This is a genomic window from Pseudanabaena sp. BC1403 (genome assembly GCF_002914585.1).
In the GTDB taxonomy this organism is placed as follows: Bacteria; Cyanobacteriota; Cyanobacteriia; order Pseudanabaenales; family Pseudanabaenaceae; genus Pseudanabaena.
The window spans coordinates 1-57671 of the sequence record NZ_PDDM01000022.1; the positions used below are offsets into that span (position 1 = coordinate 1).

General features: G+C 42.3%; 59 protein-coding genes (1 of these 59 running past the window's edge). 25 read left to right on the forward strand and 34 right to left on the reverse strand.

Features of this window, described 5'->3' with window-relative positions; genetic code table 11:
• Positions 1–172 precede the first annotated feature (172 nt).
• Positions 173–691 (reverse strand): inorganic diphosphatase, encoded by a 519-nt coding sequence (locus CQ839_RS17895; RefSeq protein ID WP_103669658.1) that lies wholly within the window; start codon positions 689–691, stop codon positions 173–175.
• 505 nt (positions 692–1196) lie between these two features.
• Between CQ839_RS17895 and murI the strand changes: the two genes are divergently transcribed.
• From murI to CQ839_RS17910, 3 genes are all read left to right on the forward strand, one after another.
• Positions 1197–2027 (forward strand): glutamate racemase, encoded by an 831-nt coding sequence (murI, locus tag CQ839_RS17900; protein ID WP_103669659.1) that lies wholly within the window; start codon positions 1197–1199, stop codon positions 2025–2027.
• Positions 2028–2072: 45 nt separating this feature from the next.
• Positions 2073–3536: an N-acetylmuramoyl-L-alanine amidase gene (locus CQ839_RS17905; protein ID WP_103669660.1), complete on the forward strand. Its 1464-nt coding sequence runs from the start codon at positions 2073–2075 to the stop codon at positions 3534–3536.
• 129 nt (positions 3537–3665) lie between these two features.
• The gene (locus CQ839_RS17910; RefSeq protein ID WP_103669661.1) at positions 3666–5099 is read left to right on the forward strand and encodes an N-acetylmuramoyl-L-alanine amidase; all 1434 of its coding nucleotides are present in this window, start codon (positions 3666–3668) and stop codon (positions 5097–5099) included.
• 33 nt (positions 5100–5132) lie between these two features.
• On the opposite strand, the gene CQ839_RS17915 is transcribed toward CQ839_RS17910, so the two are convergent.
• The 4 genes from CQ839_RS17915 to psbH all read right to left on the reverse strand — a co-directional run bounded on the left by CQ839_RS17915 (position 5133) and on the right by psbH (position 7911).
• Positions 5133–6275: a sugar phosphate nucleotidyltransferase gene (locus tag CQ839_RS17915; protein ID WP_103669662.1), complete on the reverse strand. Its 1143-nt coding sequence runs from the start codon at positions 6273–6275 to the stop codon at positions 5133–5135.
• Positions 6276–6478: 203 nt separating this feature from the next.
• Positions 6479–7123, reverse strand: coding sequence for an aminoacyl-tRNA hydrolase (gene pth / locus CQ839_RS17920; RefSeq protein ID WP_103669663.1), 645 nt, complete (start codon positions 7121–7123; stop codon positions 6479–6481).
• Positions 7116–7406, reverse strand: coding sequence for a TatA/E family twin arginine-targeting protein translocase (locus CQ839_RS17925; RefSeq protein ID WP_103669664.1), 291 nt, complete (start codon positions 7404–7406; stop codon positions 7116–7118). The genes pth and CQ839_RS17925 overlap by 8 nt, the downstream gene beginning before the upstream one ends.
• A 310-nt stretch (positions 7407–7716) precedes the next feature.
• Positions 7717–7911: a photosystem II reaction center phosphoprotein PsbH gene (gene psbH, locus CQ839_RS17930; protein ID WP_103669665.1), complete on the reverse strand. Its 195-nt coding sequence runs from the start codon at positions 7909–7911 to the stop codon at positions 7717–7719.
• Positions 7912–7988: 77 nt separating this feature from the next.
• Here psbH and psbN point away from each other — a divergent pair, with 77 nt between their 5' ends.
• From psbN to dnaK, 6 genes are all read left to right on the forward strand, one after another.
• Entirely contained in the window at positions 7989–8120 is a 132-nt protein-coding gene (psbN, locus tag CQ839_RS17935) for a photosystem II protein N (protein WP_103669666.1), read from the forward strand.
• 44 nt (positions 8121–8164) lie between these two features.
• Entirely contained in the window at positions 8165–8590 is a 426-nt protein-coding gene (locus tag CQ839_RS17940; protein ID WP_103669667.1) for a molybdenum cofactor biosynthesis protein MoaE, read from the forward strand.
• Between the two features lie 39 nt (positions 8591–8629).
• Positions 8630–9205: a DNA-3-methyladenine glycosylase gene (locus CQ839_RS17945; protein ID WP_103669739.1), complete on the forward strand. Its 576-nt coding sequence runs from the start codon at positions 8630–8632 to the stop codon at positions 9203–9205.
• Between the two features lie 341 nt (positions 9206–9546).
• The gene (locus tag CQ839_RS17950) at positions 9547–9864 is read left to right on the forward strand and encodes an STAS domain-containing protein (RefSeq protein ID WP_103669668.1); all 318 of its coding nucleotides are present in this window, start codon (positions 9547–9549) and stop codon (positions 9862–9864) included.
• Positions 9865–10059: 195 nt separating this feature from the next.
• Complete coding sequence (locus CQ839_RS17955; protein ID WP_103669669.1) at positions 10060–10482, forward strand: CAAD domain-containing protein; 423 nt, start codon at positions 10060–10062, stop codon at positions 10480–10482.
• A gap of 148 nt (positions 10483–10630) precedes the next feature.
• Positions 10631–12601: a molecular chaperone DnaK gene (gene dnaK, locus CQ839_RS17960; RefSeq protein WP_103669670.1), complete on the forward strand. Its 1971-nt coding sequence runs from the start codon at positions 10631–10633 to the stop codon at positions 12599–12601.
• A 29-nt stretch (positions 12602–12630) separates the two neighbouring features.
• Here dnaK and CQ839_RS25910 read toward each other — a convergent pair whose 3' ends face one another.
• Entirely contained in the window at positions 12631–15810 is a 3180-nt protein-coding gene (locus CQ839_RS25910) for an adenylate/guanylate cyclase domain-containing protein (RefSeq protein ID WP_103669671.1), read from the reverse strand.
• 333 nt (positions 15811–16143) lie between these two features.
• Between CQ839_RS25910 and gltB the strand changes: the two genes are divergently transcribed.
• The 4 genes from gltB (at position 16144) to CQ839_RS17990 (ending at position 21848) form a co-directional block, all read left to right on the forward strand.
• Positions 16144–20733, forward strand: a complete 4590-nt coding sequence (gene gltB, locus CQ839_RS17970) for a glutamate synthase large subunit (protein WP_103669672.1) — start codon at positions 16144–16146, stop codon at positions 20731–20733.
• 87 nt (positions 20734–20820) lie between these two features.
• On the forward strand, positions 20821–21054 hold the full coding sequence (locus CQ839_RS17975; RefSeq protein ID WP_103669673.1) for a hypothetical protein: 234 nt from the start codon (positions 20821–20823) through the stop codon (positions 21052–21054).
• 155 nt (positions 21055–21209) lie between these two features.
• Entirely contained in the window at positions 21210–21395 is a 186-nt protein-coding gene (locus tag CQ839_RS17980; protein ID WP_103669674.1) for a type II toxin-antitoxin system HicB family antitoxin, read from the forward strand.
• 9 nt (positions 21396–21404) lie between these two features.
• Entirely contained in the window at positions 21405–21848 is a 444-nt protein-coding gene (locus CQ839_RS17990) for an RNA-binding protein (protein WP_258040780.1), read from the forward strand.
• Positions 21849–21928: 80 nt separating this feature from the next.
• Here CQ839_RS17990 and CQ839_RS17995 read toward each other — a convergent pair whose 3' ends face one another.
• Positions 21929–22771, reverse strand: a complete 843-nt coding sequence (locus CQ839_RS17995; protein ID WP_103669675.1) for a hypothetical protein — start codon at positions 22769–22771, stop codon at positions 21929–21931.
• 97 nt (positions 22772–22868) lie between these two features.
• On the opposite strand from CQ839_RS17995, the gene CQ839_RS18000 reads away from it, so the two are divergent.
• Positions 22869–23933, forward strand: coding sequence for a radical SAM protein (locus CQ839_RS18000; RefSeq protein ID WP_103669676.1), 1065 nt, complete (start codon positions 22869–22871; stop codon positions 23931–23933).
• A gap of 96 nt (positions 23934–24029) precedes the next feature.
• Here the strand turns inward: CQ839_RS18000 and CQ839_RS18005 are convergent, their stop codons facing one another.
• Positions 24030–25586, reverse strand: coding sequence for a site-2 protease family protein (locus CQ839_RS18005; RefSeq protein WP_103669677.1), 1557 nt, complete (start codon positions 25584–25586; stop codon positions 24030–24032).
• Positions 25587–26132: 546 nt separating this feature from the next.
• Between CQ839_RS18005 and CQ839_RS18010 the strand changes: the two genes are divergently transcribed.
• Positions 26133–27152: a sulfate/molybdate ABC transporter ATP-binding protein gene (locus CQ839_RS18010; protein ID WP_103669678.1), complete on the forward strand. Its 1020-nt coding sequence runs from the start codon at positions 26133–26135 to the stop codon at positions 27150–27152.
• Between the two features lie 156 nt (positions 27153–27308).
• Here the strand turns inward: CQ839_RS18010 and CQ839_RS18015 are convergent, their stop codons facing one another.
• Positions 27309–28187, reverse strand: coding sequence for an Rpn family recombination-promoting nuclease/putative transposase (locus CQ839_RS18015; protein WP_103669679.1), 879 nt, complete (start codon positions 28185–28187; stop codon positions 27309–27311).
• A 241-nt stretch (positions 28188–28428) separates the two neighbouring features.
• Between CQ839_RS18015 and CQ839_RS18020 the strand changes: the two genes are divergently transcribed.
• The 4 genes from CQ839_RS18020 (at position 28429) to CQ839_RS18035 (ending at position 30768) form a co-directional block, all read left to right on the forward strand.
• Positions 28429–29016, forward strand: coding sequence for a TetR/AcrR family transcriptional regulator (locus CQ839_RS18020; protein ID WP_103669680.1), 588 nt, complete (start codon positions 28429–28431; stop codon positions 29014–29016).
• Positions 29017–29156: 140 nt separating this feature from the next.
• Positions 29157–29867 (forward strand): glutathione S-transferase family protein, encoded by a 711-nt coding sequence (locus CQ839_RS18025; protein ID WP_103669681.1) that lies wholly within the window; start codon positions 29157–29159, stop codon positions 29865–29867.
• Positions 29868–29965: 98 nt separating this feature from the next.
• Positions 29966–30247: an antibiotic biosynthesis monooxygenase gene (locus CQ839_RS18030; RefSeq protein ID WP_103669682.1), complete on the forward strand. Its 282-nt coding sequence runs from the start codon at positions 29966–29968 to the stop codon at positions 30245–30247.
• A 182-nt stretch (positions 30248–30429) separates the two neighbouring features.
• Positions 30430–30768, forward strand: a complete 339-nt coding sequence (locus tag CQ839_RS18035; protein ID WP_103669683.1) for a hypothetical protein — start codon at positions 30430–30432, stop codon at positions 30766–30768.
• 109 nt (positions 30769–30877) lie between these two features.
• Here the strand turns inward: CQ839_RS18035 and CQ839_RS18040 are convergent, their stop codons facing one another.
• The 13 genes from CQ839_RS18040 to CQ839_RS18095 all read right to left on the reverse strand — a co-directional run bounded on the left by CQ839_RS18040 (position 30878) and on the right by CQ839_RS18095 (position 40964).
• Positions 30878–31672 carry a tetratricopeptide repeat protein gene (locus tag CQ839_RS18040; protein ID WP_103669684.1) on the reverse strand — a complete coding sequence of 265 codons (795 nt, stop codon included), beginning with the start codon at positions 31670–31672 and terminating at the stop codon, positions 30878–30880.
• Between the two features lie 227 nt (positions 31673–31899).
• On the reverse strand, positions 31900–32757 hold the full coding sequence (locus CQ839_RS18045; RefSeq protein ID WP_103669685.1) for a DUF4388 domain-containing protein: 858 nt from the start codon (positions 32755–32757) through the stop codon (positions 31900–31902).
• Between the two features lie 76 nt (positions 32758–32833).
• Positions 32834–33373 (reverse strand): ATP/GTP-binding protein, encoded by a 540-nt coding sequence (locus CQ839_RS18050; RefSeq protein WP_103669686.1) that lies wholly within the window; start codon positions 33371–33373, stop codon positions 32834–32836.
• Between the two features lie 108 nt (positions 33374–33481).
• The gene (locus CQ839_RS18055) at positions 33482–33853 is read right to left on the reverse strand and encodes a roadblock/LC7 domain-containing protein (RefSeq protein ID WP_103669687.1); all 372 of its coding nucleotides are present in this window, start codon (positions 33851–33853) and stop codon (positions 33482–33484) included.
• A 57-nt stretch (positions 33854–33910) separates the two neighbouring features.
• Complete coding sequence (locus CQ839_RS18060) at positions 33911–34390, reverse strand: hypothetical protein (protein WP_103669688.1); 480 nt, start codon at positions 34388–34390, stop codon at positions 33911–33913.
• Positions 34391–34710: 320 nt separating this feature from the next.
• Entirely contained in the window at positions 34711–34836 is a 126-nt protein-coding gene (locus CQ839_RS25770) for a hypothetical protein (protein WP_258040782.1), read from the reverse strand.
• Between the two features lie 3 nt (positions 34837–34839).
• Positions 34840–35211: a roadblock/LC7 domain-containing protein gene (locus CQ839_RS18065; protein ID WP_103669689.1), complete on the reverse strand. Its 372-nt coding sequence runs from the start codon at positions 35209–35211 to the stop codon at positions 34840–34842.
• 57 nt (positions 35212–35268) lie between these two features.
• Entirely contained in the window at positions 35269–35745 is a 477-nt protein-coding gene (locus tag CQ839_RS18070; protein ID WP_219817808.1) for a hypothetical protein, read from the reverse strand.
• A gap of 470 nt (positions 35746–36215) precedes the next feature.
• Positions 36216–37145, reverse strand: a complete 930-nt coding sequence (locus tag CQ839_RS18075) for a pentapeptide repeat-containing protein (protein WP_103669690.1) — start codon at positions 37143–37145, stop codon at positions 36216–36218.
• A gap of 287 nt (positions 37146–37432) precedes the next feature.
• On the reverse strand, positions 37433–38119 hold the full coding sequence (locus CQ839_RS18080) for a cysteine hydrolase family protein (protein WP_103669691.1): 687 nt from the start codon (positions 38117–38119) through the stop codon (positions 37433–37435).
• A 70-nt stretch (positions 38120–38189) separates the two neighbouring features.
• Positions 38190–38543 carry a cupin domain-containing protein gene (locus tag CQ839_RS18085; RefSeq protein WP_103669692.1) on the reverse strand — a complete coding sequence of 118 codons (354 nt, stop codon included), beginning with the start codon at positions 38541–38543 and terminating at the stop codon, positions 38190–38192.
• Between the two features lie 61 nt (positions 38544–38604).
• Positions 38605–40179 (reverse strand): ABC transporter ATP-binding protein, encoded by a 1575-nt coding sequence (locus CQ839_RS18090; protein ID WP_219817813.1) that lies wholly within the window; start codon positions 40177–40179, stop codon positions 38605–38607.
• 101 nt (positions 40180–40280) lie between these two features.
• Positions 40281–40964, reverse strand: a complete 684-nt coding sequence (locus CQ839_RS18095; protein ID WP_103669693.1) for a cysteine hydrolase family protein — start codon at positions 40962–40964, stop codon at positions 40281–40283.
• A gap of 138 nt (positions 40965–41102) precedes the next feature.
• Here CQ839_RS18095 and CQ839_RS18100 point away from each other — a divergent pair, with 138 nt between their 5' ends.
• Complete coding sequence (locus CQ839_RS18100; protein WP_103669694.1) at positions 41103–41666, forward strand: YdeI family protein; 564 nt, start codon at positions 41103–41105, stop codon at positions 41664–41666.
• A gap of 153 nt (positions 41667–41819) precedes the next feature.
• Here CQ839_RS18100 and CQ839_RS18105 read toward each other — a convergent pair whose 3' ends face one another.
• The 6 genes from CQ839_RS18105 to CQ839_RS18130 all read right to left on the reverse strand — a co-directional run bounded on the left by CQ839_RS18105 (position 41820) and on the right by CQ839_RS18130 (position 47757).
• Entirely contained in the window at positions 41820–42446 is a 627-nt protein-coding gene (locus tag CQ839_RS18105) for a carbonic anhydrase (RefSeq protein ID WP_103669695.1), read from the reverse strand.
• Between the two features lie 205 nt (positions 42447–42651).
• Entirely contained in the window at positions 42652–44304 is a 1653-nt protein-coding gene (locus CQ839_RS18110) for a bifunctional UDP-sugar hydrolase/5'-nucleotidase (protein ID WP_219817809.1), read from the reverse strand.
• A 63-nt stretch (positions 44305–44367) separates the two neighbouring features.
• On the reverse strand, positions 44368–45000 hold the full coding sequence (locus CQ839_RS18115) for a Uma2 family endonuclease (RefSeq protein WP_219817810.1): 633 nt from the start codon (positions 44998–45000) through the stop codon (positions 44368–44370).
• A gap of 75 nt (positions 45001–45075) precedes the next feature.
• Positions 45076–46308, reverse strand: coding sequence for an LL-diaminopimelate aminotransferase (locus CQ839_RS18120; RefSeq protein ID WP_103669696.1), 1233 nt, complete (start codon positions 46306–46308; stop codon positions 45076–45078).
• A 140-nt stretch (positions 46309–46448) separates the two neighbouring features.
• Positions 46449–46853 carry a hypothetical protein gene (locus CQ839_RS18125; RefSeq protein WP_103669697.1) on the reverse strand — a complete coding sequence of 135 codons (405 nt, stop codon included), beginning with the start codon at positions 46851–46853 and terminating at the stop codon, positions 46449–46451.
• Between the two features lie 10 nt (positions 46854–46863).
• A complete protein-coding gene (locus CQ839_RS18130) occupies positions 46864–47757 on the reverse strand; it encodes a hypothetical protein (protein WP_103669698.1) in 894 nt (297 codons plus the stop codon).
• 282 nt (positions 47758–48039) lie between these two features.
• On the opposite strand from CQ839_RS18130, the gene CQ839_RS18135 reads away from it, so the two are divergent.
• Positions 48040–48720, forward strand: a complete 681-nt coding sequence (locus tag CQ839_RS18135; RefSeq protein ID WP_103669699.1) for an Abi family protein — start codon at positions 48040–48042, stop codon at positions 48718–48720.
• Between the two features lie 37 nt (positions 48721–48757).
• Here CQ839_RS18135 and CQ839_RS18140 read toward each other — a convergent pair whose 3' ends face one another.
• Positions 48758–49138, reverse strand: coding sequence for a DUF433 domain-containing protein (locus CQ839_RS18140; protein ID WP_103669745.1), 381 nt, complete (start codon positions 49136–49138; stop codon positions 48758–48760).
• A 42-nt stretch (positions 49139–49180) separates the two neighbouring features.
• A complete protein-coding gene (locus CQ839_RS18145; RefSeq protein ID WP_103669700.1) occupies positions 49181–49753 on the reverse strand; it encodes a Uma2 family endonuclease in 573 nt (190 codons plus the stop codon).
• A 72-nt stretch (positions 49754–49825) separates the two neighbouring features.
• On the opposite strand from CQ839_RS18145, the gene CQ839_RS18150 reads away from it, so the two are divergent.
• Positions 49826–50449, forward strand: coding sequence for a Vat family streptogramin A O-acetyltransferase (locus CQ839_RS18150; RefSeq protein ID WP_103669701.1), 624 nt, complete (start codon positions 49826–49828; stop codon positions 50447–50449).
• 36 nt (positions 50450–50485) lie between these two features.
• Here the strand turns inward: CQ839_RS18150 and CQ839_RS18155 are convergent, their stop codons facing one another.
• Together CQ839_RS18155 and CQ839_RS18160 are read right to left on the reverse strand one after the other, a co-directional pair.
• Positions 50486–51499 carry a sensor histidine kinase gene (locus tag CQ839_RS18155; protein ID WP_103669702.1) on the reverse strand — a complete coding sequence of 338 codons (1014 nt, stop codon included), beginning with the start codon at positions 51497–51499 and terminating at the stop codon, positions 50486–50488.
• A gap of 428 nt (positions 51500–51927) precedes the next feature.
• A complete protein-coding gene (locus tag CQ839_RS18160) occupies positions 51928–52659 on the reverse strand; it encodes a hypothetical protein (RefSeq protein WP_103669703.1) in 732 nt (243 codons plus the stop codon).
• A gap of 230 nt (positions 52660–52889) precedes the next feature.
• Here CQ839_RS18160 and CQ839_RS18165 point away from each other — a divergent pair, with 230 nt between their 5' ends.
• Positions 52890–54542 (forward strand): SWIM zinc finger family protein, encoded by a 1653-nt coding sequence (locus CQ839_RS18165; RefSeq protein ID WP_103669704.1) that lies wholly within the window; start codon positions 52890–52892, stop codon positions 54540–54542.
• Between the two features lie 20 nt (positions 54543–54562).
• Here CQ839_RS18165 and CQ839_RS18170 read toward each other — a convergent pair whose 3' ends face one another.
• Entirely contained in the window at positions 54563–55432 is an 870-nt protein-coding gene (locus tag CQ839_RS18170; protein WP_103669705.1) for an Rpn family recombination-promoting nuclease/putative transposase, read from the reverse strand.
• A gap of 184 nt (positions 55433–55616) precedes the next feature.
• Here CQ839_RS18170 and CQ839_RS18175 point away from each other — a divergent pair, with 184 nt between their 5' ends.
• On the forward strand, positions 55617–56468 hold the full coding sequence (locus tag CQ839_RS18175; protein WP_181016244.1) for an AraC family transcriptional regulator: 852 nt from the start codon (positions 55617–55619) through the stop codon (positions 56466–56468).
• 78 nt (positions 56469–56546) lie between these two features.
• Complete coding sequence (locus CQ839_RS18180; protein ID WP_103669707.1) at positions 56547–57254, forward strand: class I SAM-dependent methyltransferase; 708 nt, start codon at positions 56547–56549, stop codon at positions 57252–57254.
• A gap of 160 nt (positions 57255–57414) precedes the next feature.
• On the opposite strand, the gene CQ839_RS18185 is transcribed toward CQ839_RS18180, so the two are convergent.
• On the reverse strand, positions 57415–57671 hold the 3' end of the coding sequence (locus CQ839_RS18185) for a hypothetical protein (RefSeq protein WP_103669708.1). The gene runs 2947 nt beyond the window's last position; 257 of the gene's 3204 nt are visible here — the last part of the coding sequence; its start codon lies beyond the right edge, outside the window; the stop codon is at positions 57415–57417.

Here is a 57671-nt window from a genome sequence, read left to right on the forward strand (position 1 = left end):
CTCCCTTTCAGGTCGGGCTCGCTTCGCTTTCGCTCGTCGCTCCCTTCAGCGCTTTACTAAGGTAGCAAGCTTATAAAGGTTTGTCAAGCGTTTTTTAAAGGGAGTTTTTGGATAGATTTAACTTAGCTCGTCTATTCCTTACGATAGAAGGATTGCAGACTCTAAAAAAGTTTTAGGATTTAGGCAACGCCGCTTCGATTGACTTGGTTACGAGGGCTTGTACAGCCTCTACGCCTTCCCAGCCTCTGATTTCGGTTACTTTTTTCTCAAGATTTTTGTAAGAACGGAAGAATTCGGCAATTTCTTCGAGTCGGTGGGGATGAATATCGGCAAGAGTTTTGACATTTGCATAGCGGGGATCTTTGTCAGGCACACAAAGGATTTTTTCGTCGCGATCGCCACCATCGATCATGATTAGCATCCCAATAGGGCGGGCAGGGATGACACATCCAGGGAATGTGGGTTGATCCATGATCACCATGCCATCAAGAGGGTCACCATCGTCGGCAAGGGTGTTGGGTACAAAACCATAGTCATAGGGATATTGGACTGAAGAGTAAAGGACGCGATCAAGAGCAAAGGCGTTGAGGTCTTTGTCAAATTCATATTTATTTTTGCTGCCCGCAGGAATTTCGATTAGGACATTGAGGATGCCTGCTTTTGGTTGTGGGGGAATGCGTGATAAGTCCATTAGTTACTCCTTTGTTTAGTTTTCGATCTGAATATTTTGTTGTTGTCTGTACAGATGCTAATCGCGTAGGTGGATCGCAGGCTGCCTAGAAAAAGTATAGCGATCGCAAGTACCGTTAAGACATAAAAACTAGAAAGGAATGGCAACACTTATGTATGTGTAAGCATTCCTTTCTACATATCTATAGCTCTATAGCAATCCTCCCATCAAACCGAACAATCAGGTGTTGTTTATGATGTGCGGCTTTGTGCAACGAAAAACAAGGAAATAGTTTATGAAAGTGTGCCCCAAATGGGGCACACTTTCATAAACTATTTAGGATGAATATAACTGGGTTACAGCTTTATGTGAGAGACAAAAGTGATACAAAGAATTTTGAAAAGTGTTGCAATGCAACGCTTTTCAAAATTCTTTGTTTATTGCCTTTAAGGTTAATTAGTTAAGCTGATATTCACGTTAAGAAAAGTATGCTTTACTGTGATGCATGTGAAGTGTGAGGATGTGCATGGTTTTGCAGCAAGAAGCTCGGTTCCCTATTGGTGTGTTTGATAGCGGGGTTGGGGGACTTACGGTTTTACAAGAAGTTCATCGCCAATTACCTAATGAGTCTGTGGTTTATTTCGGTGATACAGCAAGATTGCCATACGGAAAGCGATCGGCTTCAGAAATCATTGAGTATGTATATGAGATTTTGCACTGGATGCAGTCTAAGCAAGTCAAGATGGCAATCATGGCTTGTAATACTAGTTCGGCATTGGCACTAGATATAGTACGAAAAGATTTTGATTTACCAATTTTGGGTTTGATTTTGCCTGGGGCGCGAGCAGCTGTGGGCAAAGGAAAAAGGATTGGAGTAATTGCCACAACCGCGACTGTCAAGAGTGAAGCCTATGTAAGGGCGATTTGTGAGAGCGATCCTCAAGCACAAGTTTTTCAAGTAGATTGCCCTGAGTTTGTACCTTTGATTGAGTCTGATCGCATTCATGATCCCTATACGATGCAAGTAGCAGGGGAATATTTACAGCCGCTTATCGAAGCAAATATTGATACTTTGGTTTTGGGATGCACGCATTACCCCCACTTGTCAGGGGTTTTACGTCAAATTTTGCCGTCCCATGTGGCTCTGGTAAATCCTGCTTCTTATGTGGTAAGGGCGGCAGGGCAGGAATTAGATTTGATGGGTTTGAAATGTTTAGATAATCGTAGCGATCGCGCTCAAACCAGATTTTTTGTGAGCGGTGAACCAGAGCGGTTTGCTCAAGTTTCTCGCCGCTGGTTAGGAAAGTTACCTTCGGTGGAAAAAGTTTCACTATCTCCTGTAGAATTGCTGTCTTAAAGCTTTAGCTTAGGACGCTCTGGTCAATTTGATGGGAGTAATCTTTTGAATCAACTTTACAAACTATATCTATCGCTAGTTTTGGGCTTGACTGCTAGTGTATGTCTTAGCGCGCAAGCAGTTAACGCCCAAGTTGAGCTTGATTTGTCATTGCAAGATAGTAGCCTCCAAGCACAACTACCATCTTCGATTCAGCAACCGCAGCTACAAAATGTTCAAGTTAGCACTGATGGATTAGCTTTACAGATCAATGGTATTCCCAAGATGAATGCATCGCGGGTGGATAATTCTGATCGCATTATTTTAGATTTACAGACAAAAGAAGTTGTGCCATCAATACACAACTCTCTAGTGGCTGTCAATCGCTATGGTGTCAAACAAATTAGAGTGGCACAGTTTCAAAAGTCTCCAGTGATCGCTCGGTCAGTTTTTGATCTGGATAGTAATAGCCCTACCATTTGGCAAAGTGCTTTTGATCAAGCTCATGGTTCATTGGTACCTCACCCCATAGGACTATCAGAAACATCTAATAATTCCAGCAATTTACCAGTCACAGGCTTGCCTGTAGCTAATAACAATTTACCTACAACAATTGATGGTTTGTCATTTAATGGTTATGGTCAACTGGTAATTCAAGCTAGTCGATCGGTCAGTTATCGTACTAGCCTAGATTTAGCAAGTAATACTTACAATGTCACAATTCCTTCAACTCGGATTTCATCACAGTTACGTCGCCCGATTTTAGGATCTAATAGTCCGATTGAGCAAATTCGGCTCAATCAGGTGGGTGATGCGGTGGTTGTAAGTGTAAAAATGATCGCAGGTTGGCAAATTCGCGAAACAGTGAGAACCACTCCACAAGCGATCGCCTTGCAGTTAGAAAGTATTGGACAAGTCACAGCAAGTAATCCCCAAAATCCCCGATCGCAAATTCAGCCAAATTATAGTAATAATACAGGTCGTCAGTTAGTAGTGATTGACCCTGGGCATGGGGGGCCGGACGTGGGAGCTACCAGAAATGGAATTTACGAAAAGGATATTGTGCTGGCAATGAGTAAACAGCTTGGCAGAATATTGCAACAGATGGGATATTCTGTGATGTATACGCGCACTGAGGATATTGATCTCGACCTAGAGCCAAGAGTACAGATGGCGGAGAATGCCAGAGCGAGTGCGTTTGTAAGTATTCATGTCAATTCTTTAGATGCAAGTGCATCTCAGGTAAATGGGGTTGAAACTTATCATGCTCCAAGTGCGTCTCTAGGTAAGAATCTTGCAGAATTAGTACATGAGCAAATTATTGCTAGTACGGGAGCAACTGACCGTGGTGTGAGGTCAGCTAGATTTCATGTGATTGTCAAAACTTCGATGCCTGCAATTCTGGTGGAAACTGGATTTATTACAAATCCATCAGAAGCAGCAAGATTGGTCAATAGTTCCTATCAAGAGCGGATGGCAGTTGCGATCGCCAAGGGTGTCGATCAATTTTTAAAATCTTATCGAAGATAAATAGTGGGACGATCACTCTAATCTAAGTCAATAATCCTTCAAAAATCAATTCGTTTAGCTCATCTTTTGGATCTTTACACCATTGGGAGAAACATTTTGCGATATCGACAACTAGCAGTCGGAATTTTTATGACCATAGCTACCAGCTATGGAATACCTGTAGTGGAGCAATTGCAGGCACAGTCGCTAAATACAGCTAATCAATCTGATGCAATAAAGCTAAAGAATATTCGACCTGCTACCAATGGCTTGATGTTGAATATGAATGCCAATCCACAGATCCGTATACAACGAGAAGATAACCCTGCCCGTCTAATCTTAGATCTGCAAAATACTTCCTTAGCAAAGGAATTACATCAAGCTAATGTGCCGATTAATCGGTTTGGAGTCAAGCAGGTTAGAGTAGCCCAATTTCAAAGTAATCCTGAAATCACTAGATTAGTTTTTGACCTAGATAGTAACGATCCCAACAGCAAAATTACATGGAAAAGTCAGTACATTGCTGCAACCAATACGCTTTTACTCAGCCCAGAAAATCAAGTTGCTCAAGCAATACCAATTGAGTCCAATCCCACAAGTCCTAGACCCACGCCAACCAATCCTCCAAGCCCAATATCAAGCCCAGCTGTGATTGAAAGGTTGAGTTTTAGTAGTACTGGACAATTGCTAATTTTTGCCAACCAATCATTCACCTATCAAACAAGACTAGATCGTACCTCTGGAATATTTAATATAATTGTTGCCAATGCCAAGATTTCATCTAACCTGCAACGCCCCAGTCTCACTGCCAATAGCCCAATTGAAAGAATTCGGCTCTCACAAGTTGGCAACTCTGTCGAGATTGGAATTAAAACCGTCTCAGGGTGGCTGATACGCGATACCCAACGCCCAAGCAATCAGCAAATCCAATTACAAGTTTCGTTAAATAGTAATTCGCCACTTCCCAATAATCAAAACCCTTTACCAAATAATAATCCTTCTATCCCCAATCCACAGAATGTAGGCGATCGCCGTCGAGGCGTAATATTCGTTGATGCGGGGCATGGTGGCAGAGATCCTGGCGCTGTTGCTAACGGAATCCAAGAAAAAGATGTCGTTTTACCAATCAGCCTGAAACTAGGACAAGCTCTGCAAAGTATGGGCTATACAGTTTATTACACTCGTACTAATGATGTGGAAATCGACTTAGAACCCCGTGTTGCGGCTGCTGAAAGAATCAATGCCGATGTATTTGTGAGTGTCCACGCCAATGCCTTAGCTCCTGGAAATAGTGGCATCAGTGGCGTAGAGACCTATCATTCACGCAACTCGACAGTGGGAAAAGAGCTAGCCAGCTACGTGCATTCGCAAATTATATCGGGGACAGGTGCAAGCGATCGCTCTGTTAGAGGCGCAGGTTTTTATGTAATTGCCAAAACTTCCATGCCTGCAATTTTAGTTGAAACTGGCTATGTCACAAATCCAACAGAAGCTAGAAATTTAAATAGTCCAGATTATCAAAAACGGATGGCAGATGCGATCGCAAGAGGGATTGATCAGTTTATGCGAGTACGTGGCAGATAAAAATAAGGGCAGCGCATTAGCGCTGCCCTTATTTTAAGATGGAGATTTAGAAAATTCTAAAGGAGACTGAGATTTCTGCTGGTGTCTAGCATCGGTAATTAACCAATCTAGAGCGGCAGCTTGCAAGTCAATAGTTGCACCTGTTTTGTCAACACAATAACGACCAAACACCAATTTATCGACTAACCGCACATCTGATAAGCGTGAATACTCAAAAATTACGCTTCGCTCAACCACAGCACCACTGCAAACATGACAGTTAGGTCCGATCATCGTGGGACCAATGATGGTCGCACCATCTTCGATTTGTGTCATTCCCCCAATATAAACTGGGCCACGGATATCAACTTTATCCCAGTTCACGGAGACATTTAATCCTGTATAAACTCCTGGCTTAATTTCATGCCCAGGAATATTCACGTTTTTAATTTTGTCTGAGAGTACATCTTGGATGGCTTGCCAATAGTCAGGAACTTTACCAATATCAACCCATTGAAAATCCATAGAGATTGCATGGAAAGGCAAATTATCTGCCACCAACTTGGGAAATAAGTCACTACCAAGATCAAACTCTACCCCTGAAGGAACATAGTCGAGGATTTCTGGCTCAAAGATATAAATCCCTGTATTAATCGTATTGCTAAGAGCAGCTTCAACACTTGGCTTTTCCTGAAACTGCTTAATTCTGCCATCAGAGTCCGTAACTACAACTCCATAGCTCGATACCTGATCCCTCGGCACAGTCTTTGTAATAATCGTAGCTAGAGATTTTTTCTGACGATGCCAGTTCACCGCATAGGTGAGATCAAGATCAATTAAAGCATCACCGCAAAGGACAACAAAGGTATCATCAAAAAATGGGGAGAAATCTTGGATTTTTTTGAGCCCGCCAGCCGACCCAAGTGCACTGCCTTGCAGTTTGCCATCAATGATGGTTCCTTCAAAGGAATATGCCATCTGTACGCCAAACTTTTGACCGTCTCGAAAATAGTTTTCGATCTCTTCTGACAAGTGGCTAACGTTAACCATGATCCGATCAAAACCGTGCTGTCTGAGTAACTCAACTAGAAACTCCATCACAGGCTTTTGCATGATCGGAATCATGGGCTTGGGCATAATATTCGTGATCGGGCGGATTCTAGTACCTTTACCCGCAGCCAAAATCATGGCTTTCATAAATTACATTCTCCTCATCACTACGATTAAATGGTACTTACATATCTCAGTAATTTAGCTACTTAAGATATATCTAAGATTCATAAAAATCCGTCTTATCATACCCCGTAAGCAGTCCTAAAAAGTTTAGGAAGGACAAACCCGCAAATCCTTTAGGCTGAGATGAGAGTAAATGAATCTTTGTAAGGCTCAGTCAACGCAATTTAAATATCAATACTACGACTGTTATATAAGCTCATCGCTTTTTCTAGACCATCCGCTAAAATGCTTGTGACTGTAGATTCGGCAAGGTCAAAAATTTCAGGCAAGATTTTATTTTCCTTAGGCGAAAAACCTCCCAAAACGTGGTTGGTAACATTTTGATTTGCTTTAGATGCGATCGCACTGTCAACATCATCTTTGCCACCGCGCCCAATCCCAAGACGTAGTCGAGGAAAGTTTTGTGTACCCAGATGCGAAATTATGGATTTCATGCCATTGTGTCCACCTGCCGAGCCTGAGGGTCGCAATCGTAATTTGCCAAGTGGCAAATCCATGTCGTCATAGATAACCAAGATATTTTCAGGATTTCCCTTAAACCAATCGGCACAGGCTCGCACAGACTGACCTGAGACATTCATATATGTGGTGGGCTTGAGTAAACGGATTTTACCGCTACTAGCTAATCGAGCCGATAATCTACCTTCGCCAAAAATGCCATAAAACCGCTTTTCTTTGCCGAGGGAGATACTCCAAGATGTGGCTAACCGATCAACCGCCATAAATCCTATATTGTGACGGGTGCGCTCATATTCCGCCCCAGGGTTACCAAGCCCCACAATTAGAGAAATAGATTGAGTCTCAAGCATCCGAGGCAGTTACTACTTCCTTAGTTTCTTCTGAAGATACAGCTACTGGAGTAGCAACTTCGGCGATTGGTTGTACAGATTTCTCTGCAATGGGTGCAGGTTGCTCTAGGCGATCGGCTTCGCGCTTAAATTCAGATTCAAATTCACGGGAAGCATCTTGAAAGCCTTTAATGGCTTTACCCATACTGCGACCGATTTCTGGCAACTTTTTTGGACCAAATATCAAGAGTGCCACGAGCATGATCAGAATCATTTCAGGCAAGCCAATACCAAAAATATTCATTGAGAATGACCTTTTTGTAGAAAACGAAACTACTAATACCAAAGCACGAAATGGCTACGCTATTTTGTGCTTTTAAAACCCTTACTGGGTTTGGTTATCAATCCACAAAAGTGTCGTTACACTTTTGTGGATTGATATAACAAGAATTGCGGCGATACGAACAATTCTAATTTATGGAACCAAGTTTAGGGTTTTCAGACTCGCAGAGTCTGAAAACCCTAAACTTGGTTTTGGCAATGTAAATTTCGGCTGCAATACATTAAAGGCACGCTATGCGTGCCTTTAATGTACCGATCTGGACAGCTAAATATTAGCCGCCCCAATTGAGGTTGACACCATCAAGGATCAAGGAGGAGTTGTACAACTGGAGGATGATTACCAGAAATACAAGGAACAAACCCATGAATACAGCCATGAGAGGTGTAGTTCCCCAACCGCGAGAAACCTTACCGTATTCTGCATTTAGGGGTCTGAGGATATCGCCAAGGCGGGTACGTTGTGACATAAATTTGTCTTCTTAAAAGGATTGTTACAAAATAGTATAATTGTAATTAAGAATAACTCAAATCATTGGTTCAATTCATGGAAAATGCAACTTCGATCGCGGTGACTGTCGCCGTATGTGTGATCTGCCTAACTGCTTATGCGATATACGTGTCTTTTGGGCCACCAAACAAGGGATTAGTTGATCAGTTTGAAGAACACGAAGATTAAATTATCTAGACATTGCAATACGAGACCTAGCTAGTCGATAACAAATGTTTAACAATTTTCGACTTACTCATGATGTTTTAGATGTGTCGGCTGTCTATGCGATCGCCGACAATGCTTGCAATGGGGCAGTTGTGTTGATGAGCGGGATGGTACGTAATCAGACTGGAGGAAGAGCAGTTGATTATTTAGACTATCAAGCCTATGAGTCCATGTCTTTACAAGTTTTTCAAAATATTAGCGATCGCTGCCATACAAAATTTCCTGATATTACTAAAGTTGTCATTCATCATCGGCTAGGCAAACTTAAAATTGGGGAAATTAGCGTTTTAGTTGCCGTTGGTTCACCACATCGCGCGGAAGCGTTCGAGGCTTGTCGTTATGCGATCGACACTTTAAAAATTGATGCGCCGATCTGGAAAAAAGAATTTTGGCTTGATGGGGTAAGCAGTTGGGTAAATTGCCCCGTATAGCAAAAAGTCGCTTTGCGTCTTTTTGGTTTGGAGTTTTTGATGCTGCTAGAAAAATCTTTTTTTGCTCGTCCAGCTTATGAAGTTGCTCCAGATCTATTGGGATGTACTTTAGTTAGACGAATTGACAGACTTGAATATCGAGGAATTATCGTCGAAACCGAAGCCTATGATGCAACCGATCCAGCTTGTCATGGCTATCGTCGCAAGACTAAGCGCAATCAAGCAATTTTTGGCTCACCATGTACAGCTTATGTCTATTTAATTTATGGGATTTATCACTGCGTCAATATCGTCACCGATCGCGAAGACTTTTGTAGTGCGGTATTAATTCGCGCGATCGAATGCGATCGCCTGCCGAGTTGGCATAGTCTTAAAGAAAAACAGCATCGAGCAGGAGCAGGACCAGGCAAACTTTGTCGCTTGTTAAAAATTGATCGCCTGCTAGACGGTATTACTTTGCATCCAGATTTCGATTTATGGCTAGAAGCGCGATCGCCAAATTTTGATGAACAAATTTGCCAAACTACGAGAATCGGGATTACACAAGGAGCTGATATTCCTTGGCGCTGGTATTTAAGCGATCGCAGGTCAGTATCACGAAAACCAAGACAATAAAGGCATCGCGCCACCTTTATTGTCTTGGTTTCATGTTTTGCAAACATATTGATAACTTTAGAAATAACCTTTTCATAACTTTTGGATAAATAAATATTGAGTCTAGGAAGTAGGATGCTTATACAAAATAAAAAATACAGTTGAAAAGCAAAGCTTGATTTGAATGAATTAATTTTTCAAATAGAAAAGGTAACTCTTCAACTTAATTTTTTCTATGAATTATCCTTCTAGAGTGTTATCCAGACATTTCAATTAAATTTCAATTAAATTTTAATTGATAACTTATTAGCTCAATTCAGATATTTTTAGTACCTATCAATTGGGAAAAAGGAGAAAAAGTAATGCGTATTGAAGTAATGCAACCAACAGGTCATCTTAATGCAACCAGTACTAACCATTTTCGGCAGCAAGCTAGCAGTGTTTTAGATCGGAAACCTGATGTATTGCTTATTGACCTAAAACATTTAAAACAGATGGATAGCTCAGGATTGGGGGCTTTAATCTTTGTTTTGAGAAGCGCTAAGGCGATTGGCTGTAGGTTTGCAATCTGCTCAATCAGCGAATATATAGACTTTTTGCTAGAAGCAACCTCAATGAAGACTTTGTTTGATGTATTTGAAAACCGTAGACAATTTGAACTTTCTTTGAAAAAAGTATAAGAAAAAAGTTTAAATATCCTTTTAAATCCCAAAAAAGAGACAGGGCGTAAAGCACCCCGTCTCTTTCTTTTTTATCTTTTTATTTTTTTATATTTGCGATCGCCATATCTGCTAGACCGATCCCCTAACAAAGCGCTGCAAATATTGTTAAAATTTCCCCATCGTAACTGACCGATCAATAAGATCAAACAAATTATGGAACCTAAGGAAGACAATGTTGAAGCGATCGCAGAAGATCTCACCGAAACTATACAGCCAGTGACATCTGCCCCTGAGTCAGAACAAGCAATAACAGCCACCACGACCTCAGTCGATGACACGCTCAAAGTTAGCTATGATCTTTTGAACAAAGTCAAACAACTTTGGGAGGAATATTTTGGTGAAGGCAAAAAAGCTAACCTCACTCTGGCAATCATCATCATCGCCACTATTCCTCTATTAATCGCCACTTCAACACTTGTAGACTTCTTAAATAAACTACCTGTGTTACCTAGTGTGTTTGAATTAGTTGGCTTTGGCTATTCGATATGGTTTATCTATCGATACCTATTACTTGCTGATACTCGCAAAGAGCTAATTGATGGAATCACCACTTGGAAAAATAAAGTTTTTGGCTAAATAACTGATCTACAGACAAGGGGGTTAGTCCCCTTTGTCTATAAGCGTGGTTTTTAGAGCTAGGATATTAGCAAAGTAAAGCAAAATCAAAAATTGTTAAGCTGTTTAATACGCAGTCTTGGGAAGTGAAGAGGTATATACGTCAAGCATGGGCAAAATTGTAGGTATTGACTTGGGTACGACAAACTCTGTGGTAGCCGTTATGGAAGGTGGCAAACCCATAGTGATTGCAAACTCAGAAGGTAGCCGCACCACCCCCTCCGTTGTTAGCTTTACTAAAGATGGCGAACGTCTTGTCGGACAAATGGCCCGTCGGCAAGCGGTGCTAAATCCTGACAATACCTTTTATTCTGTTAAGCGCTTTATCGGACGGAAACATAGTGAGCTCTCGGCTGAAACTAAGCGTGTTCCCTATACAATCCGTCGTGACGATCAAGGTAATATCAAGTTACGCAGTTCTAGACTTGAAAAAGATTTTGCGCCTGAAGAAATTTCGGCAATGATAATTCGCAAACTCGTAGATGAAGCGAGTCGATATTTGGGAGAGCCTGTAACGGGTGCGGTAATTACGGTTCCTGCTTATTTTAATGACTCGCAAAGACAGGCAACGAAGGACGCTGGCAGAATTGCGGGGATTGAAGTTAAGCGAATTTTAAACGAGCCTACGGCTGCATCGTTAGCCTATGGCTTAGATAAAAAGACTAATAAGAAAATTTTAGTATTTGATCTTGGTGGCGGCACATTTGATGTGTCAGTGCTAGAAGTCAGTGACGGCTTATTTGAGGTAAAGGCAACTACAGGCGATACGCAATTGGGTGGCGATGATTTCGATCGCCAAATTGTTAATTATCTTGCTGAAGAATTTTTAAAATCCGATGGTGTGGATCTCCGTAAAGAGCGTCAAGCTTTGCAACGTCTAACCGAAGCTGCGGAAAAAGCCAAGATTGAGCTTTCGACTGTGGGAGTTACTGAGATTAATCTGCCATTCATCACGGCGACAGCAGAAGGACCATTACATTTAGAAACAAGTTTAAAGCGATCGCAGTTTGAGCGGTTAAGTACAGATTTATTAGAGCGTTTACAAATTCCTCTAGATCGCGTCTTACGTGATGCCCAAATTAGTCCGCGCCAGATTGATGAAGTGGTTTTAGTGGGTGGATCTACGCGCATTCCTGCGGTACAGGAAATGGTAGAGCGGGCGATCGGCAAGCCCCCAAGCCAAAGTGTGAATCCCGATGAAGTTGTCGCGATCGGCGCAGTTGTTCAAGCTGCCATTTTGTCAGGTGAAATTAAGGATGTTTTACTACTCGATGTCACCCCATTGTCCCTCGGCGTAGAAACTTCGGGCGGCGTGGTCAAGCGCTTGATCCCCCGCAATACAACGATTCCTTGTCGCAAGATGGAATTATTTACCACTGCTGAAGACAATCAAACATCTGTGGAAATCCATGTGATCCAAGGTGAACGGGATCTTGCGGAATATAACAAGTCTTTGGGGCGCTTTAAATTAAGTGGGCTTGATCCGCAACCTCGCGGCGTGGCTCAAGTGGATGTCACTTTTGATTTAAATACCGATGGGATCTTGGCAGTGACCGCTAGCGATCGCCGAACAGGAGTTGAACGCCGTGTCACGATCAAGGGCGCTTCGACCTTGGATGAAAAAGAAGTGCAGCGCATGGTCACGGAGGCGGAGCAATTTGCCGATCGCGATCGCGCTAAACGAGAACGCATCGAGAAATTAAATCGAGCTGATAATCTCGCCGTTGGGGCAGAACGGCAACTGAAGGAATTAGCACTGAACTATGGCTATAAGCTCAGTTACGAACGCCGTAAACAAATTGAGGGATCAATCAAAAAACTAAGAGATGCGATCGCAAAAGAAGATGATGCCCTAATTGATCGTTCTCAGTCGGAGTTACAAGAAGCTCTCTATGCGCTATCAACTGAACTCTATGCTGAAGATGATGAATATGATGACGATGAAGATGACGATCTATTCGGTGGCATCCTTGAAAGTATCGGTAGTTTTGCAAGTCGCAATAAACGCGGTAAAGATGAAGATGACCGTCGTCGTCCAAATACGCGAGTATCTTATGATGATGACGATGACTGGATGTAAATAAAAAGATTGCGCTTCGCGCAATCTTTTTATTTTGGGGAAGAGGTAAGCCAATAGGTTTGCATTAATCCTTTGCCCTTGACTTCGATCACACCACGCTCGACTAAATCAAATTTATGTTTTAGCAGTTCATAGGTAGCGGCAGTCACTTGGATTTTACCAACTTCACTGTGGGACTCCATCCGACTCGCCACATTCACCGTGTCACCCCAGAGATCGTAAATAAACTTTTGTGTGCCGATTACCCCCGCAATTACAGCCCCCGTATGAATACCGATACGGATTTGTAGTGGTTTACCTGTCAATTTGCTAAGTTCATTCACTTTATCAACCATATCTAATGCCATAGATGCGATCGCCTCCGCATGATCTTCTGTCGGAAGAGGAATGCCACCTGCCACCATATAGGCATCACCTATGGTTTTGATTTTCTCCAATCCATACTTTTCGCAAAGGGTATCAAAATTAGAAAAAATTAGATTTAGCAGATCGACAAGTTCATGAGGAGAGAGTTCTGAGGACATTCTGGTAAAGCTAACCAAATCGGCAAAAAGAACGGTGACTGACTCAAAGCTATCGGCAATAACTCCGTGAAATTGTTTAAGGCGATCGGCGATCGCTTTAGGCAAAATGTTTAATAATAATTTCTCGGATTTTTCTTGCTCACTATGAAGTGCTTCCTCGGCAAGTTTTCGTTCGGTAACATCATCAAGTACACCCAAAATACCAATAGTCTTGCCCTCAGCATCAATAATTGGCAACTTACTAATATCCAGCCATATTGATTTTCCCGACTTATCTGGATTAAGCTTCCGCTGAATTACATGCATTTCAGGAATATTCGATTCCATTATTTGTTGATCATGGGCGCGAAATATATTTGCTAAATCAAGATTTCCAATTAGATCGTAATCAGTTTTGCCCACCACACTTTCTGGAGTTTCTAATTGAGCAGACATCGCCCAATTTTTATTACAGCCTCGGAAAACCAGATTGGTATCTTTCCAGAAAATCTGTTGCGGAATACTATCAATGATTAATCGCAAATAAGTTTTTTGTTCTTCGAGAGCTTGCTCCGCTCTCACACGAGCAGTTATATCTTGAAAACTCCATACACGTCCAATAATCTGATTACCAATCCTCTGTGGACGGGAATAACGTTCCAATACTCTGCTATCTACCAGTTCTAGTAAATCATAACTTTCGTGTTCAGGATGACGATAGAACTCTTGCGATCGCAGCATAAAGTCTTGAGGATCAATCATCATTGTCGAGAGAAACTCCAATCGAAGATCCGTATTGTTTGCAGATAAAATCTCTGGAGATAGCGAGAACATATCGACAAAGCGTTGGTTATAGCTATTGACATGACCAAGCTGATCCACGGCAACTACGCCATCGGCAATCGATTCAAAGGTAGCTCTTTGCAAACTCACAAACTCCTCAAGAGTGGACTCTATTTTCTTTCTTTCCGTAATATCAATTCCAATCGACAGAACCTCAACTAGCCTTCCCGAATCATCCAAAATAGGGCAATTCGCCCAAGATATCCAAACCTCCTCTCCATCATTGCGAACGTTTTGACTTTCTTGAAACATAGAAACTTGGGGAGCCTTAGTGCTATTTCCCATCCAATTCAGCAAATCAGTAATAGTTGTATCATCACTATTCTTGATAATAGTTCCACTAATATTTCTCCCAACCATCTCATCTTGATTATGAAATCCAAAGAAGGTTACCCCATATTCATTAATAAATTTAATTGTGCCAGCAATATCTCTCCGTAAAATGATGCAATTTGCCGCTTCAACAAGGGTACGGTATTTAGTCTCACTGGTTTTTAAATCAGAAGTACGCTGTTCCACCCGAATTTCTAATTCTTCTTTACTTTGGGCAAGCTCCGTAAAAGAGATTTGCAATTGTTGCGCCATTTGATTAAAGGAATCAGCCAGAATTGACAGCTCTCGAACATTCGCTGCTTGAATAGGTTTATAGGGATGGCCAGTGGCAAGATCGGCTGAGGCAGAGAGCTCTGCCAGCAAATGCGAAGCATCGATTAATTTCTCTACTGGTTTAGCAATCCACTTTGATGTATAGAAGCCTGTCACACTAGCCAATATAAAAGCTAAAGCACATAAGACGATTGTGTTGCGCGTATTAATATTAATGCGATCGCGAAAGTCTTGTTCCGAAACGGCTACGAGCATCAACCAGTCTAGACCCTGTTCATTTCGCAATCGCGTAATCTGGACATATTGAGTCGCACCTTCCCATTCCATTTGGATCTGTAGATGCTTAGGAATATCAATAGAATTAGGATACTTTTGTTGAAGATTTTGAAAAATCAATCGCAGTAAAGGATTTTGACTTTTATTAGCATGAATGCGTTGTTGCTTTTTATCTATGGAAATATAAGGTGCTTCAGAAGTTGATGTAGCGACGATCTCTCCTGATGGTTCGAGAATGAAAGCTTGTCCTGTTTTAGCGATTTTTAGTTGGCGTAGAAAGTCACCTATTTGAGCCAGCGTCAAATCGATCGCAATTACTCCGCGTAAGTTACCAGATTCATTATAAATCGGCAAAGAAGCCGTAATCCCTAAAATCGGACGCGCCACAAACAGATAAATCGGACTCCAAACAGCTTGACGAGCCTTGACAGCACTTTTATACCAAGGGCGATCGCGAGGATCGTAAATATTCGCCTCAATCTGGTTTAGGATTTTCCCAACCTTATCTAATCGATAGATTAATTTTTGCTGTGAAGCTGATGAATTTGGCAAGAAAGATTGATGTAATACTAAAGCATTACCTTCCCTACGCTCGACACCAATAAATTGCCCTTGGGGATTTGCTGCGTAGAAAAAATATAAACTTTGGGCTTGGCGCATCTGCTGCCAAAATATCTTATCTAAGCTATTTAAATTCTCAAAATTCAAATAGCCTGCCCTTGCCATGGCTCCATGAGACTGCAAAATTTCTAAAGGTGCATCGAAGTACCCTCTCACATGGGCTTCAATCGTGTTAGTTACTTCTTGTCCGATTTGGGGAGCTAACTCCTGAGTTGCTTCACGCCCGTTCTGTACCGATAGCCATCCTGTGATCCCCACCGCCAAAATCACTTGCGTCACGAAAGGAACAATCAGCAATATCTTGAGAGACATCTGGCGATCGCGTTGGGATTTGTGATCTTTACAGTCGGGAGCAGTCATACAAAAGCTGCGTAAAAAATGCTAGATATTCCCCATAATAAAGTGATCCTCGCTTAAAAGTATGTGTCTGCGCCTATTTGCTCAGATTTATTAGCTCAGCATCAATGAATTCCTTATGGCTAGTTTGAGACAATTTTAACTTGTTTGGTTTCGTAGTAAGGGCAACAAAAACGGCTCTGAGCATCATTTGATCTACTCAATAGATGATCAATTCCTTAAAACATCCTACCTAAGGCAGAGATTTATTAGTACAATCCAAAGTAGCGATCGTAACTACCCGATTACGATGAAGCTCACATAATAGTTCTTTAACAACATCCCTTTCAGTCCATGATGAATAGCAACGCACTGCCCGTAAAACAAGGTTTATACGATCCCCAATTTGAACATGACGCTTGTGGGGTCGGCTTTATTGTCCATAAATCAGGAAAGAAATCCCATGCGATCGTTGAGCAGGGGCTGACGATTTTGGAGAACTTGGAACATCGCGGCGCGTGCGGTTGCGAGACTAATACGGGTGACGGTGCTGGGATTTTGATGCAGATTCCCCATAAATTTTTGGTAAAGGTAGCCGCCGCCGCAAATATTGCCTTGCCAGAGGTCGGTCAATATGGCGTGGGCATGGTTTACGCTTCACCAGATCCTGAAGCTCGTAAGAATGGTAGACAAGCTTTTGAAAAGTTGGTTGAGTCCGAGGGTTTAAAAGTCCTAGGTTGGCGTGATGTCCCGACTGATAATTCCTCCTTGGGAGCGACGGCACAATCGAGCGAGCCATTCATGCAGCAAGTATTTATTTTGCGATCGCCCGATCTTGCCGATGACCTAGCCTTCGATCGCAAGTTATTTGTACTTCGCAAACTCGCTCACACCGCGATTCGTGCTTCCAATATCGATGCCTATTGGTATCCCTCTAGCCTTTCCTGTCGCACCATCGTTTATAAAGGGATGTTGATGACAGCACAGGTAGGCTTGTATTACGCGGCTGATTTGCGTGATCCCGACATGGAAAGCGCTCTAGCTTTAGTTCACTCGCGCTTTAGTACAAATACTTTCCCTAGCTGGGAGCGATCGCACCCTTACCGCTACATTGCCCATAATGGTGAAATTAATACTTTGCGCGGCAACACCAACTGGATGATTGCGCGTCAGTCGATGTTTGAGTCGGACTTGTTTGGTGATGATATTTCCAAAATTAAGCCCGTGATTAACATCGAGGGTAGTGACTCGACGATTTTTGATAACGCTTTGGAATTATTGGTACTGGCTGGGCGATCGCTACCTCACGCGATGATGATGATGATTCCTGAGCCTTGGACAGCCCATGAGTCGATGAGTGATGAGAAGAAAGCTTTTTATGAATATCACTCTTGTTTGATGGAACCTTGGGATGGTCCCGCCTCGATCGCTTTCACCGATGGCACAATGATCGGCGCTGTGTTGGATCGCAACGGTTTGCGTCCTTCTCGCTACTATGTCACTAAGGATGATTTGGTCATCTTCGCATCAGAAGCAGGTGTATTGAATATTGCACCTGAAATGATTGAATCGAAGGGTCGCTTGCAACCAGGACGGATGTTTCTCGTGAATATGGAAGAGGGGCGGATAGTTGCTGACGAAGAAATCAAGCATCAAATCGCAACCGAGCAGCCATACCGTGAATGGATTAATCAGCACATGGTAGACATTGCGAATCTCAAGGATGCTGATGCGACTGAAGCCGAAGCAATTCCGCTCACGCAGCGTCAAATGGCATTTGGCTATTCTTTTGAAGATTTACGCTTGCTGCTGACCCCAATGGCGAGAGATGGTGTAGAAGCGATCGGCGCGATGGGTGCAGATACCCCGTTAGCAATTCTTTCCAATCGTTCCAAACTTCTCTACGACTATTTCCAACAGCTTTTCGCTCAGGTAACTAATCCACCGATTGACTCGATTCGTGAAGAGATTATTACTTCTGCGGAAACTACCATTGGTGCAGAAAGGAATTTGCTCAAGCCTGAACCAGAAAGCTGTCATTTGATCGAGCTAAAAACTCCCATTCTTAGCGATGCCGAACTTGCGAAGTTGAAGCATATTAACGAAGGTGGTTTTAAATCCGTCACCCTTTCCACTTTGTTCAATCCTAAATCTGGTGTATCTGGATTAGAATCAGCAATTACTGAGATTTGTGCTAAGGCGGATCAAGCGATCGCCGATGGTGTGAATATTTTGATTCTGAGCGATCGCGGTGTGAATTCCGCTAATGCGCCAATTCCTGCATTACTTGCCGTGTCAGGCTTGCATCACCATCTCATCCGCACGGGAACCCGTACTAGAGTCGGGCTAGTCCTCGAATCTGGCGAACCTAGAGAAGTGCATCACTTTGCATTGCTGATCGGCTATGGTTGCGGTGCGGTGAATCCTTATCTTGCCTTTGAGACGATCAAAGACATGATCGATCAACGTCTCTTAGTCAATGTCGAGTTCAAAACAGCGGTTAAGAACTACATCAAGTCAGCGACTAAAGGCGTAACCAAGGTTGCATCCAAAATCGGTATCTCCACTATCCAGAGCTATCGTGGCGCTCAAATCTTTGAAGCCGTTGGCTTGAATCAAGATGTGATCAAGAAATACTTCACTTGGACAGCATCCCGCATCGAAGGCGCAGATTTGGAAGTGATTGCTAAAGAAGCGATCGCTCGGCACACCCACGCCTTCCCCGAACGCCCATCCAGTAGCAACACTCTCGATGTTGGCGGTGATTATCAATGGCGCAAGGAGGGTGAAGCGCACTTGTTTAGTCCTGAAACCATTCACGCCTTGCAAAAGGCAGTGCGCGATGGCAACTATGAACTGTTCAAGAAATATTCAAGTTTAGTCAATGAACAGAATCAACAACATTTCACCCTGCGCGGCTTGCTCGATTTTAAATCGCGTGAATCTATTTTCATTGACGAAGTAGAACCGATTGAATCAATCTTGAGCCGCTTCAAAACGGGCGCGATGAGTTACGGTTCGATTTCTAAGGAAGCCCATGAAGCTCTTGCGATCGCTATGAATCGTATCGGCGGTAAGTCCAATACAGGCGAAGGCGGCGAAGATCCCGATCGCTACACATGGACAAACGAGCAAGGCGATTCCAAAAATAGCGCCATCAAACAGGTTGCCTCTGGACGTTTCGGCGTAACCAGTCTCTATCTCTCCCAAGCCAAAGAAATTCAAATCAAAATGGCTCAAGGCGCAAAACCAGGGGAAGGCGGTCAACTTCCTGGAAAGAAAGTCTATCCTTGGATTGCCAAAGTTCGCCACTCCACCACAGGGGTGGGCTTAATTTCACCTCCTCCTCACCATGACATCTACTCCATCGAAGACCTCGCTGAGTTGATTCACGACCTCAAGAACGCCAACCGTGCTGCCCGTGTCAGTGTCAAGCTTGTATCGGAAGTCGGCGTTGGAACGATCGCCGCAGGGGTTTCTAAGGCTCACGCTGACGTGGTTCTTATCTCAGGCTACGATGGCGGTACTGGCGCATCACCCCAAACCTCAATCAAGCACGCGGGCTTACCTTGGGAACTCGGACTCGCTGAAACCCACCAAACCCTCGTTCTCAACAACCTCCGCAGCCGTATCGTTGTCGAAACCGATGGACAAATGAAAACTGGTCGTGATGTCGTGATCGCCGCTCTCCTTGGTGCAGAGGAGTTCGGCTTTGCTACGGCTCCCCTTGTCTCTCTCGGCTGTATCATGATGCGCGTCTGCCATCTCAATACCTGCCCTGTTGGTGTCGCTACCCAAGATCCGCAACTACGCGAGAAGTTCACAGGTGATCCCGCCCATACCGTCAACTTCATGACCTTCATCGCAATGGAAGTCCGCGAACTAATGGCGAAACTCGGTTTCCGCACCCTTGATGAAATGGTCGGTCGTACTGAAGTGCTAGAAGCCAAGCAAGCCGTCGAGCATTGGAAACTCAAGGGCTTAGACTTCTCGAAGATTCTCTACCAACCAGAAGTTGGAGCCGATGTCGGTCGCTACTGCCAAATCCCACAGGATCACGGTTTAGACAAATCCCTTGATATGACTGTATTGTTAGATTTGTGCCAAGCTGCGATCGTGGATGGTGAACCTGTTGAGGCAATAATTCCCATTAAAAACATCAATCGCGCCGTCGGAACTATCCTCGGCAACGAAATCACCAAGCGCCATTGGGAAGGATTGCCCGACGACACCGTGCATCTCCATTTCCAAGGCACGGCTGGTCAAAGCTTTGGTGCATTCGTTCCCTCTGGTGTGACGATGGAACTGGAAGGCGATACCAACGACTACCTCGGCAAAGGTCTGAGCGGCGGTAAGATCATTCTCTATCCCCACAAAGCTTCTACCTTTGTCGCCGAAGAGAATATCATCGCGGGTAACGTCGCTCTCTACGGCGCAACCAGTGGCGAAGTCTACATTCGCGGTATCGCTGGTGAACGCTTTGCGGTGCGGAACTCTGGCGTAAACGCTGTAGTCGAAGGCATCGGCGATCACGGTTGCGAATATATGACTGGCGGAAAAGTGGTCGTTCTTGGATTAACAGGACGGAACTTCGCCGCAGGTATGAGTGGCGGTATTGCCTACATTCTCGATGAGGCAGGCGATTTCGCAACCCGTTGCAATGCCTCGATGGTCGGCTTAGAAAAGCTCGAAGATCCTGAAGAAATCAAGGATCTGAAGCAGTTGATTCAACAGCACGTTGATTATACGGAGAGTGCGATCGGTGAACGAGTTCTCGCTGATTGGAATGCGATCGCTCCTAAGTTCGTGAAGGTAATGCCCAAGGATTACAAGCGGGTATTGCAAGCGATTAAGGAAGCCTTGGAAGATGGCTTGAGTGGTGATGATGCCCTCAATGCCGCCTTTGAAGCTAACTCCCGCGATGTCGCCCGTATCGGTGGCAGCTAATTAACAAGAAGCAAGGGGCTTAAGCCCCTTGTTTTCTCTTTCGGATTATTAGCGCCCGTATAGCCACTAGAAAAGAGCGTGAAGAGTATGAACAGCAATAGTTTTGAAAATCAATTAAATGCTGATGATGATCTTTTACCTGAATATAGCTTTGATTATCAGAAAGCTAAGCCCAATCGTTTTGCTAATCGTGGTGAAGCTAAGAGATTAAATATTGTGGTTTTAGATGAAGATGTGGCACGGGTTTTTACTACGCCTGAAGCCGTTAACAAAGTGCTAAGAGCCTTAATCGAGTCTATGCCTCAATCATCAGTTGGCTAAAAGTATGAAATATAAGTATCGCGTTAATCTTGTTTGGTCAGATTAAGATAAATGTTATCTAGTGGAATTATACTAAAACACAAAGTAAAGACGACAGATGGTTATTAAATAATGCTCGTAAACCCAAACCAATATTTAGAGTGTGAAAATTCCATCTGTCGCCTTATCTAAGTGATTTGGTATTACCTGAGTTTTCTAATACCTTGCAGCGATACTTTACGCATGGAGATACTTATGCAGAGGCGATCGCTAATGCAGAGGAGGTATTAGAGCTTTTAATCGAAGATTACGAAGAAACGGGTAAACCTTTACCATCACCTCAAGTATTGCAACTAGCTTAGCCAATTTATATGAAAGCTGAAGAGTTAGATAAAAAGTTTGATGATGGCGAAGATGTCTTAGATTTATTTAATCTTACGACTTTAAAACGTCCTGCTTTAGAAACTCAGGCTGTTAGTTACTTGGGCGGATTGATGAACCAACAACTTTGGAGTCGAGTCAAAACTAAGTATCAGCTTGGGAAGTTAATTTACGGGAAAGTAGAATTTCATGCGTCTTTTGGGGTGTTTGTTGATATTGGGGATGAGAATGTAGAGGGAATTATCCAGATTCCAGATTTTTTGGATAGTGGCGCGATGATTCCAGAAATGTATCCTGAGATTGGTTCACCTTTGGGGGCGGTGGTGGTTGGCTATACTGAGGATGATCGCAATCAAGTTTGGTTGAGTGTTAAGCCGAGCATTTTACAAAAGTCTTTGGTCAAGTTGAGATTGCCAGTTGTGAATCAAGTGTAAATTTCGGGGCGATCGCTAGTAATAATTTTCTGACTACTAGATGATGATTATGATAGATGACCCAAATACATTCCTATTAATCACTCCATTGAGTCAAATAGCCCTGGTATTTTAGGTTGTATCATGTCCTGTATTTCATCATTGGTATATGCAAGACGTTCTAAAATTTCTCTCCCTCTGTTGCTACTGATATCGTGAAAATTATACTTTGTGATTCTTGGATATCCCATCTGTCCATTTTTATCCCAGTTTGTTCCGAATAAAAAGCTCCATTGATGTTTATCTTCCGATTCTCTGATTTGCCAATGTTTCTTCGGTACATTTCTTATGTAATCAGTTAATCTCTTATAAACATCAGAAGTGTCTGACTTTAAACAGCGTTTTACATTCGTTGCCGAAAAGTAGATAAGAATATCTATGGTTTCTAGATATTTTCTGCCTTTGAATACTTTTGATAATTGATCAAAGGGAGGAACTGTGCCATTTTCATCAGAGTACAGCAACCCATATAATGCTTTCTTGTTATTTTGAGAATGAGAATACAAAGACTCTGAAATATTTTCAAGCGCTAGCTTGTTATCACAAGAAAAATAATGAGCTTGACATGAGAAACGAGAAACATTTCGCTTTAATTCTTCTAGAACTGAATCTTTGATATCGACAAAATAGCACGAAGAATTAACCTTTTTGGATTCTGCTTGTTTCAAAAAAATTATAGGGCTTCCTTCTCCGTATGCTTCACTGATGCCAGTACCAGCATTTAAGTCAATATACTGGTAGATATGGGATAACCAAGCTTTATCTTGATTTCCTTTAAAAATCCCTTTGCAAATGCCAAGGTGAATATCTATGAAATAATCAAATTGTTTCTGTTTTGCAGATGTATTTTTACTAAAACCTTGTCCAGATGGTGTAATTGGCATCCTATTTTTCTCTTAATAGGTGTATATTTCTAAAAATATAGCATATAGTTAATTATAGTATATTGTACGTTTTTCAAAAATATTGAGGTTTGTTGTTATGGAGACTGTGAGAGGTACTGAAACTGTCGCTAGTCCTCTACAGGAAAGCGCACTAAGGAAAAAAGGACTATGTGACTATGTTATTAACGTTGCTTCTGGTTGTCTGCACGGTTGTACATTTTGCTATGTCCCCTCAACTCCAGTGATCAGAACCAGACAAGCACAACTAGCCCAAAAAGGCGTTGATAACCCTCAAATGGACTGGGGAAAGTATCTATTTGTACGTGAAGGTATTGCTGAGCAGTTAGAAGAAACTCTCAGCCGTAAAAGAACTTGGAAAACTACAGAATCAGGACAGGGAGTTGTTATGCTCTGTTCTGGTACTGACCCTTATCAAAACCATCAAACCGCAACAATCACGCGCCAAGTTGTCAAAGTGTTGCTTAAATATGACAAACGAGTACGGATTTTGACTCGTAGCCCTCTATGGACAAATGATATAGATATTTTGCGATCGCGTAATGTAACTGTTGGAATGAGTTTACCCATGCTTGATGATGAACTCAGCCGCAAAATTGAACCCGCAGCACCTCTACCATCTGACCGATACAAAGCGATGATGAAGGGATATAAGGCAGGTATTAAACTTTATGCGGCGATCGCACCCACACCGCCAACAATGCAATTACAGGATTTCCAAAATCTGTTACAGCAAGTGATGAAATTTGAACCTGAAGTCATTTTCTGGGAACCAATCAATGCTCGTGGCACAAATGGAAAGAGAATGCTAGAAGCAGGACTAGATTTTGTTCGTTCTATAACTAATAGAGAATCTTGGGCAGAAAACTTTATCCAACAATGGCAAGATATTGAGCAAGCTGCTAAAAATATAGGATGTAAAGATCTTTTGCATATTTGGGTTGATCCAGAACTTCGCGGTTTTGTAGATGATGCTTCCTTAGATTATTGGTTATTCAGAAAAACAGTAGAAGATTGGGACAATTACACAAGAAAGCCTCAATCATCTGGGGTAAAACTACCTCAGTCTGTAGCATCACAAGATCAAGCAATTCGCAAACGTAATACATTCAAGAAAGGATCTGAGAAATTAGTAGCTTTTTGAGATTAGGGGTGATCGCTGTTTGATGTTGTTAGTTTGTTGGGGGCGATCGCGTTCCCTTTTGACAGAATAAGCGATCGCCTATTTGTTTTTATGAACTCACGGAAGCAGACCACCACTACTACCAATGCCCAGACGTTCCGCAACACCAGAAGTGAGTGGAAGTAAAGTAATCAACATCCAAAAGAGTGCCACCACACCCAAAGCTTCGCGATCGCCATCAAGTTCTGAAAGTTCATTCAGCATTGGACGTTCCAGATCTCTCAATAGAATCAAGACAATGCCACCCCAATAGAGCGCAAGTGGATTAATCACTGTGGCAATCACTAAGAAAATCAACGTCAATACCGTCGTCACGCTTGCCGTGCGTCGTCCATAAATTGATTGCACGATCCGACCGCCATCTAACTGACCTGCTGGCATCAAATTCAAGGCGGTGATAGCCGAGCCGAGCCAGCCGAGAACTACTAACGGGTGAATCGAAATAAAGCTATTGTGTAATGCCTCACCGAGGAAGAGTTTCGCCAAGGTTCCCGCCAGTACCGATGCTTGAAAAATTTGACTAGGAATATCAATACTGCCCATCCCGATCGCAGATAGGCGTAAACCAACTAGAAGCATGAGCAAAGATAGTAATCCACTTGCCAAAGCTGGAGCGATCGCAATATCAAACAGAGCCAGCCGATGAGGTAATGGCGAAGAAACCCGACTGAATGCACCGAAAGAACCTAATTGTGATGAAGGCAAGAGAAACGGCAAACTCATATTTACTTTGTACTTCTTTGCCATCAGACGCATAGCCAACTCACGCACACCTAAAATCGCCCCAATACCAAGAGCAAAGGGTAGTCCTACTAAATATTGTTGAGGTTCTTGGACTACAGGAATACCCGCAACTAACGCGCCCAAGTTTAAGGCTGTGTAGCCATTTGCGACAATCAACACCGCAATTAGTACTTTTTGAGGAATTGTATTGTTATCGACATTACTAACTCGGCTAGGTAGCACAATCACCACTGGTTTACGATCTTGACCTTCCACCAAAAATAGATTGTATTTATCGCTAAGGCGATCGCTGAGGGATTTAGTCAAGCGATCGTGAACGACATCAGGCTCACCACGCAAGTTACCTTTAAAAATCGCCCCTTCTTGATAGGGAATCGTTTCGGTGACGTAATAGGTTTCAATCCCAAAGATTCCTTGTATCAGCTTCATATCTTCCGCAGGAAGTGCCCTAAACATTTTTAGTTGCGTCTTGCCCTGTGACATAGCCACGGCAATCGGACTGTTAACTGGCGGTTTATTGGTTGAATTATCGGGAGAATTAGGAAGATCACTAGCAGTTGCATCAAGATCTTTTTTGAGTTTTTGCTCGATCGCCGATCTTTCCTCTGTGGCGGCTTTGCGTAATTGGTTGCTAATCGCCACATAGGCGATCGTAGAACTAAGCAATAAGAATAATAGCGTTGTAAAATTTATAAAAACACCCGACACAAACAAGCCAAAATAAACAAGCCAAGGTGACATAAGCGCCACAAATTGAAGCCAAGACAGTAACCCAAGCTTGCCAAACTTGCGGGAACGAAAATATCCCCAACCTAGCAAAGCGAGGGTGAGTATAAATACGGTGATCGGAAGAAGTGGAGTTGATATCATAAAAATAAATTACAGGAAATCCTAGGAATTCTCGACGACAAGCCATAATTCCCTACAATTTCTTAGTAGTTTGGCGGTGTTTTGTATATCCACTTTAGCGATAAACCGTAATCTCATGTTCAGAAAGTTTTATAAAGAATCAGGACTTACTCAGTAGCCCTGCACTCAAGTGCGGACTAAAAGCTCAAACCCGTTGAAACGGTTTGCTTGAAAGTATTCTGTAGCCCACTTCAGTGGACTTGAGCCTTTAGCCAATAACTTGAGTTCTTGGCTTGTTTGGGTGTACTTTTATAAATTTTCTGGTTTTTCTAGCAGCACGAAGTACTGTAATATATGATCATATCCAATCAACGGTAAACACATAGATTAACTGTGGATTTGAAAAAACTTTTATGAGTAGCTAAGCTCAAGTAAATATAAAACCCTAAAACCAGAGCTGCCTGCGCAGCGGGCAACTCTGGTTTTGGCTCTGGGTTTTTAACTCTTAAAAGTATTTGTAAAGGCGATCGCGTCGGTCATATCAAGACAATTTGAGGTAAGTGCAACGTGGGCATTGTTGTAGAAAATGTAGTTAAGCAATTTGGCGATTTTTTAGCCCTAGATAATATCAATCTTGAGGTCAAAACTGGCTCATTGGTGGCGTTATTAGGCCCTTCAGGTTCTGGTAAGTCCACCCTATTAAGATTGATCGCAGGTCTAGAAACTCCCGATCGCGGCAAAATTTTTCTGACTGGTAAAGATGCCACCGATCAAGATGTACGCGATCGCAATATTGGCTTTGTGTTTCAGCACTACGCTCTCTTCAAGCACATGACCATTCGCAAAAATATTGCTTTTGGTCTAGAAATCCGCAAAGAACCGAAAGCAAAAATTGCCGATCGCGTCGAAGAATTGCTAGAACTAATCCAACTTAAAGGTTTGGGCAACCGCTACCCATCACAACTATCTGGCGGACAACGCCAACGAGTTGCCCTCGCGCGCGCCCTCGCTGTCCAGCCCAGTGTATTGCTTCTCGACGAACCCTTTGGAGCGCTAGACGCAAAAGTCCGTAAAGAATTGCGGGCATGGTTACGCCGACTTCATGATGAAGTACATGTCACTAGTGTGTTTGTCACCCACGACCAAGAAGAAGCGATGGAAGTGTCTGATGTGATCGTGGTGATGAATAAAGGCAAGATCGAGCAAATTGGCACTCCTGCCGAAGTTTACGATAATCCTGCGACTCCCTTTGTGATGAGTTTTATTGGCCCTGTGAATGTACTTCCCGCCAATCGCGATCGCATTAGTGAATTCTCTAAAATCCATAGTGCTAGTGAAGATGTGTATATTCGTCCTCGCGATATTTTGATTGAGACAGAGGCAACTAGCACATCGGTATCAGCACGCATCACAAGGCTAATTCATCTTGGTTGGGAAGTTCAAGCTGAATTGATGCTAGGTGATGGACAGGTTTTGACGGCTCACCTTACTCGTGAACGTTTTGATGAGTTGAAGTTACAACCACAACAATATGTCCATATCGAGCCAAAGGATGCCAAGTCGTTTCCTTTAGACTATTCAATCTAACGATCTCCTTCAATTAGCGATTTTCAAATGAGTATGCACTCATTTGAAAACAAAAAATAAATCCCAGTAAGAGTTTTGTTTTTGAGTTTTCATTTTGTCTACGTCAAAATGAAAACCGCTATAGCGATCGCCGAAATCTTGCTTTTACTAGCCAGATTAAGATTTTGGCGATCTCTTTGGCTTTGAAATCTTGGGAGTTTGAGACTGTTTTACGGAATTTTTTTGTAGCTTCTGGACTTGTTTTAGGGTTAGTCCTGTAAATTGGGCGACTAAGTCTAGGGAAATGTTGGAGCGCAACATATTTAGAGCGATCTGGTTTCTTTCTTTAGTTTTGCCTTTGGCTTCGCCTTCAGCTATTCCTTCAGCTATTCCTTCAGCCTTGCCTTCAGCCTTGCCTTCAGCCTTGCCTTCTCGCAGTATTTCTTGATAAATCACTGATTCTTTCATGATTTCGCTCCTTAGTAATCTTTGGATGATTTCTTTATTCAGGGCTATACCCGATATTATAGCTGTCGATGCAGCTACGTTACTTTTTACCTGTTTATCTTCGATATTTTCAATTTGATTAGCAACTTGTCTTAAGGTTTCTGCGGGATCATTAGTTTGAGATAGGGTTGCGAAGGGGAAGAGTCCTTGATATTTCTGAAATATTGTGGTGGGTTGTTCCCATAGTCTGATGACGTTAAATTCATGGTTGAGCGTGCCAATATTGAATTTGGTTTCATGGACTAAGGATGATTGGCTGGGGGTGAGATAGATGACAACTTGATGGATTTGTTTATCGGGAAATTTACGATATAGCCGCAGTCGATAATCAGCCATGCGGAATGGGATGTTTTTATTTGGCTCGGTCTGAAATTCAATGTGTAGGATGATTTCTGATGATTCGAGAAATATCACGGAGTCAGCGCGAATTGGCTCGACTGACAGTTCAGAAGGTTCGAGTTTGGTTAGGGTAATGGCTTCGCCTAGTAAGCAACTGGCGAAGTCTGCGGAAAAACTCTCTGCTAAAAATTTACAGATGTTATCGATCATTGCGGAATTTTATCATCTCAAGAGCATTTGAGAATGACTCAATCCATAGATCAAATGTGCGATCGCTAGTTCAAGAGAAGCGATCGCATATTTGGATGGAGATCTCTAGAATAATGGGATTAGATTCCAAGTAGATTTATTTGGTGCATTTCATGAACGCATCCTAATCGACTATAGTAAAACCTTGCTTTTTGTTATTCTTCTTGCTAGTCTTAAAAAGACTGATCGGTCTTTAATGTAAATGTCAAAAGCTCAAGAAACTAAAACACGTATTATCGAGCAAGCGGCGACTCTGTTTAATCAGCAAGGATATGCAGGAACTTCCGTTTCAGATTTGATGCGTGCTACAGGATTACAGAAAGGAGGCATCTACAACCACTTCCATAGCAAAGACGAATTAGCCTTAGAAGCATTTGACTTTGCCGTGAATTGTGTGCAACAGAAATTCATGGGTGCTTTGAAAGGAAAACGTCATGCAGTAGATAGGCTGCTTGCCATCCTTAGCGTTTACGAAGACATCCTCGATAATCCACCAATAGAAGGCGGTTGTCCAATTCTAAATACATCCGTGGAGAGTGATGATTTTCATCCAGCTTTACGGAAGCGATCGCAACTAGCAATGGATGCTTGGCGTGATTTGATTCGGCGGATTGTTGACAAAGGCATAATGCGTGGTGAATTTCAGGCAACGGTTGATGCAGATACTGTTGCCACAATTTTGATTGCGACCATTGAGGGGTCGGTAATGCTTAGCAAACTATATGGCGATGCTTCCCATATGGAACGCGGAATAAAACATCTCAAGCTTTATATTCAACAGCAGCTATAGCGATTTGTGAGAGTGCGCTCCTTCGGGGTGCACTCTCACAGATTACTTTGGATTACTATCAAAACAATGATATAGTTTTTTTAAGCAAGAAAAGACCGATCGGTCTTTTCTTGCTTAAACTCATTTAATCCAAAATATCCATGCTGAAACTATACTACGCCCGTCCTTCAGCTTATGCTCGCCCTGTATGGCTAGCGCTACTAGAAAAGCAACTGACCTTTGAGTTGATTCCAGTGGATTTAAGTGGCAAACAATTCGAGCCTGAGTTCCTTTCTCTGAATCCTTTTAGCCATGTCCCAGTATTAGTAGATGGTGATTTTCGGGTAATTGAATCCTTAGCGATTTTGGATTATCTGGAAGCCAAGTATCCCACTCCATCACTACTTCCTACCGATGCGATCGCTCTGGCAAAGACGCGGATGGCACAACTGGTTGCGCTCAATGAGTTACTACCTGCGTTCATTAGGCTGATCATTAATGAAGATAGCCAAACCGAAAGATCAGCAGACTGGGAGTTTGCTCGGCTACGCGCAATCAATACCTTAGGCTTTTTAGAGAACTTATTGGGTGATTCCCTCTACTTTGCTGGAGAACAACTCACAATGGCAGAAATTGTGGCTGGAACATTTGTTTATAGAATGCCTTCTCTGGGAATTCCGTTAACCGATTATCCAAAATTGCAAATTTGGTCTGAGCGATTATTGTTGCGTCCCGCTTGGCAACAAATTGAGCTAAGTTTAGAGGAGTGGAGTAGTTTTAAACGCCATATAAAAGTAATTCCCAAAATCTGGGAGCGTCGCCGCCGTCAACGAATTAGTTCTCTATCTGAGCAAAGACTACAACCAATCTAATCATTCATCGCAATAGCCAATAATCCCTAAATCTGTACCGCTCGCTTAGCGGGCGGTACAGATTTAGATTCTGTTTTTTTAATTATGTCGAGGTACTTATGCAATACGTTTTAATCATTCATGAGGTTGAGGCTTATCCAGCTTGGAAAGCCATTTTTGACCAAGCCGCAGACATCAGAAAAACCGCTGGTGAAATCAGCTATCAGTTACTGCGTTACGACAATGACGCAAATAACATCGTCCATTTCTCAGAGTGGTCTTCGCTTGATCATGCTCGGCGCTTCTTTGAGTCCAGCGAGTTGGTGGAAATCAGAAAGAAAGCTGGCGTAAAAGCACCTAACTTTATCTACCTACATGAGATAGAACGCGGCGTGCTATAGCTTATAGCGATTGCCGCCCGAACGAACCATAATAAATTTTTGAAAGTATTGCGAAGCAACACTTTCAAAAATTTATTGGTTCGGGTTTGAGGACAAAGCGTTGTAATTTTACGGGCGATCGCTACCAGTCACAAAAAATTTGGTATAGACTAGTGACTAGATGTTATCAAGGAGCAAAAACTATGATTTTTAAAACTATTTCGCTAGTCGCAACTAGTCTCGTCTCAGCCACTATATTTGCAGCGGCTGGTGCGATCGCCCAAATTACGCCTGCGCCAACCCTATCCGAACAAACCTTACGTGAAGCTCAACAACAAGAAAGAAGCTCACTTAGTGTCGGTGGCAGCAATCTCAACTTATTGCAACTAATTAATAATATCAACCTCGCTGGCGGCAAGTCTCCAGACCAGTTTCGCGCTAGTCAAGCTGAATCCTTTGATGAGGCTGTGACCAATTTTAGATCTCAACAACGTAAAGACGTGAAAATTTCGATCCCCGCAGCAAATACTCCAGCCAATTAAAAAGCAAAAAAATAATGGCTACGCCATTATTTTTTTGCTTTTTAATTGGGTTTAATTCTCAACTCATAGTTGAAATAAAAAATAGCTAGCACTTAGTGCTAGCTATTTTTTATTTCAACGTCAAAAACTTTTCGAGCGCCGTGACCAAAGAGGGCGGCCAACGACGGATATTCTTTACCCAATTGATATCTCGATAGCGTGGATCGAGGTTTTCCACAGAGACCCAATTACTCTCCGCTTCACCTTGCTTCTTATCTACCCAAAGCGCCGCAGTCAAAGCAGCACGCACGTCCGTAAAATTCGGATATTTGCGTAATATATTTTTCATCGCCTTAATTGCTTCATCGCTTTTACCGATCTCGTACAGAGCGATCGCATTATTACCAAAGGCAGTACTAAAGCGCGAATTAACATTCATCGCAATTTGATAATCCGCGATCGCCTCTTCCCATTTGCCTAAGCCAGCTTTGGCATTACCACGATTGTTATAGGCTGCCGCATCTTTAGGATCAATTGCTAACACGCGATCATAATCCGCGATCGCCTCTTCCCATTTGCCCAAGCTTTCCAAAGCCGCACCGCGATTGAGATAAGGATCGGGGAAATTAGGCGCAAGTTCTACAGATTTGTTATAGTCTGCAAGCGCTTCTTGAGGACGATTTTGGCTCATTTTTGAGTTGCCGCGATTGCTCCAACCTGCGGCATTGTCAGGATAGAGCTTGATTAAATCTGTCCAATAGCCCTCTGCGGCTGGGAATTCACCTGCATCGGTGGCGGTAAAAGCTTTTTTGACCAAGGCATCCAGTTGATTTGATTCGGCTTCGGTAATGTTGAGTTGAGCTTGCACTGGTGCAGGATTCAAAAGTAAACATAAGGCAAGAAAAAGTGCAAATAGCGATCGCATGAGTATTGAATCCTTGCCAAAAGTGGAGATTATTTTTTGTCTTAATATATCAGGCTGAGAGATTAATTGTGTCTTGCTAATTAGGGACTTACGCAAAATAATCGATCCCAAAAATATATCGGCGGGCTACGCCCGTCGATATATTTTTGGGTTTTTAATTCCGCTGAGATACTTAAACTTTTGGGCACTTTCGGGAATTAGAAACAAACTATTTAAGACAAGCTTAGTTAAGCGTTAGCTTTAATCTTCAGATGACCTAAGAGGTTTTGTAAGAATGCATTGCTCGGAAATGAATTGGAGCTTCCTGATGAGCCTGACATTGACATTTCAAGATCTTGTTTCTGTGATGGCATCTCTGCTGCGACAAAGGGAACTTCTTCTACTAGTCCCATAGTCATTAGTCGAAAAGCAACTTGTTGGATCTTGTCAAGCGGCAATTTTAAGTGCTTAGCAATATTCTGAATTGAGACATCTCCTTTAGTAAACTCCCACACCTGCGATTCTAGTTGGTTCAATCGAAATTGGGGCTTACCAGTGATTGCACTGACAATACCTGAAGACGCTTCTGGAAGCTTATCTAAAAGCATAGTCCAGTCTTTTAAAGCTCGTAAACCAGCTAAGGTCACTTCACTAGGTGGAGCCTTTAAACCCGTCAATTCCGTAATAGGCGCTACTACTTTAGCGTCAAACTGAAACTGTCCATCTAGCAACTCAAATAGTTTGCAAACCTGTTGCAATACCTGCTGACTAAACAACATTTTCAGTTGTTCAGCTTCTAGTAAACCCTGTTCTTTTAGACATAGTCCTGCGGGTTGATCGATGGCGCATACTTCTGTAATACGAGATGCAACTCTAGTACTCACCCATCCCCGTTGCTGAATCATCGACAACAACCCATGTCCATCAAGCCTATCTGCCGCTGCAATAATACTTCCTTGTTTAAACCAAATGCGAAATATCTTTCCTGGATACAATGGGTTTTGAGAGCGCTCTTGAATACTTAAACGCCCTGTCTTATTTCCCTGTTCAATTAAACGAAAGATCTCTGGAAGAGAGAATTCGGATAGATATCCTGAAATAGCCATGACTTAACTCCTTTGATTATGCAAAAAATCAGAACAAAAGAAACAGAATGAAATAGAGTGAAAGACCTAGGACTGCTTAGACCAAACAAACTTGCATGGAATGCTGAATCAGGGTAACAATGGCTTGAGCCACTGATGACTGTTCATTAGCATTAACAGTTATGAACGGAGGTCGGGTTTTAGGGTCGATATACCCTAATGCGATCGCAATGTTTTCTGATTGCCAAGCATTGGGGCAGTCCGTATGAGTTAGCCCAACAACCATCGGTAACTTTTGCCGTTGATTCATAAAGCTAGCAATTCGACGAGCATATCGAAACTCGGCTGGACGATGCGCTGCAACAAGCAAGACGTAAGCATGGGCTTGCTTAATCAAAATATCCCACATGAAGTCAAATCGAGATTGTCCAGGAGTCCCATACAGATGTAGAGCCATTTCTGGACCAAACTGCAAGCGCCCGAAGTCAAAGGCAACTGTGGTTTTGGGTTTCAGATCTGCGGTTTCGTCAGTCGCTTGACGGTCAGTATCAACAACTTCAATTTCGCTAACAGATCTGATAAAGGTAGACTTGCCAGCCCCTACTGGGCCAGTCACAACCAAACGCATGATTTCCATATAATGTCTCAGTGAATGATTAAAAAGGCAATGCAGATTAATTAAGAGGTAGGATGCTTAACTTATATCTGCATTACCACCATCATTTACTTAGCATTGATTGAGCCTTTACTTTAGAATCTGTTTGATTTCTAAAACAATCCGCTTAATTTCCAACATCAAAATCCCCTGTTTTGCCTTTTGATCAGCCAATACTAGAAGTACAGCATCATCGCCACAGCTTGTCAGAATACCGTAACCTTTGTCGCCTTCAACGAAAATGCGCTCAATACCACCTCTGGCAAGTTCTTGTCCAATTCGTTCGCCAAGAGAAAGCATGGCAGCAGACATTGCCGATACTCTTTCTTCATCCATTGCACCTGGCAAGGTCGAAGCCAAGGGTAAACCATCTGGAGTGACAAGTGCTGCACCCTGAACATCGCTGGTTGCGGATACAAAATTTTGTAGAACAAGACTAAGTTTTTCAGTGTTAATTGCCACTATGAAATTCTCCTAATAAATACAAACGTTACACAAAATAATAAAACCTATGAAGTCTTAAGCGAGGACTTCAAACTCAACAACATCATGGGAACCGCCACGTAGAACTGATTCTGTTTGCTTACCACGAAAACGCTTACCCGTGGCTTTTTCCAGCACTCCTTGAATGGCTCCCAAAGTGAATGTTAGTTTACGAGGAGAGCCTTGGACTTCGCCAGCAGAGCAAATTGTTTCGCGAGCGTAAACTGTGATCGTTTCTCCTGCTTCGACAATTTTGTCGATAATGCAAAGTCTTGTGCCATCTTTACCCAATGCTGCCTGAAGCTGCGGAACGACCTCTGCGCCAGAAACTCCTTTTCCTGTAAGCCCAAGCTGTTCGGCTACTTGCTTACCACGGTTACGACCAGCAGAGATCAAGGCAATCGCTGCGGCTTTTTCCCCTAGAGCTTCTTCAGTACCCACAACTACTGCTTTGAAGCAAATAATACTGCTGAAATCACCAAGCTCATTACGCACTTGTTCTGCATTATTAGACATAGTAAAACCTTAAAAGATAGACATTAAACATTGCTTATGAAATACCTTCTTTTTGAAGGCATCCAAAATCACATCCATACTGACTGACTGCCGCTAGAATCAAAATTCATCGCGATTAAACTTATTACCTATATGGAGTTTAACTCCATCCCTTGCTTGACAGGATTTATTAACAGTCCTTTCTTGATCAATCTAAATATAGAGGCTATAGCTAGCTATAAGGTCAAGGGGGACAAAAAAAAGTTGCTATTGTAAAAACTTATCAATCATTTTGAGAAGCTTTTACCAATTCCTATAGATACTCCCTTCCCAGCGAAGAATTAGCATTGCGGAGCTTTACGCCGCAATGCTAATTCTTGGTTTTTGATGTCTATTTCTTTGGTGCGAAGGGAGTACTTAACAATTTCTGATTCTGAGCTTGCCGCTGAGCCTGATAATTGATTCAACGTTTATTTCAAAATCTGCTTGATTTCTGAAACAATCCGCTTAATTTCCAACATCAAAATCCCCTGCTTTGCCTTTTGATCAGCCAATACCAGAAGTACGGCATCATCACCACAGCTTGTCAGAATACCGTAACCTTTGTCGCCTTCAACGAAAATACGCTCAATACCACCTCTGGCAAGTTCTTGTCCGATTCTTTCACCGAGAGACAGCATAGCAGCAGACATTGCCGATACTCTTTCTTCATCCATTGCACCTGGTAAGGTCGAAGCCAAGGGTAAACCATCTGGAGTAACGAGAGCCGCACCCTGAACATCGCTAGTTGCGGATACAAAATTTTGTAGAACGAGACTAAGTTTTTCAGTGTTAATTGCCACTATGAAATTCTCCTAATAAGTACAAATGATACACAAAACAATTAAACCGATGAAGTCTTAGGCGAGGACTTCAAACTCAATAACGTCATGAGAACCGCCTCGCAGAACTGATTCTGTCTGCTTGCCACGAAGACGTTTGCCAGTGACTTTTTCTAGTACCCCTTGTACTGCTCCCAGAGTAAATGTTAGTTTGCGAGGAGATCCTTGAGGCTCACCAGCAGAGCAAACTGTTTCACTACAGTAAGCTGAGATCGTTTCTCCCGATTCGACAATTTTGTCGATAATGCAAAGCTTTGTGCCATCTTTGCCCAATGCTGCCTGAAGAATTGGAACAATTTCCGCGTTAGCAAGACCTTTTCCCTCAAGACCAAGCTGTTCAGCTACTTGCTTACCACGGTTACGACCAGCAGAAATTAGAGCGATCGCGGCGGCTTTTTCCCCTAGTGCTTCTTCAGTACCCACAACTACTGCTTTGAAGCAAACTATACTACTGAAATCACCGAGTTCATTACGCATTTGTGAAGTATTAGACATAGTGAAACCTTAATATTTACATTGATGTGTAGGGCATACCTTCATATTGAAAGCATCAAAATTACGACTTTAGTGATGTCACTTGTACTCTATTCCCACCAGAAAAATATTCATCGGAAATGTTGATATACAGTGCCCATATCCCCTATATAGAGTTAGACTCTATCGCCTGCTTGATAAGACTAGCTAGTAGTTTTTTCTTGCGCCACTTACTCTAGTGGCTATAGCTAGCTACAGTGTCAATGGGGATAAAAAAAAGTTGCTATTATAAAAACTTATCAATCATTTTGATAGAGTCAAATCAATGCTTTTTCTATAGAACTATTGGAATAATCAGGTGCTGCGATAAAAAAAGTTTGCTTGTGTTGTAAGTACCTATGCAGAAAATTCCCCAAACCCATAAGATTGTGCCCCGCAGGGGCGCAATCTTATGGGTTTGGGTTTGAAATTAATTATGTCTATCTACTTTGCTAAGCAAGAAAGTTGTTTCCCTGTAAAATATCAGTTTTAGTAAAATCTGCCCCAGTCAAAATTGCCTCACCAAAATCCACACCTCGTAAATTTGCACCTGTAAAGTTCACACCCCCTAAATTTGCGGCGGTAAAATTTGCCCCTTCTAAATCTGCACCACTAAGATCAGCTCCGACTAATAATGCATCGGTAAAGTCAGCTTTTTGCAAGCAAGCTTCACTCATCATTGCACCAGCTAGATTCGCACCAACAAATTTTGTTTCTATCATTGATACCTCACATAAGTCTGACAACATCAATTTGGCATTAGTAAAATCTGCACCACTCAAATTTGCCCCATTGAGTTTTGCACTGATTAGATTTATTAGTCTAAAGTTCCGTCTCCCGACTGAATACATATATAAGACTTCTTGACTGCGATCTAAAAACATAGGGCGATCGCACTGAGTCTCTTCTAAATCTATTGAATTAGTAGATGTACTGATCAAATTGAGTAGATGGTTTTGCTCAAGTTCTAAATTGGTAGTATCACAATCAGGTAAAACTTCAGCAATTAGATCTAACCGTTGAGAAATATTTTGTCGTTGAGTCATTAATTCTTGAATTTGCAAATCCAGCTTATCCAGTTTCCGCTTCACCATGAGTTTGAAGGTTGCATAGGGTATGGTATGCAAAGCTTGTAGATCCATTAGTTGTTTGATCTCATCAAGAGAAAGTCCAAAAGCTTTGACCCCTTGAATAAATAAAAGGCGCTCCAACGCATCTGTAGAGTAAATTCGGTAGCCTTGCTCAGTTCGATGAGGTTTGCGCAATAATTCCAGACGTTCGTAATAGCGAATAGTTTGAACAGGAATTTCAACTAAATTACTGAGTTCACCGATTAACCAACCACGGGCACGTCCAACTGGATTACTTTCGATTGGTTCCATGACTTATAGAAACTATTTTAGGAACTAATGATATACATAAACATTTTACTACGATATCGCGATCGCTACTTTATACCAAAGCACAAAGTGGCGTAGCCACTTTGTGCTTTTAAAACCCTTACAGGGTTTGCTTTTTAATTCACAGAAGTGTTGTCACACTTTTGTGAATTGGTATTAGTGAAGAGATACAGCAGTTTTTAATCGAAGAACCCATAAGAAAAGCTTTAAAAGCATTGCTTTTAAAGCTTTTCTTGGTTTGGGGTTGAGCGCAAAGCACTGTCAAAGACCTATGCGATCGCCATTGTTTGAGGTGCTAATACCGAAATCACCGCATCAGCGTTTGCAGTCCAACCGATGATCCCGCCTTGAGCGCGAAGCATTTCAATCGTTGAAGATTTAAATTCTGGAAAATAGCTCGCAGTTCCATCTTCGATTAGTAAGCATTCATAACCGCGATCGTTGGCTTCACGCATTGTTGTTTGGACACATACTTCCGTAGTAACACCAGTAAAGAGAAGATGAGTAATCTGTTCTTTTTGCAAGATATCCTCTAAGCTTGTTCGACAAAATGCACCTTTCCCTGGTTTGACAATCACAATTTCATTATCTAGAGGCGTAAGCTCAGGAATAATATTATTGCCATCTTCCCCAACGATTAGGATTCGCCCCATTGTTCCTTGGTCACCAATTTTAGGATTGCCTTGACCTCGATTGAGCTTTGAGGGAGGACAGTCTGATAAGTCAGGAGAATGAGCCTCGATGGTGTGAATTACAGGCAAATCTAGCGATCGGAAAGTTTCTAATAGACTCTTAACTGTTGGCACGATGCTCTGTAATTGTGTGACATCATTACCTAGTGCATCACCAAAACCACCATGTTCTAGGAAATCACGTTGCATATCGATAATGACTAGAGCTATTTTGCTCTCAGTTGGCAATTCATAATCATAAGGTTGAGCCGCGATCGCAGGCATAAGTTTCTCCTCAATAATTGAGTATATGGTTTTGCAGTTTTCATTTTGCCGTAGGCAAAATGAAAACTGCTTATTCGTTAATAATTACAGGTTTTTCCCAGACAATGAGAACCACGCATCCTTCTTCACTAGAGACTTGATGACTAGTATCAGGAGGGTTAATGACTACAGAGCCTTTGGCATATTTGCCATCAGCATCGGTCTGTGAACCCGACAAGACGAATATATGTTCGTACCCTGAATGGGAATGATGGGGAACCTTCGCTCCTGCTTCATAGCGCAGCAGTGCTGCACTTGCTCCCAAATCATTCTTGTATAAAGGATAGATTTCGACTCCTTGGCGAAATGGCTCCCAAGGTAGATCATCATAGCTAGAGCGAGTGAGCAATTCAGGAAAGACCCGAACCTTTTGATTGATAATCATGTTTTTTTATATAAAGGTTTTGCATTTACTCATGGCAAATGCAAAACCTCAAAATCCTAACTTAATGTCCTGCCATTTTCTGTCCGATCTCAGCGAGATTAGCTTCAGTACTGGCACTTTCGTAAACGAATTTACCATCACTTATCACTAGAATGCGATCGCTTAAAGTCAAAATCTCATCAAGATCTTCGCTGACTAAGAGTACAGCCACGCCGCGATTTCGAGCTTCCACAATTTGATTGTGAATATACTCAACCGCTGCGAAGTCTAGACCAAAGACAGGATTTGCCACAATCAATAATTTGATTTTCTCTGCGGAAAGCTCTCTCGCAAGAACTGTACGCTGCACATTACCACCTGAGAGATTACCGACAGGGGTTTCAGGTGATGGCGTTTTGATCGAGAATACCTTAATCAAATTCTTGGCAGTTTCACGAATTGCCTTGAATAGCAGTAAAATCCCACCTTTAGCTTGTGGATCTCGATCAAAGGTTCTTAAAGCCAGATTCTCAGCGACACTCATATACGGCACACAGGCATTCCGCAGAGGTTCTTCGGGCAGTGAGAATACTTGATGGCTATACATTTCCTTGCGCGTTGCATAGTAGCGATCGCCATTGACAAAAACTTCGCCAGATGTGGGGATGCGCTGCCCAGAGAGAACTTCCACTAGCTCTTTCTGTCCATTACCTGACACGCCAGCGATACCAACGATTTCACCGCTTTTGATTTTTAAATCAACGCCAGCAACTGCTTCTAAACCATTATCGCGATCGGCATGAACATTCCGCACTTCGAGAACTAGATTATCTGTCGCAACTTCTGTTTTGATAACTTGACGGGCTTCTTTTGCTTCACCAAGCATCATTGCCGCCATATCCGAGACTGATAGATCTTTAGTAGAACCTGTCCCTACATATTTGCCTTTACGCAGCACCGTGACATCATCGGCAAAGGCAGTAATCTCACGGAACTTGTGACTGATCATCAAGACGCTCAAGCGTCCTGCGGTAACTTCCTCGCGCAAAAGCCCTAACACTTCATCGGCTTCTTGAGGAGTCAAAACTGATGTTGGTTCATCGAGAATGAGAATGCGACTTTTGAGATAAAGTTGTTTGAGAATTTCTAACTTCTGCTTTTGTCCAGCAGCCAACTGCGAGATTGGCGTATTGAGATCAATTTTAAAAGGAGCCGATGCCATGAATGCTTCTAGCTTTTCTAATTCATCCTTCCAATTAATGATCGTCGGTGTGTCAGGACGCACTAACAAGAGATTCTCGGCAACCGTCATCGCAGGCACAACCGTGAAATGCTGATAAACCATGCCAATGCCATAGTTATAGGCATCACGCGGACTGCTGATATCGCGGGATTGTTTGTTAATCAAAATATCGCCATGACTCGCAGCATGGAAACCCATAATGCATTTGACCAACGTGCTTTTACCTGCACCATTTTCACCGAGTAGTGCATGAAAAGTCCCAGGAGCAAGCTTGAGCGAGACATTATCAACGGCGACGAACGAGCCAAACTTCTTAGAGATATTTACTAGCTCTAATTCAGGAGGTAGGTGCGATCGCAAGGTATCAGCGGAAACACTAGATGGAATAGTCAAGGATGGTATCGACTCTTTCATAGATTCTTCTTCGACCAGATTAGCAGCAAGATTGCTTTCAAGATCGTCAGGCATCGGTTTTTCCATAGCAACGTACTACTTAAAGCATTTTGATAATTTAACTAGAAATTTTGCGCGATCGCTGTAGTCAATGTTTCAGAATCACTGACTGCACCAAATACGCCGCCTTGCATTTCGATCATTTTCAGCGCCGCAAGATGATTGCCATAGTCAGTTGCACCTGTGCAGTCAGACAGCATCAGACATTCATAGCCACGATCATTAGCATCACGCATGGTCGTGTGGACGCAGACATCGGTGGTAATGCCCGACAAGATAATATTTTGAATGCCATTACGTTTTAAAAGTAGGTCGAGATCGGTGGCATAGAATGAGCCTTTTCCAGGTTTGTCGATAATTGGTTCACCTGCGATCGGGTAAAGCTCTGGAATGATATCCCAACCTTTTTCACCACGGACTAAGATTTTGCCACAGGGCCCTTCATCACCAATGCCTGCACCAATTCTTTGCGATCGCCAGCGCTTGTTTTCAGGTAAATCTGATAAGTCGGGGCGATGTCCTTCGCGGGTGTGAATAATCAGAAAGCCTTTTTCGCGAAACAGGGTTAAAACTTTTTTAATTGGCTCAATCGGAGCGCGGGTGAGTGAGAGGTCATAGCCCATTTTGTCTACATAGCCACCGACTCCACAAAAGTCTGTCTGCATATCGATGATGATCAGAGCAGTATTGTCTGGTCTGAGGTCACCGTTGTAGGGGTAAGGATAGGGGGTAGAGTTAATATGCATAAGCGATTTTTTTTAGATTAATACAAACTTGCGTTGTAGATTTGTATTAATTGTTGAGGATCTGGTTAGCCCAGACTGTTACTCAGAAACTTATAGCGATCGCAGCTTTAATCTGCTAAACAAATACGCTAAACAAAAATGAACACTTTTTATCCTGAAAATCGGCAACAGTGGCGAGAATGGTTGGCTAGGAATCATTCTACAGAAAGCTCTATTTGGCTAATCTATTACAAGAAAAACAGTGGCAAACCTTCCATAAATTACAGTGATGCTGTAGACGAAGCGCTCTGTTTTGGCTGGATAGACAGCAAGGCAAAGTCTATTGACACAGAAAAGTATATGCAATTTTTTAGCGTGAGAAAGCCAAATAGTGTGTGGTCTAAGGTGAACAAAGAGAAAGTCGCTAGTCTAATTGATAAGAACCTGATGACACAAGCTGGACTTAATGCGATCGCGATCGCTAAAAGTAATGGCTCTTGGAACATTCTTGATGAAGTTGAAGCTTTAATCATTCCCGATGACTTGATGACATCATTATCTTCAAGTCCAGTTGCAAAAGATTATTTTCTGAATTTGAGTCGAACAGACAAGCGAAATCTTTTGCAATGGAGAACTTTAGCAAAAAGGGAAGAGACAAGACAAAAAAGAATCAGAGAAATTGTGATTTCCGCAGAAAATCAAAGAAAGCCAAAGCAATTTTGAGAGATGAACTTAGTAAGAGAAGAAATCATCTGCAAAACGGTGTAGCCATAGCTACGGTCATGCCTAGCCCAAAAAAGCACAAACCTCTCGTAGACAGATATTAAGATCCCCGACTTTTAAGGATGGGCGGCGCTTCGCGCCGCCCATCCTTACCTATTTAGTACTACCCAGAAACTCAACCTTTCCCGTCGCCAACCGATAATAAGCAGGAACAACCTTCAAATTTCCATTCTTTACTTCATGGGACAAAATGGGAACCGTAGATTCAATCTCCTTTACCATCAAATTGACATGTGCCTTCACCGTATCGCTCACCACACAATCACCATTAGCTTCCTGACCAGCCTGCACCGCAGGCTCAATATACTTAATCAACGAATTGAGCTTTCCCTCAGAAAATGCATGACCGATCGCAGCCATCACCGCACCGCATCGCTCATGTCCAAGCACAACAACTAGTCTTGTTCCCAGATGCTCAACCGCAAACTCAATACTAGCAATCACCGCATCGTCAGCCACATTTCCCGCAACCCTAAGCACAAACAAATCCCCAACCCCTTGATCGAAAATCAGTTCAGGCACAACCCGAGAATCAGCACAACCTAAGACGATCGCAAAAGGATGCTGGGCAATTGACAGATCAACTCGGCGTTGCGAACCCTCATGGGGATGCTCTACATGATCGAGCGCATAGCGATCGTTGCCTTCTTTAAGTTCCCGCAGGGCAGCTTCAGCATCTAGATTCTCGACAGTATAGTAGGTTTGATTTGCCGTGAGCATAGGTGATCATGAAATTGGTATGCTCAAAGTTAGCTAGCTTTCCATTCTGAAACAGTAGTGAATTTAACATAAGTTCGATAGAAGCTAGTGAATGTATTGTTCTCATAACTAAACTGCGCGATCGCAATTTAACAACAAGCCAAACCCAATGATTATAAAAGCTACGCTTCGGGTAGCTTTTATAATCATTGGGTTTGGCTTGTTGTTACTGACGGACAATGCGATTCTCAGTTTTTACCTGCAAAGGCGACCTAGCAGTTATATATTCTGCGATCGTATCAGATAAGAGATAACCAGTTTCCAAAAGGTTTTTCCCTTCTGCAAAAACACGATAACCGTCACCACCAGAGGCAAGGAAGTTATTTGTCGCGACCTTATAAATTGTATTGGGATTTAACAATTGGAATGTCCCTGAAGCATCTTTAACTTCTACTTTCGTAACTCGCGTGCCTGAGGGAAGTTTCGCATCCCAGACAAAGCGAACTCCTGCCACTTGGGGAAATCTTCCTTCTTCTTTCTCTGCCATACTCACACCACTCTCTAGGGCTTCCTTTAATTGCTTGCCAGTTAACTCCACCCGCGTAATCGTATTGCCAAAGGGAAGTGCTTCTAAGACATTGCCCATCGTGATATTGCCTAGAGGGAAACCATTGCGAATGCCACCTGCATTAATCAGCGCTACTTGGACTTGATCGCCTTTAGTCTTTGCCAAGATCGCATCAGCTATCAAATTTCCTAAAGCAGTTTCGCTAGTTCGCAGTTTGACGCGATCGCCATCAAGAGCAACCAAAGATTTACCAATGATTTTTTGCCGTAAAGCCTCAATTGGCGCTGCATAGACTTTGAGTTTATCCGCAAATTCTGGATTGGATTTGACGCTTGCATCAAGAGCGTGGGGTTTACCTGCCCAAGCAATCAATTTGCCTGTACGATCGAAGCTCACCGACAAATCACCCAAATATTTACCCCATTCCCAATCCGTTACCACTAACACAGGTTCCTTTGTGCCATTCTTCTCAACTAATGGATAGGGGTAGTTAGCATTAGGGATATTCCCAACAGGTGTATGGCTATGAGCACCGATGATGATATCAATATCAGGGACTTTTCGCGCCAGTGCCACATCATTCTCAAAGCCAATGTGAGTCAAAGCCACAATCTTATTGATGCCTTGTTGTTTGAGAGCAATCACTGAGGCACGAGCGGCTGCGATCGGATCAGTAAACTTCACTCCATCACCAACGCTGGATAAAATCGCTGTATCGGGAGTCGTCAAGCCAAATACCCCAATCTTTTCGCCTTTCACATCGAGAACATGCCAAGGACGAACTTTGCCATAGAGAGGTGATTCAGGTGCGATGTCGATATTTGCGGAAATAATTGGGAATTTTGCTTTAGAGATGAAGTCGGCAAGTACCTGCTGACCGCGATCGAATTCATGATTGCCAATAGTTCCTGCATCGTAGGCAAGGGCATTATAAAAATCGAGGTCAGCCTGTCCTAGATACTGATTGAAATAGAGAGTGCCTTGAAAAATATCGCCTGCATCTAATAGCAGTAAAGGCTCTTGATTGTTTTTACTTTCTATACGAATTTGGTCAATGAGAGTACGACGACGGGCTATTCCCCCCAAAAGGCGATCGCCATATTTGATAGGTTCCAAATGCGCGTGGTGATCGTTGGTATGCAAAATCCTGAGGGAGAAGCGACTTTCTTGTGCAACGACATTTAAGAGTGCTGGTGAAACCACAATGAGAAAGGTAATCACAAAAGCTCCGAATATCTGAAAAGATCGCCTCATCTGCGGTTTCAGTTTTAAATAATTGGCGATCGCTTTTAAACTATTCTTCGCTTTCACAGTTATCACCCTCAAGTTCAAAGTTTTTTCTATGCCAGTTTAACGCTTGTTTTAAGCGATCGCTTAAAATTTAATCCGCCGATATACTTCTGACATTGGCAGTTCTAAATTCAAGCTCTGTAAATGAATAGACTGCTCTAAGCGATCGCATATTTGTAGTTCCCAACGATCATTGTTATTTTGGCGATCAATTTGGTGATATTGCTCCACATAGGGTTCTGATTGACTAACGAGTAAATATTCACAAAAGCTAGAAATCGAGCGATATTTTCTAAACTTGTCGCCGCGATCGTAGCCTTCAGTTGAGGGAGATAGAACTTCCACAATCAGTAAGGGATTTAGAATTTCGTCAGTGCGATCGCCATTAAATTCTGGCTCGCCGTTAATAACCACGAGATCGGTGTAAGTACCGCAGTTATACTCAGGAACCCATACTCGTAAAGCGCTGTTGTATAACCGAAAATCTGTATCTCTAAGCAAAAATCCTAGGTAACTCAATAGATTGACTGAGATCGTGCTATGAGTTGCTGTTGCTCCAGATATGGTAATCATTTCTCCGTTGCGATATTCATAACGTTCTTCAGATGTTTCGGCGATCGCCCGATATCCCTCTAGGGTCATGCGAACTTTGCCATCTGAAACTTCAGATTCTGGAGATATATTTTTTGCGATCGGTTTAGCTTGAGCGATGACCATGAGCGTACCTCTGACGTAACGTTAAGAGCTAATTATATCGTAGGGGCAATTCATGAATTGCCCCTACGATATACCTTATTTGAACTTGTCGAGAATGCGACGCATGGCTTCATTCACGTTATCGCGGCTATTGAAAGCCGAAATACGGAAGTAACCTTCACCTGCTGCACCAAAACCAGAACCTGGGGTTCCCACCACATTACAGGTTTGCAAGAGCTTGTCAAAGAAGTCCCAACTGGTCAGCCCTGCGGGAGTCTTCACCCACACATAGGGAGCATTCTCGCCACCATAGACAGCCAAACCTGCTTCGGTCAATTTCTCACGGATGATCTTGGCATTTTCCATGTAGAAGTCAATCAAGGCTCTAGTTTGCGCTTTTCCTTCTTCAGAATAGACTGCCTCAGCACCACGCTGGACGATGTAGGAAACGCCATTAAACTTAGTGGATTGACGACGATTCCAGAGCTTCCAGAGTTCGACGTTAGAACCATCTTTAGCCTTGCCAATCAAGTTTTTAGGCACAACGGTTAACGCGCAACGAGTACCTGTAAATCCTGCATTCTTCGAGAAAGAACGGAACTCGATCGCACATTCCTTAGCGCCTTCAATTTCATAAATTGAGTGAGGAAGGTTAGGGTCGGTGATAAATGCTTCGTAGGCGGCATCAAAGAAGATGATCGAACCGTTAGCACGCGCATAATCAACCCATGCTTGCAAATGTTCCTTAGTAGCAGTTGCGCCTGTGGGATTGTTGGGGAAGCAGAGATAAATCAGATCGACCTTTTGGGTTGGGATCTCGGCGGTGAAATTATTTTCGGCAGTTACTGGCAAATAAACTAAGCCTTCGTATTCGCCTTTGTCGTTGATGTCGCCTGTGTGACCTGCCATGACGTTGGTATCGACATACACGGGATAGACAGGATCGGTAACGGCAATAATATTGTCATCGCCAAAAATATCGAGAATGTTGCCGCAGTCGCACTTAGAGCCATCGGAAATGAAAATCTCGGAAGCGTCAATATCACAGCCTCTTGCCTGAAAATCATTTGCCGCAATCTTTTCACGCAACCATGCGTAGCCTTGTTCGGGGCCATATCCCTTGAATGAATTGCGATCGCCCATATCTTCGACAGCCTTGATCATGGCATCACGACAGGCTTGGGGCAAGGGTTCGGTGACATCGCCAATGCCGAGACGGATCACTTTCGCGTCAGGATTTGCCTCGATAAAGGCGTTTACCCGTCTTGCAATTTCGGGAAACAGGTAGCCTGCCTTGAGTTTGAGATAGTTGTCGTTAACGGTAGCCATGATGGATGAGTTAATCTTTTTTGATTTTTGTATAGTTTTATATTATGCCTTTATCAAGTTACTTAAGTCACCAAAAGCTCTAATAGACTTCATCATGACTGCCAATATCTACTAGCAAAATCACCATTTCCAGTAGTTTCTTATCCTAGTAAGTCTGCTAACAAATCATCGACAGAACCGCTTTTCGCTGTGCCATCTTTAAAAGCCTGTTGTACTTCTTGAGCGTTAGCCAAAATTTCAGCATTGCGTACTTGAAACTCTCTCAGGAATTTAAAAAACATTTCAAAGCCTGTCTTTTCATCGTGACAGGAGAGCATGATTAGTTTTGCCCATGAGGCAACGGATCTTACGCCTAGTTTTTGCTGTAGCCAAGGCTGAAACTCGTTATAAAAGTCCTCTTCTTCTTGAGTAAGTTCATCATTAATATGACTTCGCGCACATTCATATCCAGCTAGAAACATAAATAGATCGCTAACTGATTGACGACCTAAATACATCCCTGAGTTCTTCTCAACTTTTTGCAAAAGCTCAAATAATTCAATCATTTTGCTGTTTCTAGAAGAAACCTGTAAAATTGACATCAACTTGAAATTTTTCACTGTTCTCAATCGACATATCTATATCATCGTCGTCACCAAACCAACTACTAGTATCAATTGATATATCTTCGAGGGTTATTTGTATTAATTCTGGTGTATGGACGGGACTCAGAAATTTAAAATCAAATGGAAAATTATCCTGTAATTCTGTTGGCTCATCTTTATCGCTACCATAATTTAAGGAAACATGGACATTTCCACATCCAGAAAAATAAATATTTGTAGAGTCAATTTTTATTATTTCGCATTCTTCAATATCCACATCTTCCACATAAGTATGAGTACTTAATATATCAATGTCAGATATCGTATTAGAAATAAATGTACTAACTAGTTTATTACTGATATGTTGGTATAGTTGTGATATGACTTCAGCCTTAGCATCAGAAATAACTGCAAAAATTGTTCCTAGCGAACTTAAAACCTCAGATGAAAACTTGCTACAGTCTTCATCTGAAATATTAAATGTGTTTTTATTAACATGAGTGTATTTTGATAGTAGATCTTGACTTTTACTTATTCCAGACCAAAACTCATCAATCTCTATACCTAATTCATCTTTTACATACTTATCTGCAAGCCCACCTTGAATTGCGTATATCAATTTTTGTCTTCTGGTGGATTTGCCTTCATTACTATCTTCTATCTTGAACCATTCACACTTGACAATTTCTTCTTCTGGGGATAGCCTGCTCAGAACATGTCTATAAAGTTCTCTCATTGAGTAAGCAAAGCTATTAAATCTTAATGGATCATTTTCACTACATAGATACGAAATTGATGCCTTAAAAAGCTCTCTTTCAAATTCTGTCTCTAAATACTTCTCAATGTTGGAGATATCAGATCTCATATTAAAATAGCTACTAAAAATTGAAATAACCCCAGAACCATAACTCAAACCTTATGCTACCGATCGAACTTCTGGCTAGAGAACCATTCTAAAAATGTCTATGACATAACCCCTTTAAACTTTGCAGTACGGGCGTAGCTAGAAATGGTTGACTCTCTAGGAATCCTTCACTATTTTATATAAAGTTGATATTATATTTGTGAGTTGTAGCATTAACACCTTGAGACATTGGGTTATCTGGGGTCTACACATACCATTCTAACTCAATACTTAAATTAGTCAATGCCTCGTGAGCTATCCGATACAGATCTTCAAGAAATTCAAAAGCATTTTACCTCCTATCACTTCAATCCCTATCTTTCGGCAGCAAATAGTTTTAAGGATGCATTGCATATCTACGAAATCAATATTCAGTTATGTGAAGCAATGTATCCCTGCTTGCACACAATAGAAATCACCCTCAGAAACTCGATTCACACTGTCTTAAAAAACAAATATGGTCAAGATTGGTTCTCTTGTGAAGCATTGCAACTAACAGAGCATGAGAGAGAAGAAATTGATCAAGCAATCAAAAAACTTCAAAGACTTGGATATATAGAAGTATCAAATAGAATTGTTTCTGAAATGACTTTTGGATTTTGGAAAAGCCTGATTCAGAAAAAATTTTATGAAGATGCAATATGGAAACCATGTTGTAAAGGTATATTTGTAGCCGCTAAACCCCGCGAACTTAATCTTAAAGTGATTAGGGGCAAAATCCAGAGAATACTAAATCTTCGTAATAAAGTCTTTCACCATGATTGTATATGGAATGATCATGAAATTTGTGATATTTACGAGGATATTTATCAATTTATATTTTGGATGAATCCCAAGGTTTTTACTTGGACTAAGAATTTTGATCGCTTTACAGAAGTATACTCAAAGTCGTTAAGACTTCTTGATGGGCTGTGCAAGAAATAAAAGTGAATTGACTCTTCAAAAGATATAGTTGGTCACATTACAAAGCGCTAACTTTTACCTCGCGCTGCGATCGCATTTTCTGAAGCTTTTTCCAAGCAGCCTCATTACCAGTTTTTACCTTTGCAGCAGTACTAATTAGGCGATCGCGATTTTGATTAGCATAATATACTTGAAGTTCTTCAGTCTCTCGAACCACTTGAGCATACTCAGCTTCCACCGCATCCCGATTTATCTCAATGTAGGATAGAGCCGCATTAATTTGCTCATCCGTAAGTTCAAACAAACCTTGGATAAACTTAGCAGGATATTTAGTTTTTACATAGTCCATCACATCATAAAGAGTAATTCGAGTACCAGATATTGTTAAACCTCTTTCAGTGCGAATAATCGCTACTTTTGCATTAGATTGTGAAATCATATCCATAGCCTCCTATAGCCCAGATCTATACTACATTTATTCTTAAAGCGATCGCAAGTCTAAACTAAACTCAGGCAATACATCCTCACCAGATAACACATCAGGATTATTGAGAACTTCCACGACTTGATTTTGGCGATAAATCTCGACAATATTCGCTCTGCGATCTACCAACCAAACTAGCCTTGCGCCATTTTCGATATATTCCTGCATTTTCGCTTGAGTCTCCTTGCGAGTATCAGTTGGCGACATCAACTCCAAAACAAAATCAGGTGTAATTGGGGGAAACTTTTCTTTTTGAGAATCAGTTAACGCATTCCATCGCTCCAAACTAATCCACGACACATCAGGCGATCGATTAGCATTATTAGGCAACTTAAAACAAGTCGATGAATCAAACACCTTGCCAAGCTTAAAGCGATTATTCCAAATCCAAAACTGAGCAATCAAACCCGCATTATAAATTCCCGTTTCTCCACCCGTCGGAGCCAAGATAATTACCTCTCCTCTAGCATTACGCTCAAACTTGACATCAGGATTGGCTAGACATAGATCGTAAAACTGATCGTCAGCTAATTTCGAGATGGGCGCAAGATTTAAAGTTACCGTATTCATGCTTTTAGTTTGAAGATACAGTATTAAAATCTTAGCACTTGCAACCGTTTTTCATATCCCATTAACTTATCTATGCAATATCCAGATCCCAAGAATCCGCATCCAATGGCAGGATTTCCTCAAGTTTGCTTTATTCAAAACACAGTTACTAATCCGAATATCATCATCGGCGACTACACCTATTACGACGATCCCGAAGACTCCGAAAACTTTGAACGTAACGTCCTGTATCACTTTGACTTCATCGGTGACAAACTGATTATCGGTAAATTTTGCGCGATCGCAAGGGGCGTAAAATTCATCATGAACGGCGCAAACCACAGTATGTCAGGCATCTCCACCTATCCATTTCAAATCTTTTGGAACGAGTGGAAACCACAAAATCTCGAATTTCCCTACAAAGGCGATACTGTGATTGGGAATGATGTCTGGATCGGCTACGAGGCGGTGATTATTGCGGGAGTGAAGATTGGTGATGGCGCGATTATTGCCTCCAAATCTGTCGTTACTAAAGACGTGCCACCCTATGCGATCGTTGGTGGCAATCCTGCAACAGTTATCCGTCAGAGATTTGACGATCGCGCGATCGCAAAGCTACTCGAAATTGCTTGGTGGCATTGGGACATTGAGAAAATCACTAGAAATCTAGATCGAATTGTAAGCGCTGATATCGCGGCTTTACAAAATTGCATGTAAGTTGCGATATCTTCTTGAGGCGATCGCAAAACTTTTTCAAGATCGACCTTGGCTGATCGGGATCTCCAAGTCAAATTCAGTCCCCTGCCCAGAATCCGAAGTGCATTTAAGTGAACCGCCATGTCGTTCTACCACAATCTGGTAGCTAACAGTTAACCCCAGACCAGTTCCTTTTCCTACAGGTTTGGTAGTAAAAAACGGATCGAATATCTGTTTCTGGATATCCTCTGTCATACCTATACCATTATCTCTAATCCGAACTTCCACAGAATTACCCTGTAGAGACTTTCCTGTAGATATCCAAATTGCAGGCGTTTTGCCTAGTCTTTTATTATCTTCTATTGATAATAAAGGAGCAACTTTGAAGGACTTTTCTAAAGCATCAATCGCATTATTAATGATATTCATGAAAACTTGATTTAGCTGTCCAGCATAACAGTCAACCAAAGATAAGTTGCCATATTCTTTATGCACTTCAATTTTAGAACCTGCGATCGCAGACTCTAAACGATTTCGGACAAGTACTAAAGTGCTATCAAGACCTTCATGAATGTTAACTAATTTCATTTCTGCTTCGTCTAAGCGTGCAAAGTTGCGCAACGATAATACTATTGAGCTAATACGTTCAGTTCCAACCTTCATTGAGGTAAGAATCTCAGGTAAATCTTGCCTGAGAAAATCTAGGTCAACATCTTCAATTGCCTTTTGAATTGCAGATACTGGTTGGGGATAATGCTCCTGATAAAGATGCAACAGATGAAATAAGTCTTGAGTATATTGATGAAAATGATTTAGATTGCCATGAATAAAATTGACGGGATTATTAATCTCATGAGCTACTCCCCCAACCAGTAGCCCAAGGCTATACATCTTCTCAGACTGAATCAACTGCGCCGTTTGTTGAAGCTTCAAAAGAGCCAGCTCTAATTCCTCCGATTTTTTAGTAGTCTCTTGTTCATATACTTCGAGCAGTTGTTCGAGGGCGATTACCTGATCCTTGAGTTGCTCGATCTCTTTATTATCTTTGTCTCTATCTAGATCGGAATTCATAAAACTGTTGCGGGATAATGTACAGACTTGTTGAAGAGGTAAAATAAGAGCTTAAGGAATTAAGAAATCAGTATAAGTATATGTAACATAGATAGGTTCCAAAACTCTCTATTCAACAACATTGAAATACCACACTGTTGAGGATATCTGATTGACTATCAAAATGATGAACTATGCCTCAAACCCATTTATAGCTGGCTTTTCAGTCTACAGCAATTTGCTTTCAAAACTGCCACAAATACTAATGTAAAACCCATTGCGGGGCTTCGCCCTGCGACCCTTCTTGTGGCGGGTTTGATCGAACACTGCTGTAATTTAGGCGCAAAAAGCTAAAACCCCTATGCCAATAAAGGTTTGAGATAATCAAAGACGACTTTTGATAGTCAATCATTGAGGATGCTTAGTGAGAAATCAATTTTAACCTATCATTATTGATTGTCAAAAATCTGTTTACCTTCAAAAGGGAACAAAGCCATTTTGGCATTGAGCGCTAGAGTTTTGAACATGTCAGCCTTGTCCCGAGTAATATTCACTTTGGCAAACATCACGACCGCTAAGAGATTTCCTGAAGGCAGCATCCCTCCAAATCCCAATACAGACTTGATGCCATATGGCACGACAAACTCTGCTTGTGCAGGAACATGAGGGTTACCTAAAGCTTGACCAATATGGAAGACATTAAAGCTTCTTTGCTCAATATCTACTAAAATTGCTGGATCTGGTTCTAAAACCGTGCCTATTTCTAAGCCAAACTGCTTGATTAATTGTGAAATCATTGGCGATTGAGCAACCACATTTTCGCTAAGTAATGGTATAGCTTGATGACCAAATGAATCTTGTCTAGTATTCCACGCTTGTTGTTCTCCCGCTGTAGCAAGCAAGGTTAAGCATTTTGTCTGTGGATTTTCTGGTGCTTTGCCTAAATTTTGATCTACAACTCTCTGCAAGCTCGGCTCTAGATCTATATATGGATGGGTTTTAAATAATCGCACCAATGCAAATGATTTGCTCTGATCTTGTTCATTAATGAAGTTGTCATAAAGATGTCCAACAATTAAGTTGGCTACTGCTTCCATGTTTGCCATACCCACTGACGATTTGCGTAGTGCAGCACCACAATTCGTCATATCTTTGATAGTAAATTTTTCTAGATTGTACATTGCTGATGTGAGGGGCTAAATTCGCGCAATTATATTTTTATTATTGATAACATTTTGCGGATACCAATAGAGTCTCTGCTGAAATATTTTTCTGTTCAACTACTCAAGCTTTTAGACCATACCTTGATTAAATCTCACCCTAACTTCTAGAAACTTTGCTCTTATGGCTCTATTGCTGTCCAACTTTGTTCGTAGTTCCGTAGTATTCTTGATTAAGAGTCGGAATTTGTATGGAATTTAACTACAGCTACAAAGGCAGTTCGTCAGTGTCTGGACAAGGCGATCGCACAGCGATGTCGTTCTCGCCTGACGTGACAAGGCAACCCACTTACTTTAGAGGTGAACTGCACCAGAATATTGCCTTTCGAGAAGCGATTAGTGCCTTGCATGACGTTGTAGTCTCTGACCTTCGTTTTAAGCCAAAGGATAAAGAAGCTTACAAAGCTTGGGCAGCCCAACGCAATGAGATTGACTGGCAACTGGTCGCCGCCCAACGCCAAGAAGTTACAGATAGGATCAAAGCCCTCCAAGCCGATCTCACCGATCTAAATCGGCGCAGTTCGGAACGGATGTCTGGATTTTATCGAGCCACCGCGAGATATTTTGATTATCTCTATCAAAAAGATCGAGATTATTGGTTTGTGCTTGACCCTGTAATTACCGTTCATCCCGACGAAGTTTTCTTTGAATGCTTTAGCCAAGATGAGTCTAGCTATGGTCGTCTGGGGGCTAGCTATGAGGTATTTAAGAATATTGATGAATTTGCCTGTGGCACTACCAATATCGATTACTCCGCCGCACTCTACGACGAGTTCCAAAAGATTCGCAGTTATAAACGGACGTTATTGGAGGTCGATCCTTCGGGGTTTGAAGTAAAGACCACAGGAGAGGCTGACTATAAAGAAGTCAAAATCGATCTGCCAGATACTTGGGTGCGCGGCTTTTTGCAGGTTAGCTCGGCAATGTCACTTCCTGCAATTCGCTTTGACCTCCATCCTACTGATATTTATAATATCTGTTTTGTTTTGCGTCGTCGCAAAGAAAAGCAGGGCCCGCGCAGTATGCGCTATATTCTCAAGCCGAACGAACCTATCCGAATTGTATTTGAGCCTTGGGGAACGGAAATAGTCTGTTCCCGTTCAATTTATGAAGGCAATAGCGATCGCACGATCCGTGTTTGGGGTCGTCGTCGCCTCTTGATTTTGGAGCGACTGATTCCCGTTGCGCGTAAATTCACCGTGCATTTACTTGGCAATGGAATGCCTTCTTTTTATGTCGCCGATCTTGAAGATATGTCCTTCACCTTGGGTTTATCGGGCTGGACGGCTAATGACTGGGCAAAGGCGAGTAATTTTGATTTACTTGCGCCTAGGGCGAATGTTGATGATCGCACCAAACGCCAGATTTTTGAAGCCCTCAAGCAGAATTGGGTAGAATCCCCTGACGCTCTGGCAGCAAGACTCAGACTGGATCGCTCGGTGGTTCTTGGTGCACTCAGTGCCTATACTCAGGCGGGTAGAGCGATTTATGACTTAAATAAGCAGATCTATCGCGTGCGCGAACTGTCCAATGTGCCTTTGCCGATGGATAAACTGCGCTTTGCTAGCGATCGCGAAGCCCAAGCAAGTCAATTTTTAGAACAAAATGCCGTGCGGATTACCAATGACAATATTGATACTTCGGGAACTCAATTTTTGCAAGGAGAAGTGCGCCACAAAAATCAAACTTTCCTACCTGTGGTCACGCTCGATCGCGATCTACGCATTGTTCACGCCGAATGTACTTGCAACTGGCATCAACAAAACAAGCTATTTAAAGGGCCATGCGAACATATCCTCGCATTGCGAATGCATAGCGATCGCATCGCTAATGCAATTGTGTAATACCCTTTCGTTGCTCTTGTTCAACGCGCCAAATGTTCTTTTAGCCAAGCACTTAAATCAGCAGATGTTTGTAAGTCAAAGATTACTTCGGCTAAATTTTCTAGCTGCGCGACAGATAGTTTAGCAATCTTAGATTTTATGCTTGGAGATATTTTACCAAATTTGCGGGTTAGCATTCGTACCAACATCGCAGCCTGCCTTTGTAAGCCCTCTTGTTTACCAATTTGCAAGCCCTCTTGTTTACCTTCCAGCATAGCCTCTTGGTAGACGCGGGTTTTCTTTAGATCGCTATGTGTAAACATCGATTCAACCTCTTGACGACTTAGTTTTGGGAATTTGTATACCAACACTGCCTCTATGAATTCTACTACGTTATCTCTCAGTTCAGTGTTTGTTTCTTGCTCAACTTTTTTGGCTAGGTTTCTTGCCATGGTTGGTGCTTTTTTTTCTGTGGCTAAGATTAGCTGAATGATGGCTATGCCAAGGGAGTTCGTTTCTTCCCGCAGGTCTTCTAAATATATGCGGGTGATCCTTCCTGAGACAATTAGTTCTTGGCAGAATTTGTCGGGTGTTGGTTCGCTATTGTGTTTCGCGAAGATGGCTATGGCTTGCCAGTCTTGGATGTGGCGATATTGGTTGAGATATAGGAAGATTTCGGCTAGTAATTCGGAGTAGAAGTCTTCTTTGGGTTGAAATTGGACTTCTACTAGAAATATTGGTTTGTCTTTGGTTTCGGGCATGAAGATACCGTCAAACCGAAATGCTTTTTCTTTGATCTCGGCTGAGCTGAATTTGTATCCTTCGGCTTCTGCGATCGGGCGATCGATTAGCTCGAATAGTAGGGTGTGGAAGGATTGAAATAATTGATAGAATAACGTATCCGTCTTCATAACGGTTTAGTTTAGCATGAGATTGTCTGGTGAAAATTTGGGCGACGATGCTAGCGGCGGCTTCGCTTTTAATTGCTTCTTGATTGAGAAAAGCAAACACCCGTTGCTTGGTGACGAGACCGCGATTTACTTAGATCACCTTCTTTCCCAAATTCCTGAAATAAATACTTCCAAACTAATATCTATGCATACTATTAACTTAGATGTCGGCTGTGATGTTTTCTATAATTCGTTGGCGCAGCATCCGCTTTGCTCCAGCGATCGAACTCATTCCATCGAACATATCGATCCGCACATAAAAATTGCGATTCCGTTTGAGGGAGCTGCATTTGAAGCAATGTGGCAAACTCGATCGGGGCAACAGAAACAACAGCAAGTGAGATCGGGACACGTCTGTATTTTACCTGCAAACTTGCCCCACAAAGTTAGATTAGAGCGTAAATATGAGTCGATCGTCATTGATTTCAAACCTGAATTTGTCGATCGCATCGCCGATGAATTAGTCGGTAAAAATGTGGAAATTGTCGAGCAGTGGGCAGCAAGAGATCCTTTGATTAAACAGCTTGGTATCGATTTGCGGCGGGAGTTTCACCAACAACCACCCAGAAGGTTGTACGTTGAATCGGTGATTCAGGTATTGGCAAATCACCTCGTCAGAAACTACTCATCAAATCTGGTTGTGGTTGAAGATATCGCCACCAAACTCACACCTAAACAACTGCAACAGGCGATCGATCATATTCACGATCGCTTCACAGAAGACATCAAATTGAGCGAATTGGCAGATGTGGTCAAAATGAGTCAATATCGCTTTGCACGCGCCTTCAAACAGTCTACAGGGATGCCTCCACATCAGTATTTGCTCTCCCAGAGGATCGATCGCGCTCAACAACTTTTAACTAACACCCAATTATCCATTAGCGACATTAGTTATCAGCTTGGATTTGCCAGTCAGAGCCACTTTACCGCGACATTTCGTCGATTTACGACCATCACTCCGAACCTGTATCGAAAAGAAATCGGGGCAAGTTTTTGATAACCTCGGCAAGAAATTTGTAGCCCATCGTTAATCTAGTTGATATGGTGAAAGCACATCAATCATTAGGCTTTAATTATGAGCGAGCAAAAAACAGCTATTGTATTCGACAAAGAAATGGCTGCTCGATATGACAAAAGTAATGCTAAATTCGCTCCAATCAGTGACTCACTCTTTTTGATCATTCGCACGATCCTGTCCGATCTTCCTGTCAATGCTCGAATCCTCTGCGTCGGTATCGGTACTGGCTCGGAATTGCTAGATCTCGCCCAAGCATTCCCACAATGGCAATTTACCGCAGTAGAACCTTCCGCTCCGATGTTGGATATCTGCCGCCAGCGGGTTGAAGAAAACGGTTTCACATCACGCTGTACTTTTCACGAAGATTATCTCGATTCACTACCCGCAACAGACTCATTTGATGCGGCGACTTGCTTGTGGGTTTCTCACTTCATCATGCAGCCAGAGGAGAGAACCAACTTGTTTCATCAAATAGCTTTACGACTTTGCCCACAGGGGTATTTGATTAATGGCGATCTCGCTTACGATCTCTCTTCCTTAGATTATCCAGACATTCTAGAGATTTGGTTCCAAATGAGGAAATCTGCTGAAGCACCAGCAGAGGAAATCGAAAAGATGCGTCAAGCCTATAGTACTGTTGTCGCCGTACTACCACCCGCAGCAGTCGCCTCAATTATTGCAGCGGGGGGCTTTGATGCCCCTGTATTGTGCTTTCAGAATTTACTGATGCACGCTTGGTATACAAGACGAAGATTGGTCGATTAAAGTCTCATTAATGAATTATTTGTAGGATGGGTTAGTGCAATGTAACGCATCCTATGTTTGTTTACACTAAGTAGCTAAGCATAAGTAAACTTAAAACCTAGAAGAGCGTACCGCCCGCTACGCGGGCGGTACGCTCTCTGGTTTTGGTTTTTAATTATGCTTAACTGCTTAATTGTGGTAGTGATTTTGTCGGGATAGTAGATACTTTGATGGGAAGTGGAATTTGAGGATAGGTGAGATGGATTTTTAAGAGAGATTCTAGGGCTTTGGCTTTATCACCGATCGCGATCGCAGCAGATTGTCGGGTGAAGATTTGGGCGACGATATGCGCAGCAGCTTCGCTTTTAATTGCTTCTTGATTGAGAAAGGCAAATACACGTTGCTTGGTGACACGACCGCGATTTACTTGGGCTAAGA

Excerpts from the sequence above, each read along its gene's own strand:
- CQ839_RS18050 (WP_103669686.1), bottom strand. The coding sequence starts at position 33,373 with ATGGAAATCATGCGTTTGGTTGTGACTGGCCCAGTAGGGGCTGGCAAG.
- CQ839_RS18020 (WP_103669680.1), top strand. The coding sequence starts at position 28,429 with ATGTCAAAAGCTCAAGAAACTAAAACACGTATTATCGAGCAAGCGGCG.
- CQ839_RS18175 (WP_181016244.1), top strand. The coding sequence starts at position 55,617 with ATGCATACTATTAACTTAGATGTCGGCTGTGATGTTTTCTATAATTCG.
- CQ839_RS18005 (WP_103669677.1), bottom strand. The coding sequence starts at position 25,586 with ATGATATCAACTCCACTTCTTCCGATCACCGTATTTATACTCACCCTC.
- CQ839_RS17910 (WP_103669661.1), top strand. The coding sequence starts at position 3,666 with ATGACCATAGCTACCAGCTATGGAATACCTGTAGTGGAGCAATTGCAG.
- CQ839_RS17975 (WP_103669673.1), top strand. The coding sequence starts at position 20,821 with ATGAACAGCAATAGTTTTGAAAATCAATTAAATGCTGATGATGATCTT.
- CQ839_RS18120 (WP_103669696.1), bottom strand. The coding sequence starts at position 46,308 with ATGGCTACCGTTAACGACAACTATCTCAAACTCAAGGCAGGCTACCTG.
- CQ839_RS18070 (WP_219817808.1), bottom strand. The coding sequence starts at position 35,745 with ATGTCTAATACTTCACAAATGCGTAATGAACTCGGTGATTTCAGTAGT.
- dnaK (WP_103669670.1), top strand. The coding sequence starts at position 10,631 with ATGGGCAAAATTGTAGGTATTGACTTGGGTACGACAAACTCTGTGGTA.
- CQ839_RS18130 (WP_103669698.1), bottom strand. The coding sequence starts at position 47,757 with ATGAGATCTGATATCTCCAACATTGAGAAGTATTTAGAGACAGAATTT.
- CQ839_RS18045 (WP_103669685.1), bottom strand. The coding sequence starts at position 32,757 with ATGGCTATTTCAGGATATCTATCCGAATTCTCTCTTCCAGAGATCTTT.
- CQ839_RS18105 (WP_103669695.1), bottom strand. The coding sequence starts at position 42,446 with ATGCTCACGGCAAATCAAACCTACTATACTGTCGAGAATCTAGATGCT.
- CQ839_RS18015 (WP_103669679.1), bottom strand. The coding sequence starts at position 28,187 with ATGATCGATAACATCTGTAAATTTTTAGCAGAGAGTTTTTCCGCAGAC.
- CQ839_RS18100 (WP_103669694.1), top strand. The coding sequence starts at position 41,103 with ATGAACACTTTTTATCCTGAAAATCGGCAACAGTGGCGAGAATGGTTG.
- CQ839_RS18135 (WP_103669699.1), top strand. The coding sequence starts at position 48,040 with ATGCCTCGTGAGCTATCCGATACAGATCTTCAAGAAATTCAAAAGCAT.
- CQ839_RS18180 (WP_103669707.1), top strand. The coding sequence starts at position 56,547 with ATGAGCGAGCAAAAAACAGCTATTGTATTCGACAAAGAAATGGCTGCT.
- pth (WP_103669663.1), bottom strand. The coding sequence starts at position 7,123 with ATGCTTGAGACTCAATCTATTTCTCTAATTGTGGGGCTTGGTAACCCT.
- CQ839_RS18040 (WP_103669684.1), bottom strand. The coding sequence starts at position 31,672 with ATGCGATCGCTATTTGCACTTTTTCTTGCCTTATGTTTACTTTTGAAT.
- CQ839_RS17915 (WP_103669662.1), bottom strand. The coding sequence starts at position 6,275 with ATGAAAGCCATGATTTTGGCTGCGGGTAAAGGTACTAGAATCCGCCCG.
- CQ839_RS17895 (WP_103669658.1), bottom strand. The coding sequence starts at position 691 with ATGGACTTATCACGCATTCCCCCACAACCAAAAGCAGGCATCCTCAAT.
- CQ839_RS18035 (WP_103669683.1), top strand. The coding sequence starts at position 30,430 with ATGATTTTTAAAACTATTTCGCTAGTCGCAACTAGTCTCGTCTCAGCC.
- CQ839_RS18115 (WP_219817810.1), bottom strand. The coding sequence starts at position 45,000 with ATGGTCATCGCTCAAGCTAAACCGATCGCAAAAAATATATCTCCAGAA.
- CQ839_RS18025 (WP_103669681.1), top strand. The coding sequence starts at position 29,157 with ATGCTGAAACTATACTACGCCCGTCCTTCAGCTTATGCTCGCCCTGTA.
- CQ839_RS18060 (WP_103669688.1), bottom strand. The coding sequence starts at position 34,390 with ATGTCTAATAATGCAGAACAAGTGCGTAATGAGCTTGGTGATTTCAGC.
- CQ839_RS17945 (WP_103669739.1), top strand. The coding sequence starts at position 8,630 with ATGCTGCTAGAAAAATCTTTTTTTGCTCGTCCAGCTTATGAAGTTGCT.
- CQ839_RS18000 (WP_103669676.1), top strand. The coding sequence starts at position 22,869 with ATGGAGACTGTGAGAGGTACTGAAACTGTCGCTAGTCCTCTACAGGAA.
- CQ839_RS17950 (WP_103669668.1), top strand. The coding sequence starts at position 9,547 with ATGCGTATTGAAGTAATGCAACCAACAGGTCATCTTAATGCAACCAGT.
- CQ839_RS17940 (WP_103669667.1), top strand. The coding sequence starts at position 8,165 with ATGTTTAACAATTTTCGACTTACTCATGATGTTTTAGATGTGTCGGCT.
- psbN (WP_103669666.1), top strand. The coding sequence starts at position 7,989 with ATGGAAAATGCAACTTCGATCGCGGTGACTGTCGCCGTATGTGTGATC.
- CQ839_RS25910 (WP_103669671.1), bottom strand. The coding sequence starts at position 15,810 with ATGACTGCTCCCGACTGTAAAGATCACAAATCCCAACGCGATCGCCAG.
- CQ839_RS18165 (WP_103669704.1), top strand. The coding sequence starts at position 52,890 with ATGGAATTTAACTACAGCTACAAAGGCAGTTCGTCAGTGTCTGGACAA.
- CQ839_RS17990 (WP_258040780.1), top strand. The coding sequence starts at position 21,405 with ATGAAAGCTGAAGAGTTAGATAAAAAGTTTGATGATGGCGAAGATGTC.
- CQ839_RS18155 (WP_103669702.1), bottom strand. The coding sequence starts at position 51,499 with ATGAATTCCGATCTAGATAGAGACAAAGATAATAAAGAGATCGAGCAA.
- CQ839_RS18170 (WP_103669705.1), bottom strand. The coding sequence starts at position 55,432 with ATGAAGACGGATACGTTATTCTATCAATTATTTCAATCCTTCCACACC.
- CQ839_RS18090 (WP_219817813.1), bottom strand. The coding sequence starts at position 40,179 with ATGAAAGAGTCGATACCATCCTTGACTATTCCATCTAGTGTTTCCGCT.
- CQ839_RS18030 (WP_103669682.1), top strand. The coding sequence starts at position 29,966 with ATGCAATACGTTTTAATCATTCATGAGGTTGAGGCTTATCCAGCTTGG.
- CQ839_RS18125 (WP_103669697.1), bottom strand. The coding sequence starts at position 46,853 with ATGATTGAATTATTTGAGCTTTTGCAAAAAGTTGAGAAGAACTCAGGG.
- CQ839_RS17925 (WP_103669664.1), bottom strand. The coding sequence starts at position 7,406 with ATGAATATTTTTGGTATTGGCTTGCCTGAAATGATTCTGATCATGCTC.
- psbH (WP_103669665.1), bottom strand. The coding sequence starts at position 7,911 with ATGTCACAACGTACCCGCCTTGGCGATATCCTCAGACCCCTAAATGCA.
- CQ839_RS17995 (WP_103669675.1), bottom strand. The coding sequence starts at position 22,771 with ATGCCAATTACACCATCTGGACAAGGTTTTAGTAAAAATACATCTGCA.
- CQ839_RS18075 (WP_103669690.1), bottom strand. The coding sequence starts at position 37,145 with ATGGAACCAATCGAAAGTAATCCAGTTGGACGTGCCCGTGGTTGGTTA.
- CQ839_RS18160 (WP_103669703.1), bottom strand. The coding sequence starts at position 52,659 with ATGTACAATCTAGAAAAATTTACTATCAAAGATATGACGAATTGTGGT.
- CQ839_RS18145 (WP_103669700.1), bottom strand. The coding sequence starts at position 49,753 with ATGAATACGGTAACTTTAAATCTTGCGCCCATCTCGAAATTAGCTGAC.
- CQ839_RS18085 (WP_103669692.1), bottom strand. The coding sequence starts at position 38,543 with ATGATTATCAATCAAAAGGTTCGGGTCTTTCCTGAATTGCTCACTCGC.
- CQ839_RS18080 (WP_103669691.1), bottom strand. The coding sequence starts at position 38,119 with ATGCCTGCGATCGCGGCTCAACCTTATGATTATGAATTGCCAACTGAG.
- CQ839_RS18095 (WP_103669693.1), bottom strand. The coding sequence starts at position 40,964 with ATGCATATTAACTCTACCCCCTATCCTTACCCCTACAACGGTGACCTC.
- CQ839_RS17955 (WP_103669669.1), top strand. The coding sequence starts at position 10,060 with ATGGAACCTAAGGAAGACAATGTTGAAGCGATCGCAGAAGATCTCACC.
- gltB (WP_103669672.1), top strand. The coding sequence starts at position 16,144 with ATGAATAGCAACGCACTGCCCGTAAAACAAGGTTTATACGATCCCCAA.
- murI (WP_103669659.1), top strand. The coding sequence starts at position 1,197 with ATGGTTTTGCAGCAAGAAGCTCGGTTCCCTATTGGTGTGTTTGATAGC.
- CQ839_RS18150 (WP_103669701.1), top strand. The coding sequence starts at position 49,826 with ATGCAATATCCAGATCCCAAGAATCCGCATCCAATGGCAGGATTTCCT.
- CQ839_RS18140 (WP_103669745.1), bottom strand. The coding sequence starts at position 49,138 with ATGATTTCACAATCTAATGCAAAAGTAGCGATTATTCGCACTGAAAGA.